Source organism: Microbulbifer sp. ABH2_005 (genome assembly GCF_056160005.1).
Genome location: NZ_JBSWWI010000002.1, coordinates 173015 through 230232, shown reverse-complemented (window position 1 = coordinate 230232; position 57218 = coordinate 173015). Strand labels below are relative to the sequence as shown.

At 55.0% G+C, this 57218-nt stretch carries 62 protein-coding genes (2 of these 62 running past the window's edge); 27 read left to right on the top strand and 35 right to left on the bottom strand.

What is annotated here, in order from left to right; genetic code table 11:
* Together ACXAFI_RS18555 and ACXAFI_RS18550 are read right to left on the bottom strand one after the other, a co-directional pair.
* On the bottom strand, window positions 1-704 hold the 5' portion of the coding sequence (locus tag ACXAFI_RS18555) for a hypothetical protein (protein WP_475109967.1). It extends 1303 nt beyond the left edge of the window; 704 of the gene's 2007 nt are visible here — the first part of the coding sequence; it begins with the start codon at window positions 702-704; the stop codon falls past the left edge of the window.
* Window positions 705-1040: 336 nt separating this feature from the next.
* A complete protein-coding gene (locus tag ACXAFI_RS18550; protein ID WP_475109966.1) occupies window positions 1041-2177 on the bottom strand; it encodes an aminopeptidase in 1137 nt (378 codons plus the stop codon).
* A gap of 77 nt (window positions 2178-2254) precedes the next feature.
* On the opposite strand from ACXAFI_RS18550, the gene ACXAFI_RS18545 reads away from it, so the two are divergent.
* Together ACXAFI_RS18545 and ACXAFI_RS18540 are read left to right on the top strand one after the other, a co-directional pair.
* Window positions 2255-2488 (top strand): hypothetical protein, encoded by a 234-nt coding sequence (locus ACXAFI_RS18545; RefSeq protein ID WP_475109965.1) that lies wholly within the window; start codon window positions 2255-2257, stop codon window positions 2486-2488.
* 269 nt (window positions 2489-2757) lie between these two features.
* Complete coding sequence (locus ACXAFI_RS18540; RefSeq protein WP_444889062.1) at window positions 2758-2952, top strand: DUF3149 domain-containing protein; 195 nt, start codon at window positions 2758-2760, stop codon at window positions 2950-2952.
* 386 nt (window positions 2953-3338) lie between these two features.
* Here ACXAFI_RS18540 and tatC read toward each other — a convergent pair whose 3' ends face one another.
* The 8 genes from tatC to ubiE all read right to left on the bottom strand — a co-directional run bounded on the left by tatC (window position 3339) and on the right by ubiE (window position 8929).
* Window positions 3339-4094, bottom strand: coding sequence for a twin-arginine translocase subunit TatC (tatC, locus tag ACXAFI_RS18535; RefSeq protein ID WP_444920468.1), 756 nt, complete (start codon window positions 4092-4094; stop codon window positions 3339-3341).
* The gene (tatB, locus tag ACXAFI_RS18530; RefSeq protein WP_475109964.1) at window positions 4091-4663 is read right to left on the bottom strand and encodes a Sec-independent protein translocase protein TatB; all 573 of its coding nucleotides are present in this window, start codon (window positions 4661-4663) and stop codon (window positions 4091-4093) included. The genes tatC and tatB overlap by 4 nt, the downstream gene beginning before the upstream one ends.
* A 29-nt stretch (window positions 4664-4692) precedes the next feature.
* A complete protein-coding gene (gene tatA, locus ACXAFI_RS18525) occupies window positions 4693-4956 on the bottom strand; it encodes a twin-arginine translocase TatA/TatE family subunit (RefSeq protein WP_475110018.1) in 264 nt (87 codons plus the stop codon).
* 111 nt (window positions 4957-5067) lie between these two features.
* Window positions 5068-5406 carry a phosphoribosyl-ATP diphosphatase gene (locus ACXAFI_RS18520; protein ID WP_475109963.1) on the bottom strand — a complete coding sequence of 113 codons (339 nt, stop codon included), beginning with the start codon at window positions 5404-5406 and terminating at the stop codon, window positions 5068-5070.
* An 8-nt stretch (window positions 5407-5414) separates the two neighbouring features.
* Window positions 5415-5828, bottom strand: a complete 414-nt coding sequence (gene hisI / locus ACXAFI_RS18515; protein WP_475109962.1) for a phosphoribosyl-AMP cyclohydrolase — start codon at window positions 5826-5828, stop codon at window positions 5415-5417.
* A 55-nt stretch (window positions 5829-5883) separates the two neighbouring features.
* A complete protein-coding gene (gene ubiB / locus ACXAFI_RS18510; RefSeq protein WP_444920471.1) occupies window positions 5884-7494 on the bottom strand; it encodes a ubiquinone biosynthesis regulatory protein kinase UbiB in 1611 nt (536 codons plus the stop codon).
* 2 nt (window positions 7495-7496) lie between these two features.
* Window positions 7497-8126 (bottom strand): ubiquinone biosynthesis accessory factor UbiJ, encoded by a 630-nt coding sequence (locus tag ACXAFI_RS18505; RefSeq protein ID WP_444920472.1) that lies wholly within the window; start codon window positions 8124-8126, stop codon window positions 7497-7499.
* Between the two features lie 53 nt (window positions 8127-8179).
* Window positions 8180-8929: a bifunctional demethylmenaquinone methyltransferase/2-methoxy-6-polyprenyl-1,4-benzoquinol methylase UbiE gene (gene ubiE / locus ACXAFI_RS18500; RefSeq protein WP_444920473.1), complete on the bottom strand. Its 750-nt coding sequence runs from the start codon at window positions 8927-8929 to the stop codon at window positions 8180-8182.
* 138 nt (window positions 8930-9067) lie between these two features.
* On the opposite strand from ubiE, the gene ACXAFI_RS18495 reads away from it, so the two are divergent.
* Window positions 9068-9880, top strand: coding sequence for a CHAD domain-containing protein (locus ACXAFI_RS18495; protein ID WP_475109961.1), 813 nt, complete (start codon window positions 9068-9070; stop codon window positions 9878-9880).
* An 87-nt stretch (window positions 9881-9967) separates the two neighbouring features.
* Here ACXAFI_RS18495 and ACXAFI_RS18490 read toward each other — a convergent pair whose 3' ends face one another.
* From ACXAFI_RS18490 to hslV, 5 genes are all read right to left on the bottom strand, one after another.
* Window positions 9968-11599, bottom strand: coding sequence for an alkaline phosphatase (locus ACXAFI_RS18490; RefSeq protein WP_475109960.1), 1632 nt, complete (start codon window positions 11597-11599; stop codon window positions 9968-9970).
* Between the two features lie 15 nt (window positions 11600-11614).
* Complete coding sequence (locus ACXAFI_RS18485) at window positions 11615-13150, bottom strand: alkaline phosphatase (RefSeq protein WP_475109959.1); 1536 nt, start codon at window positions 13148-13150, stop codon at window positions 11615-11617.
* A 245-nt stretch (window positions 13151-13395) separates the two neighbouring features.
* Complete coding sequence (locus tag ACXAFI_RS18480; protein WP_444920477.1) at window positions 13396-13770, bottom strand: gamma-butyrobetaine hydroxylase family protein; 375 nt, start codon at window positions 13768-13770, stop codon at window positions 13396-13398.
* Entirely contained in the window at window positions 13771-15087 is a 1317-nt protein-coding gene (hslU, locus tag ACXAFI_RS18475) for an ATP-dependent protease ATPase subunit HslU (RefSeq protein ID WP_475109958.1), read from the bottom strand.
* A gap of 76 nt (window positions 15088-15163) precedes the next feature.
* Entirely contained in the window at window positions 15164-15703 is a 540-nt protein-coding gene (gene hslV / locus ACXAFI_RS18470; RefSeq protein ID WP_226644239.1) for an ATP-dependent protease subunit HslV, read from the bottom strand.
* Between the two features lie 166 nt (window positions 15704-15869).
* Here hslV and ACXAFI_RS18465 point away from each other — a divergent pair, with 166 nt between their 5' ends.
* Window positions 15870-16118 (top strand): DUF2798 domain-containing protein, encoded by a 249-nt coding sequence (locus ACXAFI_RS18465; RefSeq protein WP_475109957.1) that lies wholly within the window; start codon window positions 15870-15872, stop codon window positions 16116-16118.
* A gap of 1 nt (window position 16119) precedes the next feature.
* Here ACXAFI_RS18465 and ACXAFI_RS18460 read toward each other — a convergent pair whose 3' ends face one another.
* On the bottom strand, window positions 16120-16677 hold the full coding sequence (locus tag ACXAFI_RS18460) for an SPOR domain-containing protein (protein ID WP_475109956.1): 558 nt from the start codon (window positions 16675-16677) through the stop codon (window positions 16120-16122).
* A gap of 82 nt (window positions 16678-16759) precedes the next feature.
* Window positions 16760-18985, bottom strand: coding sequence for a primosomal protein N' (locus ACXAFI_RS18455; protein ID WP_475109955.1), 2226 nt, complete (start codon window positions 18983-18985; stop codon window positions 16760-16762).
* A 205-nt stretch (window positions 18986-19190) separates the two neighbouring features.
* Between ACXAFI_RS18455 and ACXAFI_RS18450 the strand changes: the two genes are divergently transcribed.
* The 11 genes from ACXAFI_RS18450 (at window position 19191) to rsd (ending at window position 27135) form a co-directional block, all read left to right on the top strand.
* Window positions 19191-19712 carry a hypothetical protein gene (locus ACXAFI_RS18450; protein ID WP_475109954.1) on the top strand — a complete coding sequence of 174 codons (522 nt, stop codon included), beginning with the start codon at window positions 19191-19193 and terminating at the stop codon, window positions 19710-19712.
* Complete coding sequence (locus ACXAFI_RS18445; protein ID WP_152455802.1) at window positions 19709-20008, top strand: winged helix-turn-helix domain-containing protein; 300 nt, start codon at window positions 19709-19711, stop codon at window positions 20006-20008. Before ACXAFI_RS18450 ends, ACXAFI_RS18445 begins: the two co-directional genes overlap by 4 nt.
* A gap of 157 nt (window positions 20009-20165) precedes the next feature.
* Window positions 20166-20378: a 50S ribosomal protein L31 gene (gene rpmE, locus ACXAFI_RS18440; RefSeq protein ID WP_083922744.1), complete on the top strand. Its 213-nt coding sequence runs from the start codon at window positions 20166-20168 to the stop codon at window positions 20376-20378.
* A 365-nt stretch (window positions 20379-20743) separates the two neighbouring features.
* A complete protein-coding gene (locus tag ACXAFI_RS18435) occupies window positions 20744-21997 on the top strand; it encodes a malic enzyme-like NAD(P)-binding protein (RefSeq protein ID WP_152455804.1) in 1254 nt (417 codons plus the stop codon).
* A 141-nt stretch (window positions 21998-22138) separates the two neighbouring features.
* On the top strand, window positions 22139-22570 hold the full coding sequence (locus ACXAFI_RS18430; protein WP_444920483.1) for a hypothetical protein: 432 nt from the start codon (window positions 22139-22141) through the stop codon (window positions 22568-22570).
* A gap of 81 nt (window positions 22571-22651) precedes the next feature.
* Window positions 22652-24235: a glutamate--cysteine ligase gene (gene gshA, locus ACXAFI_RS18425; RefSeq protein WP_475109953.1), complete on the top strand. Its 1584-nt coding sequence runs from the start codon at window positions 22652-22654 to the stop codon at window positions 24233-24235.
* A gap of 59 nt (window positions 24236-24294) precedes the next feature.
* Window positions 24295-24897 (top strand): acyl carrier protein phosphodiesterase, encoded by a 603-nt coding sequence (locus ACXAFI_RS18420; protein ID WP_444920485.1) that lies wholly within the window; start codon window positions 24295-24297, stop codon window positions 24895-24897.
* Window positions 24894-25385 (top strand): disulfide bond formation protein B, encoded by a 492-nt coding sequence (locus ACXAFI_RS18415; RefSeq protein ID WP_152455812.1) that lies wholly within the window; start codon window positions 24894-24896, stop codon window positions 25383-25385. The genes ACXAFI_RS18420 and ACXAFI_RS18415 overlap by 4 nt, the downstream gene beginning before the upstream one ends.
* Before the next feature lie 48 nt (window positions 25386-25433).
* Window positions 25434-25829: a CidA/LrgA family protein gene (locus ACXAFI_RS18410; RefSeq protein ID WP_475109952.1), complete on the top strand. Its 396-nt coding sequence runs from the start codon at window positions 25434-25436 to the stop codon at window positions 25827-25829.
* The gene (locus tag ACXAFI_RS18405; protein ID WP_475109951.1) at window positions 25819-26508 is read left to right on the top strand and encodes an LrgB family protein; all 690 of its coding nucleotides are present in this window, start codon (window positions 25819-25821) and stop codon (window positions 26506-26508) included. Before ACXAFI_RS18410 ends, ACXAFI_RS18405 begins: the two co-directional genes overlap by 11 nt.
* Window positions 26509-26676: 168 nt before the next feature.
* Entirely contained in the window at window positions 26677-27135 is a 459-nt protein-coding gene (gene rsd, locus ACXAFI_RS18400; RefSeq protein ID WP_444920487.1) for a sigma D regulator, read from the top strand.
* A 243-nt stretch (window positions 27136-27378) separates the two neighbouring features.
* Here the strand turns inward: rsd and ACXAFI_RS18395 are convergent, their stop codons facing one another.
* Window positions 27379-28167 carry a DUF874 family protein gene (locus ACXAFI_RS18395; protein WP_444920488.1) on the bottom strand — a complete coding sequence of 263 codons (789 nt, stop codon included), beginning with the start codon at window positions 28165-28167 and terminating at the stop codon, window positions 27379-27381.
* A 454-nt stretch (window positions 28168-28621) separates the two neighbouring features.
* Here ACXAFI_RS18395 and ACXAFI_RS18390 point away from each other — a divergent pair, with 454 nt between their 5' ends.
* Window positions 28622-29563 (top strand): hypothetical protein, encoded by a 942-nt coding sequence (locus ACXAFI_RS18390; protein ID WP_475109950.1) that lies wholly within the window; start codon window positions 28622-28624, stop codon window positions 29561-29563.
* 141 nt (window positions 29564-29704) lie between these two features.
* Here the strand turns inward: ACXAFI_RS18390 and ACXAFI_RS18385 are convergent, their stop codons facing one another.
* Window positions 29705-30205: a TIGR02444 family protein gene (locus ACXAFI_RS18385; protein WP_475109949.1), complete on the bottom strand. Its 501-nt coding sequence runs from the start codon at window positions 30203-30205 to the stop codon at window positions 29705-29707.
* A 108-nt stretch (window positions 30206-30313) separates the two neighbouring features.
* Between ACXAFI_RS18385 and ACXAFI_RS18380 the strand changes: the two genes are divergently transcribed.
* The gene (locus ACXAFI_RS18380; RefSeq protein ID WP_475109948.1) at window positions 30314-32230 is read left to right on the top strand and encodes an ABC-F family ATP-binding cassette domain-containing protein; all 1917 of its coding nucleotides are present in this window, start codon (window positions 30314-30316) and stop codon (window positions 32228-32230) included.
* An 88-nt stretch (window positions 32231-32318) separates the two neighbouring features.
* Here ACXAFI_RS18380 and ACXAFI_RS18375 read toward each other — a convergent pair whose 3' ends face one another.
* Window positions 32319-33215 (bottom strand): outer membrane beta-barrel protein, encoded by an 897-nt coding sequence (locus ACXAFI_RS18375; protein WP_475109947.1) that lies wholly within the window; start codon window positions 33213-33215, stop codon window positions 32319-32321.
* A 202-nt stretch (window positions 33216-33417) separates the two neighbouring features.
* On the opposite strand from ACXAFI_RS18375, the gene ACXAFI_RS18370 reads away from it, so the two are divergent.
* Entirely contained in the window at window positions 33418-34422 is a 1005-nt protein-coding gene (locus ACXAFI_RS18370) for a hypothetical protein (protein ID WP_475109946.1), read from the top strand.
* Between the two features lie 78 nt (window positions 34423-34500).
* On the opposite strand, the gene trmB is transcribed toward ACXAFI_RS18370, so the two are convergent.
* The 6 genes from trmB to ftsY form a co-directional block, all read right to left on the bottom strand.
* On the bottom strand, window positions 34501-35292 hold the full coding sequence (gene trmB / locus ACXAFI_RS18365) for a tRNA (guanosine(46)-N7)-methyltransferase TrmB (protein ID WP_475109945.1): 792 nt from the start codon (window positions 35290-35292) through the stop codon (window positions 34501-34503).
* 62 nt (window positions 35293-35354) lie between these two features.
* Window positions 35355-35732, bottom strand: a complete 378-nt coding sequence (locus ACXAFI_RS18360; RefSeq protein ID WP_475109944.1) for a DUF423 domain-containing protein — start codon at window positions 35730-35732, stop codon at window positions 35355-35357.
* 105 nt (window positions 35733-35837) lie between these two features.
* Entirely contained in the window at window positions 35838-36692 is an 855-nt protein-coding gene (rpoH, locus tag ACXAFI_RS18355; RefSeq protein WP_444920495.1) for an RNA polymerase sigma factor RpoH, read from the bottom strand.
* Between the two features lie 238 nt (window positions 36693-36930).
* Entirely contained in the window at window positions 36931-37947 is a 1017-nt protein-coding gene (gene ftsX / locus ACXAFI_RS18350) for a permease-like cell division protein FtsX (RefSeq protein ID WP_475109943.1), read from the bottom strand.
* Window positions 37928-38614, bottom strand: coding sequence for a cell division ATP-binding protein FtsE (ftsE, locus tag ACXAFI_RS18345; RefSeq protein WP_152455839.1), 687 nt, complete (start codon window positions 38612-38614; stop codon window positions 37928-37930). The genes ftsX and ftsE overlap by 20 nt, the downstream gene beginning before the upstream one ends.
* Before the next feature lie 40 nt (window positions 38615-38654).
* The gene (gene ftsY, locus ACXAFI_RS18340) at window positions 38655-39662 is read right to left on the bottom strand and encodes a signal recognition particle-docking protein FtsY (RefSeq protein WP_475110017.1); all 1008 of its coding nucleotides are present in this window, start codon (window positions 39660-39662) and stop codon (window positions 38655-38657) included.
* A 433-nt stretch (window positions 39663-40095) separates the two neighbouring features.
* Between ftsY and rsmD the strand changes: the two genes are divergently transcribed.
* The 4 genes from rsmD (at window position 40096) to ACXAFI_RS18320 (ending at window position 44848) form a co-directional block, all read left to right on the top strand.
* Window positions 40096-40695 carry a 16S rRNA (guanine(966)-N(2))-methyltransferase RsmD gene (gene rsmD / locus ACXAFI_RS18335; RefSeq protein ID WP_475109942.1) on the top strand — a complete coding sequence of 200 codons (600 nt, stop codon included), beginning with the start codon at window positions 40096-40098 and terminating at the stop codon, window positions 40693-40695.
* Window positions 40696-40791: 96 nt separating this feature from the next.
* The gene (gene coaD / locus ACXAFI_RS18330; protein ID WP_152455845.1) at window positions 40792-41268 is read left to right on the top strand and encodes a pantetheine-phosphate adenylyltransferase; all 477 of its coding nucleotides are present in this window, start codon (window positions 40792-40794) and stop codon (window positions 41266-41268) included.
* 62 nt (window positions 41269-41330) lie between these two features.
* Entirely contained in the window at window positions 41331-43049 is a 1719-nt protein-coding gene (gene ggt / locus ACXAFI_RS18325) for a gamma-glutamyltransferase (protein ID WP_475109941.1), read from the top strand.
* Window positions 43050-43210: 161 nt separating this feature from the next.
* Window positions 43211-44848 carry an NAD-dependent malic enzyme gene (locus ACXAFI_RS18320; protein WP_475109940.1) on the top strand — a complete coding sequence of 546 codons (1638 nt, stop codon included), beginning with the start codon at window positions 43211-43213 and terminating at the stop codon, window positions 44846-44848.
* 54 nt (window positions 44849-44902) lie between these two features.
* Here ACXAFI_RS18320 and ACXAFI_RS18315 read toward each other — a convergent pair whose 3' ends face one another.
* From ACXAFI_RS18315 to radC, 7 genes are all read right to left on the bottom strand, one after another.
* Window positions 44903-46564: an amidohydrolase gene (locus ACXAFI_RS18315; protein ID WP_475109939.1), complete on the bottom strand. Its 1662-nt coding sequence runs from the start codon at window positions 46562-46564 to the stop codon at window positions 44903-44905.
* Window positions 46565-46649: 85 nt separating this feature from the next.
* Window positions 46650-47189, bottom strand: coding sequence for a disulfide bond formation protein B (locus ACXAFI_RS18310; RefSeq protein ID WP_475109938.1), 540 nt, complete (start codon window positions 47187-47189; stop codon window positions 46650-46652).
* Window positions 47190-47202: 13 nt separating this feature from the next.
* On the bottom strand, window positions 47203-47361 hold the full coding sequence (locus tag ACXAFI_RS18305; protein WP_172975468.1) for a DUF5993 family protein: 159 nt from the start codon (window positions 47359-47361) through the stop codon (window positions 47203-47205).
* A 73-nt stretch (window positions 47362-47434) separates the two neighbouring features.
* On the bottom strand, window positions 47435-48250 hold the full coding sequence (gene mutM / locus ACXAFI_RS18300) for a bifunctional DNA-formamidopyrimidine glycosylase/DNA-(apurinic or apyrimidinic site) lyase (protein ID WP_475109937.1): 816 nt from the start codon (window positions 48248-48250) through the stop codon (window positions 47435-47437).
* 86 nt (window positions 48251-48336) lie between these two features.
* A complete protein-coding gene (gene rpmG, locus ACXAFI_RS18295) occupies window positions 48337-48492 on the bottom strand; it encodes a 50S ribosomal protein L33 (RefSeq protein WP_020413983.1) in 156 nt (51 codons plus the stop codon).
* Window positions 48493-48528: 36 nt separating this feature from the next.
* Complete coding sequence (gene rpmB, locus ACXAFI_RS18290) at window positions 48529-48765, bottom strand: 50S ribosomal protein L28 (protein ID WP_020413982.1); 237 nt, start codon at window positions 48763-48765, stop codon at window positions 48529-48531.
* Window positions 48766-48992: 227 nt separating this feature from the next.
* Window positions 48993-49667: a RadC family protein gene (radC, locus tag ACXAFI_RS18285; RefSeq protein WP_152455855.1), complete on the bottom strand. Its 675-nt coding sequence runs from the start codon at window positions 49665-49667 to the stop codon at window positions 48993-48995.
* Between the two features lie 151 nt (window positions 49668-49818).
* On the opposite strand from radC, the gene coaBC reads away from it, so the two are divergent.
* From coaBC to slmA, 4 genes are all read left to right on the top strand, one after another.
* Window positions 49819-51027 (top strand): bifunctional phosphopantothenoylcysteine decarboxylase/phosphopantothenate--cysteine ligase CoaBC, encoded by a 1209-nt coding sequence (coaBC, locus tag ACXAFI_RS18280; RefSeq protein WP_475109936.1) that lies wholly within the window; start codon window positions 49819-49821, stop codon window positions 51025-51027.
* Between the two features lie 22 nt (window positions 51028-51049).
* Complete coding sequence (locus ACXAFI_RS18275) at window positions 51050-53443, top strand: phosphomannomutase/phosphoglucomutase (protein ID WP_475109935.1); 2394 nt, start codon at window positions 51050-51052, stop codon at window positions 53441-53443.
* A 159-nt stretch (window positions 53444-53602) separates the two neighbouring features.
* Entirely contained in the window at window positions 53603-54505 is a 903-nt protein-coding gene (gene argB, locus ACXAFI_RS18270; RefSeq protein WP_444920504.1) for an acetylglutamate kinase, read from the top strand.
* Window positions 54506-54647: 142 nt separating this feature from the next.
* A complete protein-coding gene (gene slmA / locus ACXAFI_RS18265) occupies window positions 54648-55256 on the top strand; it encodes a nucleoid occlusion factor SlmA (protein WP_152455863.1) in 609 nt (202 codons plus the stop codon).
* A gap of 96 nt (window positions 55257-55352) precedes the next feature.
* On the opposite strand, the gene ACXAFI_RS18260 is transcribed toward slmA, so the two are convergent.
* Window positions 55353-55952, bottom strand: a complete 600-nt coding sequence (locus ACXAFI_RS18260) for a hypothetical protein (RefSeq protein ID WP_475109934.1) — start codon at window positions 55950-55952, stop codon at window positions 55353-55355.
* A 50-nt stretch (window positions 55953-56002) separates the two neighbouring features.
* Window positions 56003-56653, bottom strand: coding sequence for an orotate phosphoribosyltransferase (gene pyrE / locus ACXAFI_RS18255; RefSeq protein WP_152455867.1), 651 nt, complete (start codon window positions 56651-56653; stop codon window positions 56003-56005).
* Window positions 56654-56767: 114 nt separating this feature from the next.
* Here pyrE and ACXAFI_RS18250 point away from each other — a divergent pair, with 114 nt between their 5' ends.
* Window positions 56768-57218: the 5' portion of an exodeoxyribonuclease III gene (locus tag ACXAFI_RS18250; protein WP_152455869.1), read on the top strand. Its footprint extends 317 nt past the window's final position; only the first 451 of its 768 coding nucleotides appear in the window; its start codon is at window positions 56768-56770; its stop codon lies off the right edge, out of view.

Sequence of the window (57218 nt, the reverse complement as noted above, 5' to 3'; positions counted from 1 at the left end):
TCACTAAATAGGCTCCCTAATTGCTTGTACATCAAGCTTACATACTTAGAGGAGATTTCGAAATCCTTTGCAAACTGATAAGTGTCTTGCACTTCTGATGGAAAAGATATACCTTTTTTAGAATAATCAATGAAAATTTTAATCGCTGTTGCGACAGCAAATGCCCTGTTTCCATCGAGTAATCTTAAAGCATTTTGAAAATCAGCTTGAGAATCAATATCAGCACCATACTCCTCTTCCATTATCGCTGAAATTGCTGTTGAAAAACTACTGATATTCACTGATTGCAACTCAGATTGCTCAAGAACCCGATCTGTTCCAGAGTATTTTACCAGTGAGCTTAAAGACCCCAGCACACTAGAAAACTTGATTTTGCTATTATCTGGAGATGTAGCAATAGCTCTAACAATATCCTCAGATTGAGTTTCAGCTACTTCTATATTTACTGAGTAGTTACCTTCATTATCAGAAACCGTCGAAACCTGGGTGCCTCCAATAGAGAACTCTATTTTTGCATTAGATATAGGTCCATCTACCGTCTTCCCTTCAATTGTAAGGCCAATAGTATTTTCGGTTGTGCCTCCGCTGCCTCCGCTGCCTCCGCTGCCTCCGCTGCCTCCGCTGCCTCCGCTGCCTCCGCTGCAGGCCACAAGTAAGCTGAGAGAACAGGCCCCTATTAATCTAAAAAATCTATCCCGGTACATTTTATTCCAACTCTCCTTTACAAAAATTTACACGGAAAATTTTCCGACAACTATAAGATTTTTAAATAGGTAGAGCTATAAATTTCTACTATTGAAATTAAAAATAGAAGGGAAATTCATATTTTATATTACAAGGATGGCATGCTCGGAAATTTCAAGTGGTTAGACAGTGCTAGTTTAAACCTTACCCGCTTTACAAGTTAGGTATCTTCACACTCCTATTTATGATGCACCCATAAATTATTTATTTGTCAAGGTCAACAACTCTAGGGTCGATAACATTTAATTACAACTATTACCTAAAACCTGGAAATCTAACTTTAAAATTTTCCTAAATTAAATACCCATACACCTATCTGCATCAAAAGGAATACTCAGTTTCTTGTCGGAGTGTGTACGGCGATACGTTACTCCAAGTTGATACAACCACTTTTCCCTTTCCGCTTTATCTAACCCCCCCAACCTCTGCGCCGCATTATAAAAAGCCTCCCAGCTACCACTATCCAAATAAAGCTGCTTAAAGGCTGGCACTTGGGATTCATATTCAGCAGCCAGGGCCAGGGTGGCATTGTTGGTTTTTTCTATATAGTTTTGATAGCGCGCAGGATTGGGCCAGTTTGCGGATAGCTTTCTATAGCATTGACGTAATCGGGATAAAACCCGGGCTTTTTGTTCGCGCTTTAAATTATCTGGCTGTGAAGATTGATAGACTGTTTGTAATTGGCTGCGTGCGGCTGCCATCAATTGACGCACAGACGAGGTTTCTGCGCGTGCCTGAGCTGCGGAACTGACCAGGCCCTGACTACTTAGCCAGCCGGGTAGGGCAATTTCCGAGACGGCGGTGGCAAAGCTCTCGTTGAACTGGGTATCACCGGAGATATAAACCCTTCTATGGGCCAGCTCATGAAATAAAAGACCGGCTAGGCGCTCCTGAGGCCAATTAACAAAACTGGATAATATTGGGTCGTTAAACCAACCGAGGGTGCTGTAAGCGGGTACCGCGGCCAGATATACATCATAGCCCTGTCCACGCAGTTGATTCGCTTTTGCCTCTGCCGCAGACTTGCGAAAATAACCACGGTAGCTGGCGCAGCCGGCGATAGGATAACACCAGCGCTTAGGCTCAAGGGAAAACTCCGGCGCTGCCAGGACATTCCAAATCGGGTAGGTGTCATCTAACTGTACATAAGCGCTATAGGCACCACCTACCGGCAGTTGCAAAACTTCAGCTGCATAGGCACGAATCTGCAATACCAGTTGTAGCTGCTGTTGTAATTGCTCACTGGTACCCGGCTCATTAATGACTTTTTCTATCGGCTGACGCCCAGACAAAATACGCCACTGGCCGGAAGCTGCTTGGGCGTAATACCCGACGGTTTCACAGCCCGTCAAATACAGTGGGATGATAAGCAGCCATAAGCGCAAATTAAGCCATTTTTTTGGCAGGCCCTTGATAGGCAATCTGCTATACACTTCCTTTCCTATTGTCATTTTATTGTGACCTGGCCAGGGCCTTTTCTTTCCCTTCAATAGCCTCTAAGGGTTATAGCATGATGCCAGTTAGCGCGGTTCTGACAGTATTTGCCCTGGCTTTTGCCGCCATTGCCTGGCTGCGATTAGTGAAAGTGTGCTTTGACGACAGCACTATAGCCGGATTCCTCGCTCTGTTTATTCCTCCCTTGGTACTCATGCTGCTTCTCCCTCGCTGGCGCCAGGAGCAGGAGTTATACCTACTATGGGGCGCAGCGCTTGCCTGCCTGCTTTTAAGCTTTGTGCTACGCTGATGAAAAAATTCCCTATGCTCTTAAGCGCATATTGGAGCCTAGCTAACTCCATCAAGTAAAATACCGAACAGTCACAGTACTACACCTTCCCCTCTAGGAAAAATAGCCCCCTAAGAACAGCAGCACTTGGTATCAGCTTTATACGCCCAGCCAGAGACCATCGATCCTCCTCATCTCCAGTAACTCAAGCCCAGTTGATTTAGGTCAAGAGGTTTGTAGGACAACTCCATACACTGCATAACTGAAGCATTGGCGTACTGGAGAGAAAGATGGATGCCTTAATTGATCTATTTACCAGCTTTTCCGGCTTGCTCAGTCTGGCCGTAATCGGGTTTATATTCCTGATGGCATACTATTTTTATCGACTGGTTAGCAACAATGTGGAAAAAGCAGTAGCGGAGCAGGAAAAGAAAGAGCGCGCTGCAGCCACCCGTGTCAATAAAGCGGCGGCTGCATCTCGCTAATACCTGGGGTCTCAGGGTAGTACCATTGCCGCAAGTTTTTTGCGGCGCAGGCGGTTATTTTAAGAAACAGGAGTTTCTGATTTTAATCGCTACTTTCCTCAGCTGACCGTTTGGTTTTTGTTGCGATGGGGGCTTGCCAGTAGTGGCACAAAAACCAATATCGTTCGGCTTTTTATTGCATGGAACGCAGACTGTCTATCCACAACCAGCTCTGTTTGAGAGCACGGCGTTGGATTTTGGTTTGGGCAGGTAAAACAACAGGGCGACTGCCCCGGCTGCGAAAGCAGTCGGGGCATTTTATTATTGCACAAGCAAAATGTTGATTTGAAAAACTACTTCGAGCCGTTTAAGTAGTAGCGGAAATGTAATTTTTAGAAATCTGCAAATTAAGACTGTTCGGCTTGCTCTTTAGACCGGCGCGAAGTAATCCAGCGACCAAATAAAATACCTACCTCAAACAGCAACCACATGGGTACGGCCAGTAGAGACTGGGAGATAACATCCGGTGGAGTGAGCAGCATACCGATCAGGAAGCAGCCCACAATCACATAGGGACGTTTACTCCCCAAAGTTTTGGCATCCACTGCGCCACTCCAAATCAGTAACACCGTAGCGATGGGTATCTCGAAAGCGAAACCGAAAGCAAAAAACAACTTCAATACCAAATCCAGATAGCTGCGCATATCTGGCATAACTTTGATATCTGCGTGGGCCGAGCCAACAAAGAAATCAAATAAAATAGGAAACACTACGAAATAGGCAAAGGCCACACCGGCGTAAAATAAAAATACACTGGTGACCAAAATAGGGATCGCTACGCGCTTTTCATTTTTATACAGACCGGGAGCAATAAAAGCCCAGGCCTGATAGAGCACGAAGGGAATGGCGATGAAAAACGATACAATAAATGTGGTCTTAAATGGCGTAAGGAAAGTGGAGGTTACCTCTGTGGCAATCATCCCCGCATCGCCGACCAAGCGCTCTTGCAGTGGATTGGCAATAAAGTTGTAGATATCCGAGGCAAAGGGCACGAGGCAAGCAAAGAGAACCACCACAACCAGTAAAGTGCGCAGGAGCCGATCCCGCAGCTCGATCAGGTGATCGATAAAGGGCTGATGGCTGTCTTGTGATTGATCGCTCATGGTTGTTTGTCTTTTTCCTGTTGCGATTCTTTTTCTGTATCTTTGGGTATATTTTCCGGGTGATCTGGATTCAGTTCCGGATCGCCGTAATCGTGCCAGTGCTCTGGGTATTCGGGATCTTGCAGCTCCTCAACCGTCTCATCCTGCTCCGGCAAATAATCCTCTTTTTCCGCGCGTGGGTGCTCGGGTTCCGGTAGGGTTTTAGCCGGAGTTTTTTCCTCTGTTTCAGTCGATTCGCCGGGTTGAGGTTTATCCTCTTGCTCTTGCTCTTGCTCTTGCTCTTGCTGTAGAGATTCACTCACCTCGCGGTTGGCCTCATTGAAGGTGCGCTCCATCTCCCGGCGGCTTTCTTCTATCTCCCGCAGGATGCGCTCATTGTGCAGCTCTCGGCGGATATCATCCGCACCCACCTCCCGCTCTAGCTCCTCGCGCGCACCCTGCAAGGTGCGCTTCAGGCCAGACCACCAGCGCGCTGTCGTGCGGATGGCATCGGGCAGCCGCTCCGGGCCCACCACAAGCAGTGCCACTACCGCGACCAGTAGCAGTTCAAAAAAGCCAATATCAAACACGGGGCATTACTCGCGTTAACAGTGCCGAATTATTTGTCCTGGGACTGCTTGTCTTTTTCCTTGGAGGCGCTGCCCTGTTTTGGCTTCTCTTCCTCATCGTGTTGAAGACGCTCAGGGTCTTTATCTTTATCTTTGTCCTCATCCTTATCGTCATCCTTCACCGCTTTGCGAAAGCCTTTCAGTGCACCGCCCAGGTCACCACCGAGGTTTTTCAAGCGCTTGGTTCCGAACAGCAGCAGGACAATGACCAAGATAATCAACAGCTGCCAGATGCTAATTCCACCGAATCCCATAATCGTCTCCATGTCATTTATTACGGCAGCCACTTTGCATTGCCATTGGCCGCCATGGGTAAAACCACAACTTATCAGAGGACTGTTACGCCAGTCCTTCCAACTGAATTCTTATCTCTCGTTACTGCGGGATGCCTTTTCTTCGAGGCCAGAGAGGCCAAAACGCCGGCCCAGTTCACGCACTACATCTTGGGAGTCCGCTCCCAAGTGCGAAAGCATCACTAATGAGTGAAACCAGAGATCCGCCGTTTCGGCGATCATATCCCGGTTGTCGCCACTGGTCTGCGCATCCTTAGCGGCGAGAATTGTTTCGGTGGCTTCTTCGCCCACCTTTTCTAGTATTTTGTTGAGCCCCTTCCTATGCAGGCTGGCCACATAGGATTTATCGGCATCATCTGCGCACTTGCGGCTCTCTAGTACCGCGTCGAGTTGTTGCAGCAGATCACTCATTTCCGGGCTCACTTGTAGATGGTTTTGGGGTCTTGCAATACCGGTTGGCTAACCCGCCATTCGCCGTCCTGCAAGAGGTTGTAAAAACAGCTGCTGCGGCCCGTATGGCAGGCAATTCCACCCTCTTGCTCAACCATTAACAATACGGTGTCACCGTCGCAGTCGAGGCGTATCTCACGCACTTTTTGCAGGAAGCCGGACGACTCCCCTTTGCGCCACAGGCCTTTGCGCGAACGCGACCAGTAGACCGCATAGCCCTCACTAGCGGTCAGTGCCAGGGACTCACGATTCATCCACGCCATCATCAGCACGCGACCGCTTTTAAAATCCTGGGCAATGGCGGGCACCAGGCCGTCACCGTTCCAACTGACCTGATCGATAAAGCCGCTTGTCGGCAAAGCTTGAGTCAATGTTTCTTCCATCAGAATTCCAAGTGTAGGCCGGCACGACACCGGCAAAATACTGCCGCCAGTGTCATTAGGGCCAGAGCAGTAAAATCAGGGCGGCGATACCCAATACCCAACCAGAGGGTGGCAACTGCTCCAGCCACTGCGGCCGGCTTAAGGCCAGGGCCCCTACAGCGAGCACTACCCCGCCGAGCCGGCGCAAATACTGCCAGCGCCCACGGCGCTGACTACTCGCCAGCTTTTCACCGATATTCTCTAATTGTGGTGCCAATTCCCGCGACTGCTCCAAAGCTGAATAGACCAGTTGCGGCATCTGCGGAAACTTCTCCAGCCACTCGGGACCGTAGCGCTTGATCTCGCCCACCAGAGTTTTGGGGTGGATACGCTCACGCATCCACCGCTCCAAAAATGGATGAGCAGTCTTCCACAGATCCAATTCCGGATAAAGCTGGCGTCCCAAACCCTCGATATTCAACAGGGTCTTCTGCAATAACACCAACTGTGGCTGCACCGCCATATCGAAGCGTCGTGCGGTCTGGAACAAGCTGATCAAAACCCGCGCAAAGGAAATCTCCCCCAGCGGTTTCTCAAAGATCGGCTCGCACACGGCGCGGATTGCCGCCTCGAAGGCATTCACAGGGGTATCCGCGCGGACCCAGCCACTCTGTACGTGCAGCTCCGCCACCATGCGGTAATCGCGCCGGAACATGGCGAGCAGGTTGCGCGCCAGGTAGTACTGATCTTCTCGCGATAAGCTGCCGACAATGGCGGTGTCGATGGCAATATACTGCGGGCGCTGCGGGTGCTCCCGGGAGACAAAAATATTGCCCGGGTGCATATCCGCGTGGAAAAAGTTGTATTCAAAAACCTGCTTGAAGAAGATCTCCACGCCGCGCTCGGCCAGCAGCGGCATATTGGTATCCTGCTCGCGCAGCTGCGCTAAATCAGTGACAGGAATACCATTGATACGCTCCAGCACCAGCACGTTTTCGCGGGTGTAATCCCAGTAAACTTGGGGGATATATAGCAGTGGGGAATCAGTGAAATTACGCCGCAACTGGGTGCCGTTGGCCGCCTCGCGGGTCAAGTCCAACTCGCCCTCGATGGTATGACGGTAGTCCTCCACCACTTCCACCGGGCGCAGGCGCCGGCCCTCTGGCACGAAGCGCTCGATAGCCCGGGCAATCACCCGCAGCAGGCGCAAATCTTCCTGGATCACGTCACCGATGCCCGGGCGCAGCACCTTGACCACTACCGACTCGCCGCTCTTGAGCACGGCAGCGTGAACCTGCGCCACTGAAGCTGCCGCTAGGGGCTCGTGCTCAAAGTTGGCAAAGACTTCATCGACACTAGCGCCAAGGGCTTCCTCAATCAGTGCGCGACACTGATCACTGGGGAAGGGTGGCACCTTGTCCTGTAGGTAGTCGAGCTGCTCGACCACATCCGGCGGCAACAAATCCGGGCGGGTGGAAAGCAGCTGGCCAAATTTAACGAAGATCGGTCCCAGCTCTTCCAGGGCGCGGCGCAGTCGCTCGCCGCGCTCCATCTTTGGTTGCGGCAACAGTTTGAGAGGAGCCAGTAATCCGCGCAGCCACAGGGGGCGGCGTTCGGCCGGTAATAACAGGTCCAGGCGATGGCGCAGGAAAACCCGCGCGATGGTAACAGTACGGGATATAGGCAAGACTACTCGGCCTCCCCGCGGGAAAACTGTTCCTGCAGCAAGCGCACCCGCGCCTCCAGGCGCTCGGTGGCCAGGGACAACTCGGCGAGGTCATCCGCGAAGGCTTCAAATTGTGCCTGTGGAGGCGTCAACTGCCATTCCTCACTGATCGTCTCTGCCGCCGCAACCGGGGCGCGGCTGAGGCTGGCACTTAACCAGCTACCGGCACTGCGCAACACATTGCCGATGGAGTGGGCGGGAATATCGCCAATCACTTGCGCAAGCGGCGCCTCCCAGTCGATATCCAGATCGCTCATGATCCACTGCAACTCCGCCAACAGGGCACTGGAGCCACTAATGGAGACGCCCAGCGCCGCAGGCGTAGCATCGGGGTCCTTTAGTAATCGCACCAGGGAAATAGCCGAGCCACTGATGGTGGTCGTTACATCTCCCTCCCAGTGCTGGCGCACGCGCACCTGATCGCCCTCGATACATAGACAGCATTGCAATTTGGGAGCCGTCAGGTCGAGCGCCATGGTTTTGCCATCCAATGCCTGCAGGCGCGCTCGGGTCGCGGGATCGTATTGCAGCGCAGTATTAATAGCGGTTTCCAGCGCGGCGTCAAAACCCGCGCGATAGGTGGGATCGCTCATGGTGGTTATTGGCCTCGTGCCATCACTTGGGAGTCAATCACGCCGGACACCTCTCAGGGCTTGATGCCACGGTGCAACGCCACAATGCCACCGGTCATATTGTGAAATTCACAATCGACAAAACCGGCATCCACCATCATCTGTTTGAGCGTTTCCTGATCCGGGTGCATACGGATGCTCTCCGCCAGGTAGCGGTAACTCTCCGCATCGTTGGCCACCAGCTTGCCCATAAATGGCAGCAGACGGAACGAGTAATGATCGTAGACTCTTTCCAACAACTTCGATTCCGGCTTGGAGAATTCCAATACCAGTAAACGCCCACCGGGTTTCAATACCCGCAACATGGAGCGCAGTGCCAGGTCTTTATCGGTGACATTGCGCAGGCCAAAGGCGATGGTGATACAGTCGAAGGTATTGTCTGGAAAGGGCAGGTACTGGGCGTCCGCCTGTACCGGCACTACGTTGCCGGCGATGCCGCGATCGAGCAGGCGGTCGCGGCCAACCCGCAACATCGATTCATTGATATCCGCCAACACCACCTGACCACTGGCGCCCACAATACGCGAGAAACGCGCGGTGAGATCGCCAGTACCCCCGGCGATATCCAGGATTTTCTGTCCCGGTCGCGCACCGGACAATTCGATGGTGAAACGCTTCCAGAGGCGGTGGATACCCCCGGACATCAGGTCGTTCATTACGTCGTAACGCGCCGCCACTGAGTGGAACACTTCCGCCACACGACCGGCCTTTTCCTCCACCGGGACCTCTTGGTAGCCGAAGTGGGTGGTCTTGCGATCCTTCATGCTGTGCTGCCTGCTGAGCCAAATTCAGTGCGCCATTGTACATCGACCAAGCCGGCGGAACAGCGCCCATGATTCCCCCAGCGGCAACTCACTAAAATTAATTCACACAAGAGTAACAACGGGACCCAGGGTTCTCTCATGGATTACCGGCTCGATAGCGACACGCCCGTTGCAGTGAGTCTGCGCCGTGCAGCACGCACAGAAATACACGCCGCCAACAGTAATGCCCAGTTGTTGCCAGATGAGCACGCCGTGCACGAACTGCGCAAACACTGCAAGAAACTGCGCGCCCTGCTGCGCCTGATTTATCCAAATAAAAATCCACTGTTCCGACGCGAGAACGATCGCTACCGAAAATTGGCACGATGCCTGTCAGCTGGGCGCGACCTGGTCTCCATGCGCACCGCGCTTCTCACCCTGGCTCCACCCAATCACTTTGAAAAAACGCATAGGGTACTGCGTCAGATACAGCAGTCACTGCGAGACGAAGAGCATCTTATTCGGGTTGAAGGGTTGTTGGATGAAGCGCGAGAGATCATTGAAGAATGGCCCCTGCACAATATTCGCTGGAGTGATATCGATGCCGGATATTTACGTGGCTACCAGCGCGCGCGCAAAGCCTGGCTGAAGGCACGAGAAGGAGACAACGCCCATAAACTGCACCAATTGCGCAAAAGAGTAAAAGATCACTGGTACCACAGCCGCCTACTCAGAGAGAGGCACCCCCAATCTGCAGCGCTGCGCTGTGAACCGCTCAAACAACTCGCGCAACTATTGGGAGACTGGCGCGATCTCTACCTGCTCTGCCGTTTTGCCATCACGGTTGGAGAACCATTGGGGAAAGAGTTGATCAAGCTGTTGGAAATGTGCGACTGGCACAAGGTGCGATTGCGCCGGGAAATAGAAAAAGGCTGCACTGAGTTCTTCGCCCACAAAAAACTTGTGATCTAAGTTGAGCAAGGGTAAAGGGATTCGAGATTATTCGTTATAAAAACGAAAAAGGCGCGGGAATATTTCCCGCGCCTGAAGATCGCCGATTTATTTGGCACTCTGCTCCAGCAGGCCGCCGGCGCGAGCCATCACATGGAACAGGTAGTTCTGCTCATTGGTGCCGCTCACCAAGTGGGCACCAGGACCGCGGGCCCAGACACCCACATCTTCGCCGCCGTGGGTCTCCCCAGAAAGAGGAACAAGGACTTCCTGGTGGAAGCCGGGGGCGGTGGTGTCCACATCGGTAAGATCCTGACGCCCTTGAACAATGTCATGATCGTAACGGTCATCAGCATCGGTATTGTCGCCGTAATGTGCAAAACCGCGACCATTGGCATAGTTCAGGGTGGTGTAAGGCAAGCCGGTTTTATCCAGCTTGGGCATCTCTTCAGCCACACCGGTCTTGTCATTTTTAACTACCTTACCGAGGATTGGGTTGCCACGGGTAGTCCCACCGGCAATGGTCATCACGTGACTGTGGTCCGCGGTAACAACGATTAGAGTATCCTCGGCACTGGTGTTATCCAGGGCTACCTGCACCGCCTTGGCAAACTCTTCCGCATCGCTGAGAGCATTGTAGGCATTGTTGGCGTGGTGACCGTGGTCGATACGCCCGGACTCCACCATCAGGAAGTAACCCTTATCGTTTTGCTGGAGCATCTCGATGCCCTTGGCAGTCATCTCACTCAGGGAAGGCTCGCCGCCAACGTCGTTGCCACGATCGGCCTCATAGCGCATATGAGAGGAGTTAAATAACGCCAATAGCTTATCGGTGTTATTCACATCCAGCTGGTCAAACCCGGTTTTGTCCTCCATGTACTGCGCGGTGGTTACGCCATCGTTGTAACGAGTTTTCCACGCTTCAATCAGGTTGCGCCCATCGGTGCGCTTACCAGTCTTGCCTTCCGCATCGGTGAAGTCCGCTGGCAAGAAGTTGCGGCGTCCGCCGCCCATTACCACGTCGATACCGTCGCCAGCTTCCAACTCAACCAGGTGGGTGGCGATATCGCGACAGCCATCCGGAGCAGTGTATTCCCACTCGCGCTCGGGCACCTTGGCATAAGTCGCTGCGGGCGTGGCGTGGGTGATACGCGCGGTGCTGATGATACCGGTGCTTTTCCCCAGTTCCTCGGCCAGTTCCAGGGAGGTGGTCAGGGGACGTTCGAGGCTGGCAGCGCAGTCACCGCGGGCGACATCTTCAGCCACACTCAGGATACCCGCCTTGGTTTTCACACCGGTAACCAGAGCGGTCATGGTGCCAGCGGAATCCGGGGTCTGCTGGTTGGTGTTATAAGTTTTTACCAAGCCGGCAAAGGGCATCTTTTCGAAGCTAAGCTGATATTCCTCGCCATCGAGGCCCAGTTTTTGGCCAGCGAAGATACGCGCAGCGGTGACAGTGGAGATACCCATGCCATCGCCTACAAACAAAATAATATTTTTCGCGGCACCCGGCGTATTGTTGATCTTCTCGGCGCTCGCCGCAGCTACCGCTTTCTGGCCATCTTCGAACCAGCTGCTTTCACTTTGGGTTGAGGAAAGGCCCAAGTAATTCTGCTGCTGCGGTGTTTCAGTAGCATCCGGCACTTCGGCAACATTGTTGGAGCTGGAATTATCGTCACTACAGGCACTGGCCAGTACGGCAACGGAAAAGGCCAGCAGGGTCTTTTTAAACTGTTTCATGGTCAATACCCCCAATTATTCTTCTAACAGCGACAGATCGGTCGCGGCAGTCATTATGTGGAAAACCGCATTCTGTTCCAGATGTCCCTGCACTTTTTCGGCACCGGCGCCGATCGCGTGCAGACTGATATCCTCACCGCCGTGGCTTTCGCCCCCCAGGGCAACCAGGGATTCCTGGTGGAAGCCAGGCATCTCGGTATCCACATGCGTCAAATCATGTCGGCCGGCGGCGATATCATAGTCATCACGCTTGTCTGCATCGGTTTCAGTACCCAAGTCGGCAAAACCACGGCCATTGGTGTAGGTCAAGGTGGTGTAAGGCTTATTGTCCTCGGCCAGGGAGACGGCCTCATTCGGCGCGCCGCTGTCATCGTTGCCGATCACCTTGCCCAGGATAGGGTTACCCCTGGTGGGATAGCCCGCCATGTTCATTACGTGACTGTGGTCAGCTGTCACCAGGATCAGGGTTTCTTCCAGGTTCACTTTCTGTAGCGCTGCCTTGACCGCATCAGACAGCTCAATAGCTTCATTCAGCGCGTTATAGGCGTTACCGGAATGGTGAGCGTGATCGACTCGGCCGGATTCCACCATCAGGAAGAAGCCGTCTTCATCTTTTTGCAGCATATCGATAGCGGTAGTGGTCATCTCGACGATGCTGGGTTCTTCGCTGTTCTTGGCGATGCGGTCGGCATCGTAGCTCATGTGATCTTCGGTAAAGAGACCCAACAGCTTATCTGTTTTAGCGATGTCCACTGCCGACAGTTCGAAGCCATTTTCGACGTAAACCGCATTCTGCTCACCGTCATAACGCAGCAGCCATTCACCTGTTAGATTGCGCTCGTCCTCACGCAGGCCACCCTCGGCCACCGGTGTAAAGTAGTTGCGCCCACCACCGAGCATGACTTCCATGCCATCGCCGATATTCATTTCCACCATTTGTGTGGCGATATCGGTACAGCCCTCATCGGCCGCGTGTTCCCACTTGCGGCTGGCACTGTGGGCATAAGTGGCTGCCGGAGTCGCGTGGGTGAGGCGTGCGGTAGAGACAATGCCGGTAGCCTTACCGCGGCTTTCCATCATCTCGAGGAAGCTGTTCAAACCCAGCTCCTTACTCGCAGCACAGTCAGCCACCAGGCCTTTGCCATCCACATTGATCATACCGGCGCGGGTTTTTACACCCGTCATCATCGCGGTCATGGTGCCGGCGGAATCCGGGGTCTGCTGGTTAGTGTTGTAGGTTTTGATCAGGGCACTGTGAGGAAACTCCTCAAAAGAAAGGCTGTTCTCTTCACCGGGTTCACCGCGGCGCTGGCCCTCGAAGATACGGGCTGCGGTCAGGGTGGAAATCCCCATGCCATCGCCAACAAACAGGATGACGTTTTTGGCAGTTTTGGCTTCACGGGTGAGAGAAACGCGTTCTTCCAGACGATCGGACGCCTCGGTAAACCATTCACTCTTGGTTTGGTAATCGGGCAGGCTCGCGGCGGAAATCGCGGAAGCGAGAGGAATCAAACAAAAGGCGCTGAGTGCGCGGGCAAGTTTTTTTGCCACGGTGGGCCTCCAGAACTCGTGAATTTGGCGAGCATTAGAGTCCGGAAATATGACAAAAGAATTACGCGCCGATTAACATCTCGTTTTCTTTGCCATAAAGATTTGTACGCTTGTTACAACTGCAAAAAGACACCCACACAATTGTTACAGCAATACGAAATAATGCGGAAAATTATTGTTTTTCCTCACTTTTTTAATATTTTGCAGGAAAAGGAAAGTGCGCCACTGAAGGACGCACTTGGCAACTAACCGATAAATTTCACCACACTTTCATCCGGGTCACGCCCTTTACCCGCCGCGCGCAAGCGCTCCAGATAGGCCTCCCAATTGATGGTGTATTTTTCGGCCAGTTCCCGCAGATATTCCCAGGTGTAAATGCCGGTGTCGTGGCCGTCATCGAAATCGATTTTCAGACCATAGCGACCGGCGGCTTCGACCCTGTCGATACCCACATGGATTTTTCCATCCACCAGCAGTGCGGGGCTATTGCCGTGGCCGCGCACCTCGGCGCTGGGGGAGTAGACACGCAGATACTCTGCCGGCAGGCTGAACTCGCCATCGGCAAACAGCAACTGCAGGGTTTTCTCTGCGCGATTTAATCGTATTTTTTGCGGTTTCATTTACAGGATAAAACGCGAAAGGTCCTCGTTTTGGCTCAGCTCACCCAGGTGACTGTCCACATAAGTCGCATCCACTTTGAGAGACTTGTCGCTATCGCCGGCATCGAAGGAAACTTCCTCCAGCAGACGCTCCAGCACCGTGTGCAAACGGCGCGCACCGATATTCTCGGTGCGCTCATTCACTTCGTAAGCCACTTCGGCGATACGGCGAATGCCGTCTTCGGTAAATTGCAATTCCAGACCCTCTGTCGCCAGCAAAGCCTTCTGCTGTTCAGTCAGAGACGCGGAGGGTTCGGTGAGAATACGCTCAAAGTCCGCGGAAGTCAGCGAGCTCAGCTCCACGCGAATCGGCATACGCCCCTGCAACTCGGGAATCAGGTCCGAGGGCTTGGACAGGTGGAAGGCACCGGAGGCGATAAACAGAATATGGTCTGTCTTGATCATGCCGTACTTGGTGTTGACGGTGCTGCCTTCGATCAGCGGCAACAGGTCGCGCTGCACCCCCTCGCGGGAGACATCGGCACCGCCGCTCTCCTGGCGCTTGGCTACCTTGTCGATCTCGTCGATAAAAACGATGCCGTTTTGCTCGGCAGCGCGAATCGCGCGGGTTTTGATATCTTCATCATTTACTAGCTTGGCGGCTTCCTCATCGGTAAGCTGTTTCATCGCCTGCTTGACCGGCAGCTTGCGCTTACGCGTCTTGCCCTGGGACATATTTGAGAACATCCCCTGCAGCTGGTTGGTCATTTCCTCCATCCCAGGAGGGGCCATAATCTCTACGCCCATGGGCGCGGCGGCCATATCGATTTCCACTTCTTTGTCGTCCAGCTCGCCCTCGCGCAGCTTCTTGCGGAATAACTGGCGGGTGCTGGAATCCTTGTCGTTCGGCTCGGTCGAGCGCGCCGGTGGCAGTAGGGCGTCGAGGATACGCTCCTCGGCCGCATCCATAGCGCGTTGCTGTACACCACCCATGGCCAGCTCACGCTCCTGCTTCACTGCCATCTCGACAAGATCACGCACGATAGACTCTACATCGCGACCCACATAGCCCACTTCGGTGAACTTAGTCGCTTCGACCTTGATAAAAGGCGCATTGGCGAGCTTTGCCAGGCGGCGCGCGATTTCGGTTTTACCCACACCGGTGGGGCCGATCATCAGGATGTTTTTCGGGGTGATCTCTGCGCGTAGATCCTCACTCACCTGCATACGGCGCCAGCGGTTTCGCAGCGCAATCGCTACGGCGCGTTTGGCGTCCTGCTGGCCAACGATGTGGCGATCGAGTTCATGGACGATTTCACGGGGGGTCATCTGGGACATACAAATTCCTGCAAAACGGTTGTGCGGGCCAGGCTGCGGCCCGCTGGACTCAGGCGCTTCTTGTGAGAGCGTCCGGTCAGTAGGTCAATTCTTCGATGGTGTTGTTGTGGTTGGTGTAGACGCAGATATCGCCGGCAATTTTCAAACCCTGCTCGACGATGGAGCGCGCGTCCATATCGGTATTGTCGAGTAGCGCGCGCGCTGCCGACTGGGCGAAGGGCCCGCCGGAGCCGATAGCAATCAGGTCATCTTCCGGCTGAATCACATCGCCATTACCGGTCACAATCAGGCTGGCGCTGGCATCTGCCACTGCCAGCAGGGCTTCCAAGCGGCGCAGGGCGCGGTCGGTGCGCCAGTCTTTGGCCAGTTCCACCGCGGCGCGGGTCAACTGACCACCGTGGGCTTCCAGCTTGGCTTCAAAACGCTCAAACAGGGTGAAGGCATCGGCGGTACCACCGGCAAAACCGGCGATAACCTTGTCTCTGTACAGACGGCGCACCTTGCGCGCATTGCCTTTCATGATGGTGTTGCCCAGGGATACCTGGCCGTCGCCGCCAATCACAACTTTGCCGTTGCGGCGACAGGATAAAATGGTGGTACCGCGATACTGTTCCAATGGAGACCTCTCGGATTACGCGTGTGCTCTAGCTGCGCAAGGCCTGTTGCCTTGCGCGCCGGGAAATTTAATCAGATTAGATAAGTGAGGACGGGACGCGCCGTTTTCAATAAGAGAAGGGCCAATTGCTATAATGAGAACCCATCATCCATCGCGGATTCGCCTCTTGGCTCTCCTCCCCTCCCGCTACTTCGAGCCACTTTTCACCGTCGTTATGACCTGCTTGATGTCTGGGGTGATTTCCGGGGCGATCACTTATTCCCACCAGGGTTTCAGCGGAGAATTTCTGCCAATATGGGGCCGGGCCTGGCTGCTGGCCTGGATCATCTCACTGGGATTGCCACCGCTGATCAGGCCCGCAATCAAAAGTCTGCTGGGCAATCTGGCAGCGCCGGACGGGGAATCCAACGATTGATTTAATTAGCGGGGCGCTTCAATACCAGCGGCATCAGGCGATGCTCAGCCAAGACCTGGCGGGCTTTGGCCATGCGCGAACGGTTGTCGAAGGGACCGACCAAAACACGGTGCCAGGTACCGCGGCTATCGCTGGCGGACTCCACTTTGACGTCCAGGTTGGCCAGGGTGAGCTGGGCGCGCAAGCGCTCGGCTTCTGCCGCCTCACGAAAGGAGGCGGCCTGCAGGATATACACCTGTGCTTTGGCCTTCTCGGCAGCACCCTGCTGATTAGATGAAGAATCCCCGCGAATGGCAGGCTTGACCACCTTGGGTGGCGGTACCGAGACTTCGTTTTCCTTGAGCATGGTGTAGAAATCAAAGCGCGGTTCAGACGGAGCCTGCGCCGCCGGCTTGGCTGACGCTGTCCTATCTCCAGCGGCGCCTTTGTTGCCGGCCACACCAAACTGCAGCAACAAGAACACCGTAAAACCACCCACGGCATTGCCCAGCACAAACCACACCCATGCGGGTTTGCCTGAGGAACTCTTGCTGCGGCGTTTGGTGTTGCGACGGCTCATTACGGAATTCTTCCTTGGATAGTCTGCTCAGCGGGCGAATTGTACCGCCAATTTCCTCGCGGGCATTGTTCTCCCGCAAAATTCACGACAATTCCTGCGCATCCATATCCACCGCCCAGCGCAAGCGGCGATTCTTATTGCTCTCGGCCCAGGCACATACCCGAGCCAAAAGAGGTTGTAACTGGGCGCGATTTTGTGCGGTCACCTGAACATAAAAACGGTAGCGTCCAGATTTGCGCTCAAGCAGCGCCGGTACCGGACCCAAATATTGTAACTGTGGCGAGGGTGGCGCCAGCGATTGCATAAACAGGCGCGCGTTGTGCAGAAACTCCTCGGCCCAGGAGGGCTCTTCACACTCGGCCCGCACCAGCGCCATGGCATGAGTGGGTGGCAGCTGTGCCACCGCGCGATCGCGCAATAGCTGGCGCGCAAAAGTCCCGTAACCTTTTTCCAGCAACATTTGCAGCAGCGGATGCTCCGGGAAGCGACTCTGCACCAATACGCGGCCACTCAGGCTGCCGCGCCCGGCACGCCCCGCCACCTGCTCCAGCAACTGGCCTGTGCGCTCGGGCGCGCGAAAATCGGCACTGAACAGACCGCCATCGGCATCCTGGATCACCACCAGGGTCACCCTCGGCAGATGGTGCCCCTTAGCCAGCATCTGGGTGCCCAGCAAAAGGCAGGGCTCGCCATCGCGGGCCGGTGCCAGCAGGCGATCGAGGGCCTGCTTACTGGTGGTGGTATCCCGGTCGACGCGGATTACCGGGTAGTCGGCAAAGCGCCGCGCCAGCAGCTCCTCGCTGCGCTCGGTACCTCCGCCCAGAGCGGAAATAGAGCGACTGTGACACTGCGGGCAGCTGTCTACCAGAGGGCGGCGATAGTCGCAGTGGTGGCAGCGCAACTGGCGTTGGCGCCGGTGCATGGTGAGTTTGCTGGAGCAGTGCGGGCAGTCGGCAATCCAACCACAGTCATCGCAATTGAGCGCCGGCGCAAATCCGCGTCGGTTAATAAACACTAGCACTTGCTCCCCGCGAGCCAGGGTCTCACCGATATGTCGCAGCACCTGTGGCGAAAAGCCTTCTTCAAGGGGCTCGCGCAGGGTCGGCACTACATGGATCTGCGGCGGGCGCGCGTCGCCCGCGCGCTGGCGCATGCGCAAGTGTTGATAGCGACCATTAAGAGCGTTGTGCAAGGTCTCCAGGGAGGGAGTCGCGGAACCCAGCAATACCGGCACATTGCTGTTGCGCGCCAACACCACCGCCAGGTCGCGCGCAGAGTAGCGCACGCCATCCTGCTGCTTAAAAGAGGCATCGTGCTCTTCGTCCACCAACACCAAGCCGAGCCTCGGCAGTGGCGTCATAATCGCCGAACGGGTACCAATGACGATATCCGCCTGGCCCCCGGCAGCTGCGAGCCACGATTGGGCGCGCTCGCCCTCGGCCAGCCCAGAGTGCAGAGCGGCGATACTCTGTTCGGGAAAGCGCGCGGCGATGCGTCGCAAAGTCTGGGGGGTAAGACCGATTTCCGGCACCAACAGCAAGGCCTGGCGCCCCTCGGCCAAAACCCGCTCCATTAAACGCAGGTAGACCTCGGTCTTGCCACTGCCAGTGGTGCCTTCCAACAGGGTGGCAGAAAAGCAACTGCAATCCAGAGCTTCGAGCACCTGTTGCTGTTCACTGTTTAGCTGCGGCGGCGGAGTGGGCTCCGCTGCCGGCATGGGCGGCGGCACCGTAGGACCCGAGACCCACTCCACCAGATGGCGTTCCTGCAGGGCGCGAATCACCGCCGGGGTATGCCCCTGGGCCTTCAGATGAGTGCGGCTCTGCTGACCAGCGCGCAGCAACTGTTGCAAAAGAGCCTGCTGCTTGGGCGCCCGCGCCAGTGCAGATTCCGGTAAGCCCTTGCCCTCGGTAGTCAGCTGCAACCACTGCTCGGCCCAGTGATCGGCGGGCTTGCCCTTGCGCAGTGCGGCGGGTAGGGCGGCGGCGTAGACCTCTCCAACCGGGGCCTGGTAATAATCGGCGATCCAATTGAGGAATTTGCGCGCACCGCTATCAAACAGGGCAGCATTATCGATCAGTTCCTGCGTCGGCTTTAACTGTGACTGCGGCGACTCCCGCACAATATCCACCAACACGGCTACCAATTTTCGTCCAGCAAAAGGTACCCACAAACGCTGACCGGGTTTCAATTCGGCGGGATCAAAGCCCTCCGGGGGCAGATAATCGAAGAGACGCCGCAGTGGCACGGGCACCGCCAACCTTAGGATGATCCCCTGTCGTACTGTCTGTGGTACCGTCTGTTGCACCCCGCCCCCAATGCGCTCTTGAAAAGGCGCTAGTGTACTGGCTGCCACAGTAAGGTACAGAGACAGTAAAATTTACTTGCATACTCTGAAATTTAGAGCACTCTGCAAATCAACTCTAACATTTAGAGCTCTCTAATTTAGCAAGGAAGACAACCATGACCGATGTGGAAAACTCAAAGACAGCCTGGATTTTGTCAGCGATGCCGTGCGTAGCAACGAAGCCGAGGGCGGTATTCCGTCACTCTATTTCTTGTGGGGCCTTTTGATTTTTATCGGATTTGCCTCGGCGGACCTGGCCCCGCAAATCACCGTGTATTACTTCCTGGTGGCGAGTATCGCCGGCGGCCTGTTCAGTTGGTGGCTAGGTGAGCGCACGGCACGTCGCGAGGGTATCAACAACACGAGCTTTGGCCGCAAGTTTGGCTGGCACTGGTTGGTGACCGGAATAGGCTTTCTGCTGATATTGGCCACAATGATCGCCAAGCCCGTTACTGCGGGCCCTGAGCTATTCCTGCTTTTAGGTGGCGTATCCTATAGCCTCGCCGGCATTCACCTGATCCGCCCTCTTATCTATAGCGGCAGCGGCATGCTGATGTTGGCTTGTTACTTACTGATGATTTTACTGACACCGCCCTACGCCTGGGCACTGACTGGCCTGGTGATCGGCCTTGGACTCCTTTGGACCGGCCTCGTGCAGCGAGCCAGGCAAACTAGTGGAGCTACATGATGAAAGCCCTTACGGAGCTGGACCCGGTACTCGAACACCGGGTGCGCCTCGCGATCAGTGTGATGCTGGCGAAGTATGAGGAAATCAGTTTCTCCCGCTTCAAGGAACAGCTACAGGTGACCGATGGCAACCTCGGCGCACAGCTGCGTCGCCTGGAAGAGCAGGGCTATATCGCCTTGCGCAAAGACTTTGTAGAGCGCAAGCCCGTCACCTGGTATCGCCTCACTGAGAGCGGGCGAGAGGCACTAGATAAGCATCTGCAAGCCCTGCGACAGCTCATCGCCTCTGCAGACTAAGGCAACCACTGAGGCCCGGTATTTAAGCTTGAACCCCGGCGCTAATCTGATAGTATGCGCCGACTTTTTAATCAGCCTGGAACCAATCCGGTTCCTGCTCCAACGACGATGCCGTGCCCGGCAACAGATCGGGTGGCGGTTTCGGAAAGAGGCAATCATGAAAGCAGATATCCATCCTAACTACACCGACATCACTGCCACTTGTTCCTGCGGCAATGTTGTTAAGACTCGCTCCACTTTGGGCAAAGACCTGCAGATCGATGTCTGCTCCCAGTGCCACCCCTTCTACACCGGCAAGCAGAAGCAGGCTACTACCGGTGGACGCGTGGACCGCTTCAAGAAGCGTTTCGGCAGCCGCATCGGCAAGTAATCCGAATAGCGAGGCACTGCGGTGCCTCGGAAAGGGCGCCTTGGAATTTTCCTCGGCGCCTTTTTTTATGCCCGTTTTATGCCCGAATTTCGCCTATCTGCACAGCTCTGGGGCACTGGGGCAAAATCGATTTGTATCGCTTAATATATTCGTTATGGGCAGTAAAATTATCCTTCAAAATAGATTTTTGGCGGCTGATCATCCTGAAATTGGCCAGATGTTAAGGGCAAAATAGTAATAAATGGCTGTTTCTTTGCCCCTATAAGCTTGTGACTGCAAGTGCCCCTCGGTTATTCTCTGAGGCCCGCAGTAACCGGGATGACGCCACAGGTGTTGCCCCCCGTTTTCGAGAGAACAGCCCCCAAATGACGGATTCATTGCGCCAGGCAGCGCTGGATTACCACGCGCTCCCCAGCCCCGGCAAACTTTCGGTCGAGCTGACCACCCCTGCCGAAACTCAGGAAGACCTGTCGCTGGCCTACAGTCCCGGCGTAGCGGAACCGGTGCGCGAAATTGCCAAAGACCCCGAGGCCGCCTATCGCTATACCGGCAAGGGCAACCTGGTAGCGGTCATTTCCAACGGCAGCGCCATCCTCGGCCTCGGTAACCTGGGTCCGCTGGCTTCCAAGCCGGTGATGGAGGGCAAGTCACTACTGTTCAAGCGTTTCGCCGATATCAACTCGGTGGATATCGAGGTGGACGTCAACAGCCCGGAGCAGTTTATTCAGACCGTCGCCGCCATCGCCAATACCTTCGGCGGTATCAATCTCGAAGATATCAAGGCGCCTGAGTGCTTTCATATTGAAGAGGCATTGATCGAGCGCTGCCCGGTACCGGTATTTCACGACGACCAGCACGGCACTGCGATTGTGACGGTCGCCGGTATGCTCAATGCCCTGGAGATCCAGGGTAAGAAAATCAGCGACGTGCGCATGGTGTGCCTGGGGGCGGGTGCCGCCGCCACCGCCTGCTGCAAACTACTGCTGGCCGCCGGCGCGCGCAAAGACCAGATCACCATGGTCGACAGCCGCGGGGTAATTCACTCGGGCCGCACCGACATCAATGCCTATAAGGGTGAGTGGGCGCGGGATACCGATATGCGCACCCTCGATGATGCCATCACCGGTGCCGATGTTTTCCTAGGAGTATCCGGCCCAGACCTGCTCTCCGCCGAACAGTTACAGCGCATGGCACCAAATCCGGTGGTCTTTGCCTGCTCGAATCCAAACCCGGAGATCAAACCGGAGTTGGCCCACAGTGTGCGCGACGATCTGATCATGGCCACCGGGCGCTCGGATTACCCCAACCAGGTCAACAATGTGTTGTGCTTCCCCTTTATTTTCCGCGGCGCGCTGGATGTGCGCGCGGCGCGTATCAATGAAGAGATGAAGCTGGCCGCAATTGAAGCCATCCGCAAGATCGCCCACCTGCCGGTGCCTGACTCGGTGCGCGAGGGCTACGGCGGGGTGGAGCTGAGTTTTGGGCCGAGTTATATCCTACCCAAACCCACAGACCCGCGCCTGCTGCCGGAAGTCGCCGCTGCGGTGGCGCGCGCAGCCGTGGACAGTGGCTGTGCACGCCTGCCTTACCCCGAAAATTACCCGCTGCAAACACTCTAGGGCTTGTTAATAGGCCCGGAACAGCCCGCCTTATCCTCTTGGGGCGGGCGTTTGCCGCTTTCGCCCCCACAGACTTCTTGAGCCAAAAAGCACCCGTCGCTAAACTGCCTTTCTGTCACAGCATCAAAGTTGCCCAACACAATGAGTCACGTGTATGTGCTGACCAACCAGCACCAGCAGTTCCTGAGCAAAAGCGGCGAATGGCTCGATGGCCGCGAGCCCAACAAACTGTTTCGCAGCGAACATAAAGATGTCGCCATCAACCAGATGTTCGAGGCCAATACTCGTGATGTCAGCCTGCGCATCGAACTGCTGCAGTGTGCGCTGAATCCCAAGGCCCAGCCATCGATACCGGAGGAAGCCCTGGGTGAGCAATCTGCACCGCCCGGAGATCCAGAAGTCGAACCAGGCGCACCAGAGGAGATGCCGCCTGAGGAGCCCCCAGAGCTGGAACCGCAGCCACAACCGGAAGTAACCCCGGAACAGGCACCTGAGGTCCCGCCAACACAAGCCCCGGATGAAACGCCCGCACAACCCGGCGAGCACAAATCGGAATCGGAATCTGCCGCTTAGGCGGAGATTCTTTTAGCACCGGCACAAGTTGCCCCAACGGCGACAACAAGAAAGAGTTCCGGTAGTACCAAGGAGATTCGAGTGCCCATTCCCCATCTGGCCGCCCTGTCCCAGGCCAAACCCGTGCAACTGCTAAAGGGCATACGCCGCGGTCTTGAAAAAGAGAGCCTGCGGGTCGGCAACGACGGCACCCTGGCGCAAACACCCCACGCGCAAACACTGGGCTCAGCACTGACCCACGAGAGCATCACTACCGACTTTTCCGAAGCGCTGCTGGAATTTATTACCCCGCCGGTAAACACTCCTGAAGAGGCCCTGCGGATTCTCGACCGCATCCATCGCTTTACCTACAGCCAGATCGGGGACGAACGCCTGTGGGTCAACAGCATGCCCTGCGTTATCGGCGCCGACAGCGATATCCCGGTGGCCCGCTATGGAAACTCCCACAGCGGCACGATGAAAACCATTTATCGGCTGGGACTCGGCCTGCGCTACGGCCGCGCCATGCAAACCATCGCCGGTATTCACTACAACTTTTCCCTGCCAGATGAGTTCTGGCTGTGGCTGCATGAGTTCGAAGGCAGTAGTGAAACCCTGTGCGAATTCAAAACCCGCCGTTACTTCGACCTGATCCGCAATTTCCGCCGCAACTACTGGCTGCTGATCTACCTGTTCGGAGCCGCGCCTGCGGTGTGCTCCTCTTTTGTAGAGGGGCGCCAACACAAGCTCGAGGCCTTTAACGGCGACGGCCACACGCTGCACGCTCCCTTCGCCACTTCTCTGCGTATGGGCGACCTGGGTTATAACAGCGAAGTGCAAAAGTCCCTGGTGGTTTGCTACAACAACTTGCGCAGCTATCTGTCCACACTCTGCTCCGCTATCAGCCGGCCCTACGGGCCCTATAGCGAACTCGGGGTAAAGGATAGCGATGGGCAGTACCAGCAGCTCTCCGCCGGTGTGCTGCAAATCGAAAATGAATTTTATTCGCCGATCCGACCGAAAAATCCCGCCAAGCGCGGCGAGACCGCCCTGGCGGCCCTGAACAACCGCGGGGTCGAATATATCGAGGTGCGCTGTCTTGACCTGAACCCCTTTATGCCGCTGGGTATCGATGCGCAACAGATGCGTTTTATCGACAGTTTCCTGCTGCACTGCCTGCTGACAGAGAGCCCCGAAACCGACGAAGTCGATTACCGTTCAACCCAGGAAAACCAACAGCGCATCGTGTATCGCGGCCACGAGCCCGGCCTCAAACTGCTCTGTAACGGTGGCGAACGGGAACTCGGTGAGTGGGCTTTCCAACTGCTCGGAGAAGTGGACGCGATGGCAGAACTGCTCGACAGTGCCTGGGGCGGAGACCAGTACCGCGGTGCAGTTGGCGTACAGCGGGCCAAGGTCAAAGGGGAGATCGCCACCCCGGCCCAACAGATCCTGGCGGAAATGCAGGAGCAAAACCTGAACTTCTACCATTGGGCTATGCAAAAGGCCGAGCAGCATCGCCGCTATTTTCTCGAACGCCCTCTCGACAGCGATTCGGTTCGAGATTTCTCGCGCGAGGCGGAGGAGTCTTTGCTCAAGCAAAGGCGCGTGGAGGCGGAAGACAAAGGCTCTTTTGAGGAATTTCTCAGCCACTATTACGCGCAGTATATGTGCTGCCAGGGCTAGCCCCGGCGGAATAGATCACCGCGCAGGGTCCGGATTTCCGGCCCCCAGGGATTAAGCACATGAATTATCTGGCCCACCTGTTGCTTTCAGGCCCCGACGTCCGCTGGCGCCTGGGTGGGCTACTCGGTGACTTCGTGAAAGGCCCCCTTAAAGGTGAGCGGCCAGAGGCCATCGAGGCCGGTATCAGGCTGCATCGCCGTATTGATGCCAGTACCGACACCAATGCGGCCTACCGCGAGTCCCTATCGCAACTGGACCCCAGCTGGCGCCGCTATGCCGGTATTGCACTGGATATCTGGTTCGACCACTTACTCGCCCAGCGCTGGCAAGAGTGGCACCCACAGAGCCTGGAAGATTTTTGTGACCAATGCTGGAGAGACTTTCGCAGCCACAGTCGGTATATTCCGCCGCATGCGAGAGCGTTTATGGCTCGCGCCGAGCAATTTAAGTTACTGCAGAGTTACCGCGAAGAGCGAACCATTGGTCTCACCCTGGAGAGGGTTGGCCAGCGCCTGCGCCACCCGGTTGCGCTGCAGGACATACTGCCCGAGCTCAGTAGCGGGCGGGCAAAACTGGAATACAACTTCAATAAACTATTAACCGACTTGAATCTCGAAGCCCAAAGGTTTCGGCAGCACTATTCAGGATCCGATAAACCATGACCTTACCCAACCCGCGTATTACTTTTTTGTTGGTTTTTCTAATTGTCGCCTTTTTACTCGGCTCTGCCTTTTACCTGGAGTACGCGCGAGGCCTTGAACCCTGCAAGCTGTGCATTACCCAGCGGGTAATGCTGCTCGGTATCGGGGTAGTCTCCCTGATCGCCTTTCTGCACAACCCGGCAACTATCGGCCGGCGCGTATACGGGCTACTAGTTTCTATCTGGGCTCTGGGTGGCCTCTATTTTGCTGGGCGCCAGCTGTGGTTACAGAGTCTGCCAGAGGGGCAGGTACCGGCCTGTGGACCCAGCGTCAGCTATATGTTGGAGGTCTTTCCCATGGCCGATGTACTCAAAGCACTGCTCACCGGTGACGGCAACTGCGCCGAAGTGCAATGGACCATGATGGGCATCAGTATCCCCGGCTGGTCTGCTATCGGTTTTGCCGGACTGATCCTGTTCGGAGGCTGGCAGGCATTTCGCAGAGCCTGATTAAAAACCGAAAACCAGGTCGCGGCTCTGTGGAGCCGCCCTTTGCCAATGACACCACCATCCCCGCGTGAAATAGCCCATTGGGTGCTCGGTATTGCAATCCTATTTGGCTGCGAACGACTCGGCAGCCTGATCGGGACGGCTCTTGCCCTGCCGGTACCCGGCGCCGTGGTGGGTATGCTACTGCTACTGATCGGCCTTATGGTCTACGGCAGCGTGCCCCGCGGCCTGGCAAAGGTCAGCGCACAACTGCTCTTTTTGTTGCCTCTACTATTTTTGCCCGCCGCCACCGGGGTCTTTTTCCTGCGCGATCTTACCTTGTCCGATTGGCTGGCCCTGCTTGCCGCCATTCTTTTTGGCACCCTGATCAGCCTCACCCTTTGCACTCTGCTGCTGCGCCGCCTGCTCAGGAAGACCGACACGGCGCACAGCCATGATCAGTGAATTCCTGCACAGCCCCTTATTTGCCCTGCCACTGAGCATCTGCGCTTTCTGGCTCGGTGTACTGTTATATCGGCGCACAGGAACGGTTTTACTGCACCCGATAGTTACCGCAAGCCTGTTAGTATTTGCGGCGCTCCATACTCTGGAGATTTCTTACACTGACTACCAGAGTTCCAGCGGGCTGCTCTACGCTCTGCTGGGACCAGCCGTTGTCGCCCTTGCCGTGCCGCTAAAACAAAATCTGACGATTATCCGCCGCGCCGGCTGGCCACTGCTGGTGACCATTGCTGTTGGGGCCCTGTTAGCCCCGGCAATTGCCGTAGTGATCGCGCTTCTGCTCGGGGCGGGAAAATCGGTATTGCTCGCCCTTAGCGGAAAATCCATTACCACGCCTATCGCGCTGGCACTGGCCGAAAAGATACACGCGACCTTGAGTCTGACCGCGGCTATCGTGGTACTCACCGGAGTAGTTGGGGCCCTGGCAGGGCCACCACTTGTGCGCGGCTTGGGTATTCGCGACGAGCGCATTCTCGGAGTGGTGCTCGGTATCAATGCCCATGCCGTAGGCACTGCGCGCGCACTGGAAATCAGCGCACTTTGTGGCGCCTGCGCCGCCCTTGCCATGGGGCTCTGCGGCGCCTTGAGCGCAGTGTTGTTGCCGCTGATTATCGGAACCTGAACCGCCTGTCGGTGCAGGCTTTTAAATTCACACTGCCATCACAGTATTTTGACGTAGTTTGCGCCTCCCTCCTTGCTGCAGGCGGGGGAATCTCCTATCTTCCTAAGGGCCTTCGAGATCGGCAATAGGCTGCCACTGGGGCAACAGTAACAAAAGGACATCTTGGCGATGCTGGAAAATTGCAAGTCGGCGCGGGAGCGCTGGGGTGGTGTTAGCGAGATTATTGATCGCTGGCTTCAGTCACGACAAAACCTGCTGGTGAGTTTCTACCACCTCTCTGAAAAAAAGGAATTCAGTGAAGACGATCCAGAAACTGAAGACCGGGTACGCCAACTGTGCCAGTTACTGGTGGATTACGTTTCGGCAGGTCACTTCGAAGTCTATGAGCAGCTTATGCGCGAGGGTCAGGCTTTCGACGATAAGCAGGGTCTGCAAAAAGCCTGTGAACTCTACGATGATATCGATACGACTACAGATGTCGCCGTAGACTTCAACGATAAATATTTAGAAACAGACGACCTCTCCAGCCTGGCACCGGATCTCTCCGAACTAGGCGAGGCGCTGGAAACTCGTTTTAGCTCCGAAGATAAAATGATCGCTCTGCTACACACAGCCCACAAAAGCTGAACCGCTTAGCGAGCCCCACCTCTGTTACATACAGTTTTGTCTTTGCTCGGGACTCTTTGTTATTGAAAATCTTTTGCTGCGAGCAATCAACGACTGGCTAACAAATCGGTTAGCCAGTTCACTTCTGTGTGCCCTTACTACACGGCTAATCAAAAACAGATTACCAAGCGCAACCCCTTTTAAAGGCAAAAAGAAAAAGGGCGCCTAGAGGCGCCCTTTTTCAGTAAAGTTCGAAAAGTCAGATTATTCAGCTGGAGCTTCTTCTTTCTTTTCTTCTTTTTTCTCGGAACCTTCATCACCAGCAACATTTGCTTTGTGCAGTTCCACCTCAAAAATCAGAGTCGCATTGGGGCCAATTTTGCCGCCTGCGCCACCGGGACCGTAAGCGAGCTCAGAGGGAATATAAAGCTCCCACTTGGAACCTTCTTTCATCAGCTGCAGAGCTTCAGTCCAGCCCTTGATCACACCGTTCACCGGGAACTGAACCGGCTCACCGCGCGCGTAAGAGCTGTCAAATTCCTCACCGTTAATCAGGGTGCCTTTGTAATCAACTTCAACGGTGCTGGTAGCGCTGGGCTTGCTGCCGCTACCTTCTTTAATCACTTTGTACTGCAGGCCTGAATCGGTGGTAACTACACCATCTTTCTTGGCATTCTCTTCGAGGAACGCCTTGCCTTCCTGCATATTTTTATCGGCGCTCTCTTTAAAATCTTTCTCCTGCTGGGCCAGCATCTCCTGCTGTTTCTTCTGCATCTGCTCCTGGAAAGCGGCGATGGTCTGCTGCTTTTCTTCCTCGGTCAAGCGATCCTCGCGGCCGCTGGCAACATCATTCAATGCCATCGCAACCACCTTGGGATCCAGCTGCACATCCTGAGCCTTGAGGCGCTTGGCCATGTCTTCGGCAATGATGTAGCTGACCTTCTTCTCCTGAGTGTCCAGGGCAACTTCTTTATCTTGCTTCTGTCCTTGTTCGTTACAGCCGGTCAGCGCCAGGCCAAGGGCAATTGCTGCAGCCAAAGGATATTTATTCATGGGTGTTGTCTCTTTGTCCGTATTGCGTTTATAGATTCGCGCTTGACCTTGGTCCAACGCCAACAGCGGTAGTTTAAGCAACTCTGTTCCGGCCCTAAGCCACCAGGCGCACAGTTTCCGCCAGTGCGCTCAAGTCTAACTCAAGGCGACTCTCAGTGCATACTGATGACGCGCACACTGTGCAGGACACCACATTCCCCCCACTGGTTCCGGCCACTCAACAAAAAAACTGCAGACAACACTTTTTTCACAGCACACGGCATACATTTTTTATAAAAACAGCGCTATTATCGGCCAGTAACCGGTTATTGTTCTGGACTGTTTGAAGTGCTTTTCAGTTTGGGGCAGTGCGCAGTGCGCATATCTCTTGCTAGAGCGGTACCCATCGTATGAAAGGAAGATGAGCGCACTACCCGGAAGTGCCAATCGATAATAAACGTCAGGACATTTACTCATGGCTGCCAAACAAAAAGCTGTCAATCCGGTTGCAGAGCTGGAAGCACAAATTTCCAAACTCTCTGCAAAATTGGACAAAGCCCGCGATAAGAAAATCACCGATGCCGGCAAAGCGGTGCTCAAGGCCGGAAAAAGCCTGACCTCGGCTAAAGACAAGCTCAGTAAGGCAAAAGACAAGCTGAGTGAAGCTCGCGCTAAGGCTAAAACTACCAAAACCGCCGCAGCCTTAAAACGCGTGGAAACTGCCAAAAACAATGTAGATAAGTTCAACGAAGCATTTCAGCAAGCTAAGCAGGCTGTTGCCGACGCCAAGTATCTGCAAGCCAGGGCCAAAGCAGAGCTCAAAGCGGCAGAAGCTGTGCGCAAAGCCGCAGCTAAAGTGGAAAAAGAGCTGCTTAAGGCTCAGCCTAAAGCGAGAAAAGCCACTACCGCTAAGAAAAGCACCACGACTAAAAGCACCGGTAAGTCCCTAAAGGCGACTGCGACAAAGTCTGCAAGAAAAACAACTACTCCAAAAGCCCCTGAAAAGAAGGCCGCAGAGAAAAAGACCAGCGCAGCTAAATCCCCGAAGAAAACAGCGGCCAAGACTGCAAAGAAAGCCACAACCAAGCCAGTAAAAGCTGCTACAGACAGCAAGCAAAAAGTGGCAAAACCCGCCGGCAAGAAACCTGTTCAAGCCAAACCCACCAAAGCGGTAAAAGCTTCTGAACCGGCCAAACCCGAGCAGGTAAAAACCAAAGAAGAAAAACCACAGGAAGACAAGTCCAAACAGGCCGCCCCCGCTGAGGCTAAAGCACAGGAAAAGCCCACAGAGGAAGTAAAGAGCAATGCGCCTGAAGAACAGCAAAAATCGCTGGAGCAATCTCCGCAGGCACCCACTATCACGCCTGCCACGCCAGCTAACAGCCTGTTTTCCACTGAAGGGCGCCGTGGAGAGTAAGCACTCGTAACATTACCGTTGTTCAGTTGGCGCCGGACAGCCAACTAAATTGCAGTCGCACTTTGTTGGAGCAATAAAATACATGCAACGCATAAACCTTATTGCCAAACAGAGTGTCCACTGAAACCTCTCGCGAGAAGCTCAGAGAGTATCCGGGTTTTCCGCCGAAGCCATGAAACTTTCGATCAGGCCTGCCCAGCAGGCCTGTTCTTTTTGCAAAAGCCCATATTGCTGGCCCGCGAGCTGCAGAGCCGGCCTGTCCCCCGGCCATTCCTCCTGACAGATCTTCCACAGCGCCGCCAACTGCAAGCGCTCCAAATTCAATTCATAGCGTTTGCACATTTCATATGCACGCATGGCATGAGGCCGAAAGCGCCCTAATAAGCGACGCAGGTGGCGCACACTGATAATCATGCGTCTACGCGGTGCCAGACCCCGCTCGGCTACTCTCCAGCCCTCCTCACTTAGCTGATGTCCACACACCGCCGCGTAGCTGGCCCAAAGTAGCAGGCATACATCGGCCCCTTTTGTGTCCTGGCAGTCGAGCAGGAAGGCCTCCACCCCTTGATGGCGATAGAAGTCCAGGCTGAATTGCCACAATAGGTTTTCCTGGGAAGAAGATGGAGGTGCGCTATCTGTCACGTTAGAATCCAGACCTTTTGTGATTCCGCACGCTCAAGCGGCGGCGATCGCGTGCAAATACGTCGAATAGCCTAGCATTCATCGGCCTGTTCATAAGAGGTTTTTCCAGTGATCAATCTGCAAGGTGTCTCCCTGCATCGGGGCGAGCGCGACCTGTTAAACGGTGCTGACTGCCGTATCTTTCCCGGCCACAAGGTGGGAATCATCGGCGCCAATGGCTGTGGTAAGTCAACACTGTTCAAGCTGCTACTCGGTCAATTGGAAAGCGACGCCGGTCAGGTGGATATCCCCAGCGGCTGGCGGATTGCCCATATGGCTCAGGAGGTGGAAGCCAGCGATCAATCCGCCCTCGACTATGTGCTCGACGGCGATAGGGAATTACGCCACCTTCAAGACCAGCTGGCGCAGTTAGAGGACAGCGGGGAATCCGATGGGCACAAGCTGGCCGAGCTACACGAGCGGATGGCCAACATCGACGGCTACAGTGGACCCGCTCGCGCCGCACAGTTACTCGACGGCCTGGGCTTTGCTCACGCAGAACAACAGCGCCCGGTGCGCAGCTTTTCTGGTGGCTGGCGCATTCGCCTCAATCTGGCCCGCGCACTGATGTGTCCCGCGGATTTGATGCTGTTGGATGAACCCACCAACCACCTGGATCTCGACGCTACCCTTTGGCTGGAGCAGTGGCTACAGCGTTTCCCCGGCACCCTGCTCATTATTTCCCACGACCGCGATTTCCTCGATGCAGTGGTCGATGGCATTGTCAGCTTCGAACAGCAAAAACTGGTGCTTTATAGCGGCAACTATAGCGCCTTCGAGCGCACACGCGCCGAGCGCCTGGCCCAGCAACAAATACAATATGAAAAACAGCAGGCCGAACGCGCACATATGGAAGACTTTGTGCGGCGCTTTCGCGCAAAGGCCAGCAAGGCCAAGCAGGCACAGAGCCGCTTAAAGGCGCTGGACCGCATGGCGCAAATCGCCCCAGCCCATGTGGATTCGCCTTTTCATTTCACCCTGCCATCCGCAGAGAAAACCTCCAATCCGCTGATCGACCTGCGCGAAACCGACATCGGTTATGCCGATAAAGTGGTCGTGAGAAAAGTACAACTGGGTATTCAACCCGGCCGCCGCATCGGCCTGCTCGGTCCCAATGGCGCAGGTAAATCATCGCTCATAAAAACGCTGGCCGGCGAGCTAGCCCCCAAGAGCGGTGAGCGTCAATGCGGTGAACATCTGGCCATTGGCTATTTTGCCCAGCACCAGTTGGAGGCCCTCGATGGCAAGGCCTCTCCGTTGCTGCACCTGCAACGACTGAGCCCCGAGGCCAGTGAGCAATCCCTGCGAGATTTCCTCGGCGGCTACGGCTTTATCGGCGACCGGGTCTTTGAAACGGTAGCCGGCTTTTCTGGAGGAGAGAAAGCACGCTTGGCGCTGGCCATCCTCGCCTGGCAAAAACCCAACTTGCTACTGCTCGATGAGCCCACCAACCACCTCGACCTGGAAATGCGCCACGCTCTAACAATGGCCCTGGCCGAGTTTCCCGGCGCGGTAATTCTGGTATCCCACGATCGCTACCTACTCGCCAACACCGCCGATGAATTTATACTTGTCGCCAATGGTCGCGCCGAACCCTATAGCGGTGATCTCGATGACTACAAGCAATGGCTATTGGGGTTTAACCGGGAAAAGCGACGCGAAGAAAAATCGGTAGGCAGCGGCGACAACCAGGAAAAACCTGGCGAAGACAAAAAGGCACAACGTCGCGCCGCTGCAGCCCGGCGTGAGCAGCTTAAGCCGCTGACCAATAAGCTAAAAAGTGTCGAACGACAGATGGCTGCGGCAGAGGAGAAACTCCAAAAGGTTCAAGACAAGTTGGCCGATGAGCAACTTTACAGCGGAGGCCAGCAGGAAGAAATTGCACGTCTCAATAAAGAGCAGACAGAGCATCGTGAAGCTCTCGATCTTCTGGAAATGGAGTGGTTGGAAATTTCCGAGCAACTCGAGCAGCTGCGCGGGGAATAATTCGACACTTTGTCTCTCAAGATCACACTTGGAGGGCGCCTTCACCGCCCTCCAAGCTAACACCCGCAAACCTTTAAAAAGTCTTTAGTTACCTGCGAATACAGCCATATTCATCCACGGCAATGCCGATCGGAGTATTCGGGCACTGGTCTATATAGGCCGGTACGCCATCAAAATCGATATCCATAGGGCAACCATCGGGTCCTACATCCACACCCACCGGCGTCTGAGGACACTGATCGGTTGCATCGATAATTCCGTCCGCATCCTCGTCGTACCAAAAGTCCGGGTACTCAATCCACTGGTAACCAATCGCGACGCTGGCAAAACCATCCAAGCCACCGTGATCTACCCCCTGGAAAAGTCGCACATCCGCACGGGCCTGCCAGCGGGGACCGAGGCTGTATTTTATCCCCAGACCAAGATTGACCATAGTTTGGCGATCATGCCAGTTGCACGGATATTTCCGGTAGGGGTGCCAGTCAGGATATTTATAATCGTGTTTATACCGATATTTACAGTCGTAACGCTCTATCCCATCCTCGTCCTTGTAATATCTCCTGTAACGTTTTTTCGGCGCTTTATCATAATTAATACGCATCTCGCCAACGCCAAAAGCCACATATGGCTGCCAACAAAAATCACCACAGAACTGCCCACCAAACTGGTAGAGGAGGTCCAGGTGGTAATTGTAAATTTCAAGCTTTTCGGGGAAATCATCCACTCCAACAATAAAATAATCGACCACCCCCTCCATCGCCCAGTAATTGGTCATATTGAAGCCCAGGCCACCACCACCGCCGGTAGTGTCCTGCAAGGTCAACCCTTGAAAAGGGGTTCCGTTTAAGCGATCACTGTTGAACCAGTATTTACCGCCGTTGGCATAGAGATTTAGGGTGCCGACAAAATCAGCCGACACATTGTTCATAAAGAGGAAAAATACAAAACCGCAGAAGATTGGCAGGGAAGAAAGGCGTTTACCCATTACTGACACCGGAATCTTTTTAAACCTATCCCCCTTTGAATTTTTATTAACTTGGTTGACTGCTTAAAACTCAAATTAATTCGATTATATTTGTGTTATTTGTTCTGCATTTTCAATAAAACTACTATTTAATGCCGCGCCCAATATGAAAATCATAGACGGGAAATAAAAAATATACCTATAAATACCGGAGAGATAACCGATGCTGGCGCCAAACATAGATAACTACGTAAGAAATCTGGTTAGGCCAGAGTTGATACAAACCACCTGCCGACCACCGAGAACTATTCGGGAATACGCCACCGACTTCCAACAGAATTCTCGCTGCAGCTGGAAATACAGTCGCAGTAAAGATGGACTGACGCGAATCGATCAGTTAGTAACCCAGGCCGCATTGATCCAGACCCTGGATTACACTCGCATCGCCAATACATCCCAAAGTTTGGTCGAGGCCATGTACACATGGCTGACCGGCTTCAACCCCTCCAATCCTGTACAACAGCTCACCTCAGATGGAATACAGCGGCGCCAAAACGCGATTACCACGTTACTGGGTGGCGCCTATTGCTGGTATCGCCAGGCCAGTGAAGCCGCGCTGTCAGAACCTTTGGCCCTGGGCAATATACAGAATCACAATGACATCCCTTTCAATCTGTATCGCTATCGTTTCAGCCGCTCAGGTTTTAACCTGCACATGACACCGGGACGCCTGTACCGGGGCGATACCCGGCCCCCGCAAATGCTGTGGCAGTCTGGGGGGTTTTTTCCAAAAATGGACAACAGCAATCGCCATGATCCCCACCTCGGGAGTGGTGCCTCCTGCCAGGTGATATCCAGTACCGACGACCCCAACGTGGTAGCACGCTTTGCCTGGCACAATAAAACCTACTGCCCAGTGCGTTACTATTACCTGCACCATACCGACAGGGTGGATAAAGCGATCGCGGGATTTGTCTATGAATTCGACAAGAATGGGCATGAATGTGTGGAGGTCGCCAATGTTACTCCCGGTCGCGAAGTGGCGTTCCTGGCAATCCCCAACCAATATATTCGCCGTTTCCGCATGCGCTACTATGCCGGCAGCCAAAACAATATCGTGCTGTCGGATTGGATGTACTACAACGAAAATTCTGTAAGAAATATCCGCATCACCGCAGACAAGCAGCGCTGGGAATCCTTCAAGAGAAACTGGCAACAATACGTTTAAAATAGGGTAGGGTCCCGCCACCAAGCGGGACCACGCCGGCCTATGGCCGGCGGTTTTCATAATGCGGTTAGCAGGAGATTACTCAGCCTCTGGCTCTGGGCTGGAAGACGTTTCAGCTGTTTCTTCGCTCGGTTCCAGGGCAACAGCTTCGCCCGGAAGACGGCGGTACACCAGATCCCAAACGCCGTGCCCAAGGCGCTGACCGCGGCGCTCAAACTTGGTTTCCGGGCGCCACTCTGGGCGCTCAACATAGTCATTGCTTGAAGAGGTATTTTCCAGCAGCGGCTCCGCCTGCAACACTTCCAGCATATGCTCGGCATAATTCTGCCAGTCCGTAGCCATGTGCATCACGCCACCAGTTTTCAGCTTGCTGCAAATCAGGCGCACAAACTGCGGCTGCACGATACGGCGCTTATGGTGCTTTTTCTTATGCCAGGGGTCGGGAAAATACAATTGGAACCTATCCAGAATGCCATCCCCAATGCAGTCATTCAAAACATCCACCGCATCGGCCATATAAATTTTGAGATTCTCAACTCCCGCTTTACCGGCGTTGTTAATCAGTCGGCCCACACCAGGGGGATGTACTTCAATGCCAATAAAGTTTTTATCCGGCTCTGCCTGGGCCATGGCCAGTAGGGAATCCCCCATACCAAAACCAATCTCCAATACCAGTGGGGCCTCACGGCCAAAAGCCTCAACCGGATTCAGGGGACCGTCGAAGAGCGATAGGCCATACTGGCCCCAATAAGTATCGAAGGCGCGGCGCTGTCCCTCAGTCATCCGCCCTGCGCGAATCACATAGCTGCGGATAGATTTTTTCTTGTACTCGGTGCGGTAGGGAAACTCTTCCGCGGATTCGTCTTGCATTGTTCGCGACCTCTTATGCGAAACGGTTTTCTCTTGATCAGATTAGAGTGGGCTCGGCCCTGCTATTTGGGGGTATTCGCGGCGGCGATAAACAACGCCAGCCAACCGGCGATCATCAGGGTCCCACCCATCGGTGTAATCGGCCCCAGCCAGCGCGGCCCTCCAAGAGCGAGGGCGTAGAGACTACCGGAAAAAAACACCATTCCAAATACAAAGAAAGCGCCGCTCAGGGTGAGTGACAAGCGATCTCCCCAATTCTGTATCAGCAGCGCCACAGCCAATAGCGCCAAGGCGTGAATCATCTGGTACAGCACACCGGTCTTGTAGGCTTCCAATAGCGGCTCGGCGACCTTGCCACGCAGGCCGTGTGCGCCAAAAGCCCCGAGGGCGACGCCGCTGGCGCCGAACAATGCGGCGAGTAAAAGGTAAACTTTGACCATGGTTTATCTCACTTCAAGTGCCAACAGAACGGGGCTGTTCATTTCATTGCGGAAATAAAAAAACCGCGCTGCTGCGCGGTTTTTCCGAACTGCCAGGGCGCGCTATCAGGCTTCCATAGCCGCACGCACTTTTTTCATGGCGTTCTTTTCCAGCTGACGGATACGCTCGGCGGAGACACCGTATTTATCGGCCAGCTCGTGCAAGGTGGACTTTTCCTCGCTCAGCCAACGCGCCTGGATAATATCGCGGCTGCGCTCGTCGAGCTGTTCCATGGCACTGGCCAGGCTGTTGAGGCTGGTTTCCTGCCAGTTGTCGCGCTCGAGCTGAGCTGCGGGATCAAAACTGCGGTCTTCCAGGTAGTGTGCCGGTGCCTGCCAGGCGGTGTCGTCATCGTCATCCACCCCCGCATCGAATGCGGCGTCATGGGCGGCGAGGCGGCCCTCCATCTCATGGACCTGGGCGACATCCACGTTCAAATCTTTTGCCACAGCCTTGGCTTCATCGTTGCTCAGCCAGGCCAGTTTCTTCTTCTGCCCGCGCAGGTTAAAGAACAACTTGCGCTGTGCCTTGGTCGTAGCGATCTTCACGATACGCCAGTTGCGCAGAATAAATTCGTGGATCTCCGCTTTGATCCAGTGCACGGCAAAGGAGACCAAACGCACCCCTTTCTCGGGGTTAAAGCGCTTGACCGCCTTCATCAAGCCAACATTGCCTTCCTGCACCAGATCTGACTGGTTGAGTCCATAACCAGAGTAGGACTTGGCAATATGCACAACAAAGCGCAGGTGGGACATGACCAGTTGGCGGGCCGCGTTAATATCTTCGCGATAATAGAGGTCTTCTGCCAGGCGCTTTTCCTCCTCTGCGGACAGCACATCGAAGCTGCTGACCGTTTGGATGTAAGCTCCCAGGTTGGCGCCCGGAGACAGCGTATGCACTGGCTGTAGGCTGGTTCCCATTCAGGTTTCTCCTCTCATTATTAGTCGGCCGGTTCCCGCGGCCGCTGTCGTCGGACACTTTATCCGGCGACAAGCTGGACTCAGTGTAGCACTTGCACGAGCGGTTAAGAAAGTCCGCCGCCAACTGCCGTATTCCCTTGTATTGCAGCCGATTAGAGGGCCTCAATACCCCCGAGGTTCCCCTCTTTGTAACGGCTTTACGTTTCTTGGCGAAACCAAGTCTGCTGACACTAGCCGGTCAGCTGGGCTCTATCTCGCGCAGGTGACGGCTCGTCGCCAGCCAAGCCCCCAGCAGCCCGAGCAAAGCGGCGCCACCGATTAGGCCGGCAAAGTAGCTGAGGCCAGGCCCCGCCAAGGTATAGCTGCTGCCGTAACTGGAGGAGAGGCCGGAAATCGGACCAGACAATAACAGCACTGCCCCCAGCAGCAGACACCAGGCCAGCAGTCCACCAAAAGCCCCATAGCAGAGGCCACTATAAAGGAAAGGCCTGCGCACGAAGGCATTGGTGCCACCCACAAGTTTCACCACCAGGATCTCCTCCCGACGGCTCTCGATATGCAGGCGAATCGTATTGACCACTACCAGGATCACCCCCAGTGCCAGCAGTAGAGCGAGTCCCGCGGACAAACGCTGCCCCAGTTCCGTCAGCTGGGTGAGGCGCTGCACCCAGGCCAGATCGAGCACTACTGAGTCACTGAGGGCATGCTCACGCAGGTTTTCCACGATGCGCTGCAACTTGTCACTGTCCCGCGTATCCCGCGGGCGCAACAGTAATACCGCCGGCAGGGGGTTGGCATCGAGCCCCACCAGGAGGTCACCGAGACCGGAAGCCTGCTCAAACTCCGCCAGCGCCTCTTCCGGGGAGATATAAGTTACCTCGGCGATGGCCGGATCACTGCTTAGCTTCGCGGCGAAGGACTCTATCGCGGCTTTCTGTGCCCCTTTGTTCAGAAACACCGAAATCTGCGGCTGACCATCCCAGCCGGCCACCGCGCGCTGGAAATTTGCCAACCCGAGCTGCAAAGCGGCGGGCAGAGCCAGGGCGATAGCGATCACCAGGGCGGTCATGGCACTGGCCATGGGCGTTGCGATAAAGCGGCGCAGGGATTCCCGCGCTACCTGGCGGTGGTGATCGAGCCAGGACTGCCAGCGATCCGCAATACCGGTGCGGGCAGCCACGGCACCGCTGCTGCGCGGGCGCTTTTCAGTGGCGCTGCTCGCCGGGCGCTGTGCCCTAGACTGGGTGTGCTTCACGGCTCGGAACTCCATCGTAGATCAACTGGCCGGCTTGCAGGGTCAAAACCCGTCGGCGCATGCGCGCTATCAATTCCAGGTCGTGGCTGGCCACCAGTACAGTGACACCCACGGCATTAAAGTCGGAAAACAATCGCATGATTTCCTGGGATAGCTGCGGGTCCAGGTTCCCGGTGGGCTCATCCGCCACCAGGATCGCCGGCTTGTTCACCACCGCACGGGCGATACCCACCCGCTGCTGCTCACCACCGGACAGGGTAATGGGGTTATGCTTTTCCTTGTCCAGGAGACCCACCTTATCCAGCGCGGCCCGCACCCGGCGGCCCACTTCGCGCTTGCTGCAGCCGGCTACCGCCAGTGGCAGGGCGATATTGTCGAAGACACTGCGATCAAACAGCAGCTGGTGGTTTTGAAAAACGATACCCAGGTTGCGCCGGTAATAGGGGATCTGGCTATTGCGCAGGCGGTTGAGGTTCTGCCCGGCTACCAGAATCGAACCTTTGGTGGGGCGTTCGATGGCGGTGAGCAGCCTCAAAAGTGTGCTCTTACCCGCACCTGAATGACCGGTGAGAAACACCATATCGCCGCGGGGGACTTCCAAGCTGATACGCACCAGGGCGTCCTGCCCCGATGCGTAGCGCTTATTCACATTATCAAAGGTGATCACGATTTTGTTCTTGTTATTCCCTGAGAGGGTTTAGTAGCGATCAGGCGGTATCGCGGCCAAATAGCGCCGAGACAAATTCACGCGCACGGAACGGCTGCAGGTCCTCAGCCTGTTCACCCACACCGATAAAGCGCACGGGAATACCGAAGCGCCGCGCCAGAGCGAAGATCACCCCACCCTTGGCGGTGCCGTCGAGCTTAGTGAGCACCAGGCCGGTAACACCGGCCGCCTCGCGAAACTGTGCGGCCTGGTTAATCGCATTCTGGCCGGTGCCGGCATCCAATACCAACAGCACCTCGTGGGGGGCGCTGGGGTCCAGCTTGCCCATTACGCGGCGCACCTTGGTCAGTTCTTCCATCAGGTTGGACTTGGTGTGTAAGCGGCCGGCTGTATCGGCAATCACCACATCGATACCTCGAGCCTGGGCCGACTGCACGGCATCGAAAATCACCGAGGCGCTGTCCGCACCGGTATGCTGGGCCACCACCGGCACATCGTGTCGCTGCCCCCAAACCTGTAACTGTTCCACTGCGGCGGCACGGAAAGTATCACCGGCGGCGAGCATCACCGATTTGCCCTCGCCGAGGAAGCGGTGTGCCAACTTGCCGATAGTGGTGGTCTTGCCAACGCCGTTAACGCCGACCACCAGAATCACATAGGGCTTTTTGCTGGTATCCAGCACCAGGGGCGCATCGACACTGTTGAGCAGCTCTGCCAACTCCTGCTGCAGCGCTTTATAGAGCGCATCGCCATCGGCGAGTTCGCGGCGCGAAACACGCTCGGTGAGGCGATCGACAATTTCACTGGTGGCCTCGACGCCCACATCCGCCATCAGCAGCTGGGTTTCCAGCTCTTCCAACAGATCTTCATCGATCTCTTTGGCTCCGAGGAACAGGTTGCCCATCCCCTCGACAAACTGATTACTGGTGCGGCTGAGCCCGCGGCGAATACGCGCAAAGAAACCCTCTTTCTTCTTCTCTGCAGGTTTTTCCTGCACAGGAGTGGGCTTGGGCGCGGGCTCCTGTACCTGAGGAGTCGGTTCCAACACCGGTGGTGCCGTGGCGGCGGGCGGTTCAGGTTCAGGTTCAGGCTGAGTTTCGGGCTGTGTAGTCGCCACACTGGCAGACGTAGGCTCAGGCACGTCTGCAGGTAACGCCTGCACATCAGCCGCAGGTTTTTCCTTTGTCAGCGCTTCCTTTGTGGGTTCTTCCTTCAGCGGAGCGGGCGCCTCTGCCGGCTCGGCTGTGGACGCCTGCGGTTCAGCGGGCTCTTTATCGGTGACAGATGGCTCCTGCCACTCTTCCGCCGGCGCCTCCTCGGGTGCGGCGATAGCTTCCGCCTGCTCCTTTTGGGGCTCGCTTTGTTCGGGCTTGCGCTTTTTCTTTTTGCGCAGGAAATCAAAGATCATTCGTTTATCCGGGTGTACCGCTTGCAGAAAGACGCTAATCTTAGCATCGCTAAGCCCCCAGTAGAGATTTACCTTGGCCAGAAGTTCATCGCGCAAGCAAAGCCCACAACCCCTTTCCCAGTTGCGTATCATCGGAGGGCAGTGGCGCGGACGGAAATTGCAATTTGCCCCGGTTGAGGGATTGAGACCCACCGGTGATCGCTTGCGCGAAACCTTGTTCAACTGGCTCCAGTTCTATCTACCTGGCGCACACTGCCTCGATCTCTTCGCCGGCTCCGGCGCGCTAGGCCTTGAGGCTCTATCCCGCGGTGCCGCCTCGGTGGATTTCGTCGAACTGAATCCCCTGGCGGCGCGCACCCTGAAGCAGCAACTCCAGCTGCTCGAAACGACGGATGGCCAGGTGCATAACTGTCGGGCGGCGGATTTCCTGGGCAGCGGAAACAAGTCCTACGATATTATCTTTATCGACCCGCCCTTCGCGGACGATCTGTGGCAGGAAAGCCTTAGTGCTCTTACTGACAGGCTCTCGCAGGGCGCACTCATTTATATCGAGACGCCCCGGGATACGGTTTTGTCTACTGCGCCCGACTGGTCGCTAATCAAGGAAAAGCGTGCGGGTCAGGTTTGCATGCGACTGTATCGCAGTGACTCCGCCGCATCCGCTGATTACTGACCGGTCAGCAGGTCCGGTTAACGCATTCGGTTTTGAGCCTTAGCCGTAAATTGTTTACCATTCGCATCCCTTTCAGCCCGCATTAATCCTTGGCGTATGAAAAAAGTTGTCTACCCCGGAACTTTCGACCCCATCACCAATGGTCACCTGGATTTGGTGGAGCGGGCCTGTCGCCTGTTTGACCACGTCATAGTGGCCGTAGCCGCCAGCAATCGGAAGAATCCCTTGTTCACCCTGGATGAGCGGGTGGAGCTCTCCCAGCGCGTACTCGGCCACCTGCCCAATGTGGAAGTGATCGGCTTCGATATCCTGCTGGCTGACCTGGTGCGCCAGGTGGATGCCTATGGCGTTCTGCGCGGCCTGCGCGCCGTGTCCGACTTCGAATACGAGTTCCAGCTGGCCAATATGAACCGTCAGTTGGCGCCGAATATGGAAAGCCTGTTCCTGACCCCGGCGGAACATTTGTCCTACATTTCCTCGTCCTTGGTCAGAGAAATTGCTTCTCTGGGCGGTGATGTCACCAAGTTTGTTCCAACCGCCGTGCAGAAGGCACTGGAAGAGAAATTCCGCTAACTCTGGAATTGGTTATTTCTGATACACTCGAGCGGATTTTTCCACAATCCGCGGAGTGTTTCGTGCGTCACCTTCTCCTCGCCTTCGCCTTTGTTCTGAGTCCGGCCATAGCCGATGAGCCGCAGCCGGAAGTCGATACCGGCCGCAGCGCAATCAAGTCTGCCAGGGCCGAATCCTATATGGCGGTTACCGCCAACCCCCACGCCAGTCGAGCTGCCGAGCAGATCCTCGCCCTGAACGGCAGTGCCGTCGATGCTGCGATCGCTGCGCAGATGGTTTTGGGGCTAGTGGAACCTCAGTCATCGGGTATTGGCGGCGGCGCTTTTATGCTGAGCTATGACGCTAAAGATAAGCAGCTGCGTTATTACGATGGCCGGGAAACCGCGCCAGCAGGCGTGGATGAAAATTACTTTATGCACGACGGTAAACCGCGTTCATTTATGCAGGCGGTTATCGGCGGCTACTCAGTGGGAGTACCCGGCGTCATCCGCATGCTGGAAATGGCACACCAGCGCGATGGCAAACTCCCCTGGGAAGTTTTATTTCAGCCGGCCATCCAGCTTGCCGAAAATGGCTTTGAAGTTTCACCACGCCTACACCAGCTGTTGAGTAAGCTCCCCCACGTAGATGCAAGACCGGCGATCGCCAATTACTTCTTTGACAGCAACGGCAACCCCCTGCCTGTCGGCCACCGGCTGAAGAACCCGGAGTATGCCCGCACACTTCGCATAATCGCCGCTGGTGGTGCGGACGCTTTTTATAAAGGTGAAATCGCCGAGGCCATCGTCAAGGCAGTGCGGGGTGACACAAAAAATCCCGGCCTGCTTAGCCTTGAGGATATGACCAATTATCGGGCCAAACAGCGCCAGCCTCTCTGCTCCGTTTTTCTCGAATACCAGATCTGTGGTGCGGATGCCCCCTCATCGGGCGGCACCACCGTGGGCGGAATTCTGGGCATGCTGCAGGAGTTTCCCATCGCTGAAATGGAAGCCGGGGACGATCTGCTTACGCATTTGTTTATCGAGGCGTCAGAACTGGCTTTTGCCGATCGCAACGCCTATTCCGCCGACTCAGATTTTATCAGTGTGCCCAGCAAGGCCCTGGTATCCCCCGCTTATTTGAGCGAGCGTGCAACCCTGATTGACCCCGACAGCGCCAGCATAGCCAAACCGGGCAAGCCCAATACTGGGGCGGCCAAGCGTCTAACGGCCCAATCACCGGAAATGCCCAATACCAGCCATCTAGTGATTGTGGATCGCTACGGCAATGGCGTGAGCATGACCAGCAGCATCGAAACGGGGTTTGGCTCGCGCCTGTTGGTAAAGGGTTTCCTGTTGAATAACCAGTTGACCGATTTTTCTTTCACCCCAAAAACAGCCAATGGGGAGTTGGTGGCGAACCGTATTCAGGCCGGTAAGCGACCCCGCTCTTCCATGTCGCCGACGGTGGTATTTAATAAAGATGGCAGCTTGCGCCTGCTAGTGGGCTCCCCTGGGGGCTCACGCATTATCGACTACACCGCCCGCACCATCCTCTACCATCTGGGGCTGAATATGCCTATCGCCGATGCCATCGCCGCCGGCAACATTGGCGCTATCGGACGGCGTGTCGAGCTGGAACCCGGCTTCTTTAGCCAGGACACCATCGATAAACTCAAAGGGCGCGGGCATCAGGTCATTGAGCGCAATCTCAATAGCGGTATTCACGCGATCGCAATAAAAGACAAGACACTCTATGGCGGTGCCGACCCCCGCCGGGAAGGCAGTGCCCTGGGGCACTGATTTTCTGGAGGAGGCGTATCATACGCCTCCTCAAAACCAAATCCCTCCCCGGAAAGCTGCCATTTATAAGCCAACTTTCCGGATAGCAACGTCCCTTCTTGAGACTGGTCCATACTTCCCCCTAGCTAGCGAGAAGCCAAAACGCAACTGGAGGGCCCCTCTTGGACCAGCGCAAAGTGGATGCCACTGGCATCGATCTCCTGCACGACCCCCGCACCAATAAGGGCACGGCTTTTACCGAGGCCGAACGCAGCAAGTTTGGCCTTAACGGCCTGATTCCCTACGCCCTGGAAACCATAGAAACCCAGGTAGAGCGGGTGATGATGCAGCTGAGCCACAAGCACTCGGATATCGATCGATTCGTCTATCTGACCGGCCTGCTGGATACCAATGAGACGCTCTTTTACCGGGTGGTGATGTCCGATCCAGTGCGCTTCCTTCCGATCATTTACGATCCCACTATCGGCGAAGCCTGTACCAAGTTCAGCCATATCATGCGCAGGGTCAGGGGTGTCTATCTGTCTATTGCACAAAAGGGCAGTATCGCCGACTCCCTGTCCCACTGGCCGGACCGGGACATTCGCTTTATTTGTGTCACCAATGGAGGACGAATTCTGGGGCTTGGGGATATAGGCGCGAACGGCATGGGCATCCCCATTGGCAAACTGCAGCTATACACCGCCGCAGGGGGCGTGCCGCCAGAACATTTACTGCCACTCTTTTTAGATGCCGGCACCAATAATGAGCAGGTACTCGCAGATCCTCTCTATGTGGGTCTGCGTCGTAAACGCCCGGATACCGAGACGCTATACCGCTTCGTAGATGAGTTTGTGGACACCGTTCAGCAGCGCTACCCACACTGCTGTCTGCACTTCGAGGACTGGACCGGTAGTGACGCCGTCCACTTACTGCAGAGGTATCGAGACAAGGTCTGCTGCTACAACGATGATATCCAGGGCACTGCGGGTATTGCCCTGGCCGGCATGATTAACGCCCTGAAAATCAAACAGGGCTCGTTAAAGGATGAAAAGATCTTCTTCGCCGGTGCTGGCTCTGCCGGCATAGGGCTTGCAGATTTATTTGTGAGTGAACTGGTCAATGAAGGGCTCAGTAGGGAAGAGGCCCAAGCCCGCATTATTATGTTCGATGAGAAAGGACTGCTGGTAAAAAGTCGTGAAGACCTCTTCGACTTCCAGCGCCCCTACGCGCACGACCAAGCCCCAACTTCACAATTATTAGAAGCGATAAAAACTCACAAGCCAACAACCTTGATTGGCGTCAGTACTGTCGGCCAATTATTTACGCAGGAAGTCGTGGAAACTATGGCTGCGCTCAACCCGCGACCAATTATCTTTGCACTCTCCAATCCCACCGAGCACGCAGAGTGCAGTGCGGAGCAGGCCTACAGCTGGAGTAAGGGTCGAGCCATCTATGCGGCAGGCGTACAGTTTCCCAAGGTCTCGCTCCATGGAAAAACCTACCTGCCGGGCCAAGCCAATAATTTATATATTTTTCCCGCTGTAGCCATGGCTATTTATGCAACGCGTGCTAAACGCGTTCCCGACTCACTCTTTATTGAGGCCGCCCGTGGGGTTGCCGAGCAAGTCGATCAAGATCTGTTACAGCAGGGCTGTCTGTTTCCACCACAAGCAAAAATTTTAGAAATAGCCCAAAATACAGCCGCAAGGGTTAGCAAGAAAATCTTTGAGCTTGGACTCAGTGAACTAGAGCGCCCAAAGGATTTACTGGTATTTATTAAGGAGCACACCTACAAAGCTGAGTACTTTTCTTATTGTTAATTCTAATCTTACTCAATAGACAAATTAGAGTGCATCTATTTGTAAACATACACATTAGTTACTGAAACTCTTATTTTTTAGAAATTTTCGATCAAAGACCAATCTCCCTTTGTAAAAGGTTTTTATAATTCTGGCTTCAGATTTCTGAGCTGCAGTACTCTTAAATATATTTCTATCTAAAACAATAAAGTCTGCCCACTTACCCTTCTCGATACTACCTGTTTCTTTTTCCTGGTTACCGGCATAGGCAGCATTAATTGTGAAAGCCTCAACCAGATCAAAAATAGGGATATGGTGATTCACTCCCCGATGAATAACCACTAAAGGACTTACCATGCCATTTACCTGAGAGAGGTCGGAAGAAAGCAGTGAGACACCCAGGGGAAGGTATTTATTATCTCTCTTTAAGCGTTTATCTAAACGCTTCTTTGCCTTCGAGGAATCAGAATACTTTTGCAAAGCAAAAATATTTTCCGGCTGTACAAAGGCCACACTATGCGCCTGAGAGATGCCTTTCAGGGCTGTCTCTCCTTCCAAATAAGCATTGACGATAGCATTGCGCATTTCCGTTCCGAATCCTGCCGACTCCAGGTCTCCCAGTACTTTCCGTGCCTTATTGGTTCCCTCTTTTCCGGAAACCAATATCTGTAGAGGAAGTTGGTAAGAGTGGGCCCTCTGTGCCAGAGCAATGACTGCTTTTAAAGATCCCGACTCGCCATCAGGCATTTCCTCAGCAATCCTCATTTGTAATTTTTTTGGAAGCCACTCGATAAAGCTTACCGAAGACAGCTTATAATCACTGATAGATATTTGACTAATTTTCTGCTGTAACTGTGAAAAATCTTTTTCGCTAAATGTTGGACTCACCACCAAAGAAGACAGCACACGAATATCCATAGAGTCGATATCGGATAGCATATCGAAATAACGATTTCTGGCTTCCTTATCCTTTAAGTAAACAGCCGACTCATACAGGGTCGTCACACCACTGCTAGCCGCCAACTCCTGTATACGCAATAAATCTGTTCGATAATCGCCATCCGGATATTTCGGAATTAATGCTTCTATTAACGCGACAGCGCCAGGGCCGCGTAACCAGCCGGTAGCAATACCGTGCTCATTTTTTTCTATAAATCCATTGGCGGGATTTTCACTATCATTATCAATTCCAGCGGCAGCCAAGCCTTCAGAGTTTGTCCAGATACTGCTTCGATCTGATGAGAATAAAATAATTGGGATAAGGTCATTGATTTGATCGAGTATCCCTTTATGCGGAGGCTCTGCAGAAAATGCCTGCATATTCCAACCATCACCAACAATTACCTGTTGCTCGGGGTTTTCTCGAATATAACGTGATACCGCCAAACGGTAGTCTTCGATGGAGTTTCCAGGAAACAAATCGATTCTTGATGCAGAACCTCGAATTTTTGCCCGTTGAAAAAACCCGGGCAATACCAGCTTACCGTTTAGATCTGCAATTTTGCTATCGGCTCCGATATAGTCCTCAACATCTACTTCATTGCCAACAAAGACGATGCGCCCATCCCTGATTGCCATTGCCGAAGCCATTGAGCGCACCTTATCCGCGGTGTAAATGGTAGCGTTGCGAACAATTAGCTGGGCAGGCTGACTTGGGGGGGAGTCAGAGCTTGCGCTCTTCGCCATAGGATCGCAGGAAAGGAGTAAAAAAATCGATAACAAAATTAGCCAGCGCATATAGCTTCCCATCGTATTGCCCTAACCACGCCCAGTTTTGCATGGTGACAGCAACCTCATTCGATTGAGCGATCGACCAATTTACTCAAGGCCAGAGCCAGTGATAGCCAAATGAGCCACTCACACAGGGGCCCAGACCACACTCCAGCAGCGTGCTGGCCAGATTCGCCATCGCAATGGTAAGAAACACGATCGCAATAAATTTCTCGGGAAAAGAGAACCGACGCGGGGAAAGATTACGCCGTAAAAAGCCCAACATCATTGCGACCCCGCAATAAGCGAGTAGAGCAAAAAAAGCCAAAGCCGCCCAGGTATAGAGATGCAGGCCGAGGAAGGGCTCTCCAAACCCGGAATTTTCGGGCAGGATATGCAGCAACACTTGGCGCCCGGCAGCGGCCAATCCGGCAATACACGACAGAATGACAATGCCGTAATGGGCTGGGCGCACACCAAAACGCAAGTTCATCAGCAGCCCCAAACCCGCCATGGTGAAAGCCACTCGCTGCAGCAGACATAGGGGGCAGGGCAGTTGGTGCTGGTATAACTCGATAATAAAAGCGATCCAGAGAACCGCAGAAAGACCGAGAAGAGCCAGGGCATCGACCCTTCGAACCATATACACCATAGTGGCACCCCGGCTAAAAGGAGAGGTCCAGCGGAGTGGCCGAGTGATAAATCAACCAGATGATGTAGATCACCATGGTCAGCAACCACCACACGGTGGCCGCGCGCTGGCGGCGCTTCCATATACACCAGGCTGAAATCAGAACGGTGAGAAAAGGCAGTACCAATACCACTGGCCATCTCCACAGACAGCAATACTCTGATACTAGTAGTAAATTCCCGCCAACGCCCTATCGCAGGGTCAGCTCAGCGCTGGCAGCGGGCGCAAAAGAAAGTACTGCGCTGGCCCAGAACCATGTCCCGCACAGGGCTTCCGCAACTGGGGCAGGGTGCGCCCGCGCGGCCGTAGACATTGAGTTCCTGGGCGAAATAGCCGGGCTTACCATCCCCCCCGATAAAGTCCCGCAGGGTGGTGCCTCCCTGGGCAATGGCACGACTCAATACCTGCTTGATCGCCTCTACCAAGCGCAAGTAGCGGGCTTTGGAAATAGACCCAGCTTCACGGTCCGGGCGAATACCCGCCAGGAATAGGGATTCACTGGCATAAATATTCCCCACTCCCACCACGATACGCCCATCCATAATGAATGTTTTCACCGACTGCTTGCGCTTGCGGGAAGAGGTGAACAGGTAGTCAACACTAAAGTCCTCCGACAGCGGCTCCGGTCCCAAGTGGCTGAGCAGGTCGTGGGCCAGTGGGTCTGACGCAGTCCACAGCAGGGCGCCAAACCGGCGCGGATCTCTATAGCGAAGAATCAGCCCGCTATCGAGCCGCCAGTCGACATGATCGTGTTTCTCGGGAGGCTCACCCTTCTCGACCAGGCGCAGGCTACCGGACATCCCCAGATGCCAAATGGCACAACCCCTGTCTGTATGTACTAACAGGTACTTGGCGCGCCGCTCCAGCTTCAGGATATTGGCATTTTTGATGTGCTTGGCAAAATCCGGGTCCACTGGCCAGCGCAGCCGGGGCTGTCGCACCACAACGGATCTAACCCGCTGTCCTTCCAGGTGGGGGGCAAGGCCGCGGCAGGTGGTTTCTACTTCAGGGAGTTCGGGCATCTCTCATCTCACGACGGCTTTAGCCGGGAACCGGACACAAAAAAGCCCGGCAAAAACCGGGCTCTTCTGCGAGTACGCGGGGGCAATTACTTGATTTTGCCTTCCTTGTACATAACGTGCTTGCGAACAACGGGATCGTACTTTTTGATCTCCATTTTCTCAGGCATGTTGCGCTTGTTCTTGGTAGTGGTGTAGAAGTGGCCAGTACCGGCGCTGGAATTCAGACGAATCTTCTCACGCATTGCTCAATCTCCAATCAGTTAGCTGGATACAGCTAATTATACTTTTTCGCCGCGGGCGCGCAGCTCAGTCAGGACAGCGTCGATACCTTTCTTATCGATAACGCGCATGCCTTTTGCAGAAACACGCAGTTTCACAAAACGCTTCTCGGACTCAACCCAGAAACGGTGGCTGTGCAGGTTCGGCACGAAGCGACGCTTGGTGCGGTTCTTAGCGTGGGATACATTGTTTCCGGTTACCGGACGCTTACCGGTTACCTGACATACCTTGGACATCTGTTGGCCTCTTCAAAACGCTTGTGCCCGCATGGCGCCAATCCTGAAGAGGAAAAGGGTGTGCGGGAACATAAAAATCGGGATTCTAATCCGGTTCCTGGATGGCGGCGGAACCTGTGCAGAATCTGGCCCGGCCGCAAAGAGCGGCGTTTTATACCAAAAGAGCCCGTAGGGAGCAAGTTTTGTACAGTACTTCTGTGTCAATCAATGCTTCTCTATTGAACTACCTACAACAGCCCCTGCTCAGCAAAGGATAGGGCCTGACCCTCGCCCACAATCAGGTGATCCAACACCTTGATATCCACAAGCTCCAGAGCCTGCACCAAACGCTCGGTAATCCAGATATCCGCCTGGCTCGGCTCACAGATTCCCGAGGGGTGATTGTGCGCCAGAATCACGGCTGCTGCCCCCCGCTGCAAAGCCACCTGTACTACCTCGCGAGGATAGACGCTGGCGGCATTCAGAGTGCCCTCAAACAACTCCTCGAAACTGATAACCCGGTGCTGAGTATCCAGATATAGACAGCAAAAAACCTCGCGGCGACGGTGGCGCAACTGCATAGCCAGGTAATCGCGCACCGCTGCGGGGCTACACAAAGCACTGCCTTGCCGCATAATTTCTGCAAGATGACGCCGCGCCATCTCCAGCGCCGCCTGCAGCTGCACAAACTTGGCGTCTCCCAGTCCGCGCGCGCGGCAAAACTGCTCCCTATCTACCTCCAACAAGGCACGCAGGCCACCAAACTCGCTCAGCAGGCCCCGCGCCAAATCCACTGCGGAAACGCCCGGTAGCCCCACCCGTAAAAAAATGGCCAGCAACTCGGCATCCGACAGCGCCGCGGCACCCCGCGCCAATAATTTCTCCCTGGGCCTCTCAGCTGCTGGCCAATCCTTGATCTTCATCTTCGCTCTCCGCCTTCCCTGACAGTCTTTTTTCTGTGAAATCTCTCCCCAACTCACCACAAGCACGATTTTCGCGTCTATCCTGCGCCTTATAAGTCGAGACGCAGAAATGCTAATCTAACCCGCTCGCATATATTCGGAAACTGTATCTATGTCCTCGCTGGCCGAAAAACGCATACTTTTGGGAATCAGTGGTGGTATTGCCGCCTATAAGAGCGCCGATCTGGTGCGCCGCCTGAAAGAGCGCGGTGCCCAGGTAAGGGTGGTGATGAGCGCCGGCGCGCGCGAGTTTGTGCAGCCTCTGACCTTCCAGGCCCTCTCCGGCAACCCCGTGCACACCGACTTGCTGGACCCGGCGGCTGAGGCCGCCATGGGGCATATCGAGCTGGCCAAGTGGGCCGACCTGATCCTGATTGCCCCCGCCAGTGCCCAGGTGATGGCAAAGCTGGCCTGCGGCATGGCCGACGACCTGCTCACTACCCTATGCCTCGCCAGTGAGGCACCTGTGGCCCTGGCCCCCGCCATGAATCAGGCCATGTGGCGCCACCCGGCCACCGCTGCCAATGCCAAAACCCTGCGTGAGCGCGGGGTACAGCTGTGGGGGCCGGCGGCTGGCAGCCAGGCCTGCGGTGACGTGGGGCCCGGCCGTATGCAGGAGCCCGCCGACTTGGCCCTACAGGCCGAGTCCCAGTTCGGCGCCAGCGACTGCCTGCGCGGCAAGCGCGTGGCAATTACCGCCGGTCCAACCCGCGAGGCCCTGGACCCTGTGCGCTACCTGAGCAACCACAGCTCCGGCAAGATGGGCTTTGCCCTGGCTGAGGCCGCCCATAAAGCCGGTGCCGAGGTAACCCTTATCGCCGGGCCGGTAAATCTGGCCACCCCCGCGCAAGTGAAGCGCGTCGATGTCATTGATGCGCGGGATATGCAGGAGGCCGCCGAGCGCGCGGCCGACCTCTGCGATATTTTTATCAGCGCCGCCGCCGTTGCCGATTTTCGCCCCGCCTCGGTGGCAGAGCAGAAAATTAAGAAACGCGAAGGCAGCGAAGAGAGTGCTATCGCCCTGGTTAAAAACCCGGATATCGTCGCCGGTATCGCCGCACGCAGCGAGCGACGTCCCTTTACCGTGGGCTTTGCCGCGGAGACCCAGCAGGTCGAGCAGTACGCGCAGAGTAAACTACAGCGCAAAAACCTCGATATGATTGTCGCCAATGACGTCAGTGGCAGCGACACCGGCTTCAACAGTGATCGCAATGCCGTCATAGTGATAGATCGCCATGGCAGCACGCAACTGCCTGAGGCCCTGAAGGCCGACCTAGCGCGACAATTAATAGAAATCATTGCCGCCAAAGCGCAGCAGTAAAGGTTTACAGGCAGGAAAATCAGTGGTTTCCAACAAGAAAAATCAGGGCGAAGCGCTATTGCACAAGGGGCTGTTACTACCATCGCTGCTGGCGGCCGTCGCCTGGCTCTGCGGAGCCTATTTAATCGTCGAACATATAATCACCCCCTACAACCAGGCTCAGGTACAGCAGGCAACACGGGTACAGGGAGAAACTTTCGCTCAAAGTGTACAGGCACTGCTGGGGCAGCGCGCCCAGCAGCTGCAACAACTCGAACGCAGTGAGCAGCCCCTTGAGGAGCTGCTGAAAACAGCACAACTACCGGAACACTCTCGGGTACAGGCATTCTCGGAGTCGCAGATCCGCGTGGGCACGGGCGAAAACCCAGCCCTGAACTTCGCCCTGGTGGACCTGCTAAAGCGTGCTCGACAAGACAGCCAACAACCTTTGGAAATACTGCGCACCGGTGCCGACAACAGCTGGGAGCTTCACAATGCAATCAGCCTGGCCAAACAAAAAATCCTGATCAGCCAGCCCTTTGCCGTTCTGCAAAAATCCCTGGAGGCTCTCGATAAAAACCTGGGACAAATTCAACTGATCCAGAAGTTTCCCGAATCAGCTGCACAACCCCTCTGGCGCGGCGGGCAGGGCGGTGGGTTCAGCCACTCTGTAGCGATTCGGGATAGTTTTCTGCAGGTGCAATTCAGCCCCTCTAATGCATTCACTCAGCAGCACAGCCTGCCGACACTGTGGATTTATCTCGCCGCTGGCGTAGGCCTGCTGCTCACCCTGCTGTTACTGATGCGCTTCCTACCCCGAGACAGCCGCGCCCCCTGGGAGCGCAGCCAAAAAAGCGGGAAGCGCGAAAGTGAAAATTTCCCAACGCCTGAGCTGCAGCAGGATAGTCAATTGGCGGTGGACCCCATGCCCCAGGGGCTGGCATCGGCGCCAAGTATCGCCCCAGAGGTTCCCGTGCAGGACATGGAAAACCGCGCTGCAGAAAGGTCAGCGTCCGCATCGGGCAAACCGCAACACCAGCCCACTTCTGAGTTTCCCCACCACGTGTTTCGCGCATACGATATTCGCGGCATCGCCGGTGAGGAAATCGATGAGCCCTTTGCCTACCAGCTGGGGCGGGCGCTGGGCACTCTGGCACAGCACGCCGGAGAACAGATCCTGTTGGTGGGCCGCGATGGCCGCAACAGTAGTGCATTGCTCAGCAACTGCCTGATGGAAGGCATTCTCGATAGCGGCTGCAACAGTATCGACCTGGGCCTGATTCCATCGCCACTGCTCTACTACGCCTGCGCTAAAGGCAAGAACACCAGCAGCGGCGTTATGGTAACCGCGAGCCACAACCCGGCCGAATACAACGGCTTCAAGATCGTGCTCAAGGGCCGCCCCCTGTCCGAAGAAAAGTTACAAGGCCTACACCAGCTTATGCAGCAGGGGCCCTTTAAAAATGGGGAAGGCAGCAACCGCGAGCAGGATATTAAAGACAAATATATCGACGAGATCTTTAACAACGTGGCCCTGGCCGGGCAGCCACATCTGGTGGTAGATGCGGGCAATGGCGCCACTTCTGTCCTGGCACCGCGGTTGTTCGAACAACTGGGCTGCGCGGTAACCCCGATATTTTGCGAAGTAGACGGGGACTTCCCCAACCATCCCCCCGACCCCTCGCGTCCGGAAAACCTGCGGGCGTTGATCGACAAGGTGACAGAGACCGGCGCAGATCTAGGGGTGGCCTTGGATGGCGACGGCGATCGCGTCACCCTGATTTCCGGCAGCGGCCGCATCGCCTGGGCCGATCAACTGGTGATGCTGCTCGCTCGAGACATTCTGGCGCGCAACCCAGGGGAAACGATCGTCTTCGATGTGAAGAGCAGCCGCACCCTGGCCCAGCTGGTCAGCCAGTATGGCGGCCGCCCGGTGATGTGGAAAACCGGCCACGCGCCGATGAAAAATAAAATGCTCGAAACCAAGGCAATTCTCGGTGGTGAGTTATCCGGCCATATTTTCATTCGGGATCGCTGGTTTGGTTTCGACGATGGTATTTACGCAGCCGCGCGCCTGCTAGAAATCATGGCCCTGCGCGAGCAGAGCTTGGATGAACTCCTAGACTCCCTGCCGCAAATGGAGAGTACTCCGGAAATATTGCTGCCCGTGGAGGAACAAGAAAAGTTCTCCCTGATAAAACAACTGCGCGAGCAAGGCGATTTTGACAATGCCGATATCAATACTGTCGATGGTCTGCGCATTGAGTTTTCTGATGGCTGGGGACTAGTACGCGCCTCCAATACCACCAGCGCATTGACGCTGCGTTTCGAGGCCGAAAATAAAGAAGCCTTGGAACGCATTCAAAAAGTAGTCATGGCACAGATAAAGAAAATTGCTCCCACTGCTGTAGTTCCCAACTGGGAACTACTTAACTAACGCGCCTATTTTATTCAGTGCGGCACAGGCAGGTGCCGCAAAAGACTCGTGGTCAGTGCTTTATTTAATCCAAAAGACACCCAACCGCGCAGTTTCTTCAGCGGCAACTGGATGGCGGGGGAAAGCCATGCAATCGCATCCCATCAAAAAGGAATGACCATGTCTCTCGATAAGAAGTCCGCTCTGCGCATCGCCCAGGTTTTGAATGAGGCTCTGCCCTATATTCAGCAATTTACCAATAAAACTGTAGTAGTGAAGTTTGGTGGCAATGCCATGGTGCATCACGAGCTCCAAAACAGCTTCGCCCGAGACATTATCCTGATGAAGCTTGTGGGCATGAACCCAGTGGTGGTTCACGGTGGCGGCCCACAAATCGGGCTGCTGCTGAATAAACTCAATATTGAATCCCGTTTTGTCGACGGTATGCGCGTAACCGATAGCGAGACCATGGATGTGGTGGAAATGGTGCTGGGGGGCACGGTCAACAAGCAAATTGTCAACCTAATCAATAAAAACGGCGGTCGCGCGGTGGGCGTAACAGGCAAGGATGGTTTGTTAATCGAAGCGCGTAAGCTTAACCGTAAAAACGAGAGTGCAGGCCTGCACGCCTCTGAAATTATTGATATCGGCCAGGTCGGCGAAGTGAAAAAGGTTAATACCGATGTGATCAATATGCTGATCCAAGGTGGCTTTATTCCAGTCATCGCCCCTATCGGGGTCGACAAGGAGGGCGTTTCTTACAATATCAATGCCGACCTGGTAGCAGGCAAGATCGCCGAATGTCTGCAGGCGGAAAAGCTGATGCTGCTCACCAATGTGGCGGGGCTGCAAGATAAGCAGGGAGAAGTACTCACCGGCCTGACCACACAACAAGTGGAAGAGTTGATAAAAGACGGGACAATTTACGGCGGCATGTTACCAAAGATCGATTGTGCCCTCGACGCAGTAAGAGCTGGGGTCACTTCTGCTCATATTATCGACGGAAGGGTACCTCACGCAGTGCTGCTGGAAATATTTACCGATACCGGCGTCGGCACGCTGATTACCAATCACTCAGATTAATCATAGTGAGACATAAGACGTCGCGCATTAGCGCTTGGCAATTGAAGACAGACGTACGAATCGGTAGGATTCCGCCGCCGCAATATGAAGGCAACAAGAGCAAAAATCACCGTCCGCTCCCCAAGTGGACTAAAGGCAGTCAATGAGCAGCGAAAAAATCAATCGGCGTCAACAAATTCTGGAAGCCCTGGCACATATGCTGGAAGCCAGTCCCGGCGCACGCATTACAACTGCAGCCCTGGCCAAGGAAGTTGGCTTTTCTGAAGCGGCGCTGTACCGCCACTTCCCCAGCAAGTCGAAAATGTTTGAGGGTCTCATCGAGTTTATCGAGGAGACTATTTTCAGTCGTATCGCACTGATCCTCCAGGAGGAGCCCTCTGCCCTGGAGCGATGCCAGAGAATCCTGCACCTTCTCCTGGCATTCTGTGAGCGCAATCCGGGTATTACCCGTCTGCTCACTGGCGATGCATTGACCGGCGAGACCGAACGCCTGCACGGGCGCATCCTGCAGCTGTTCGACCGTCTGGAAACCCAAATCCGTCAGATTCTGCGTGAAGCGGAATTGCGCGAACACCTGCGCCCGACCCTACCTCTGGGCGGTGCCGCAAACCTGTTGTTGGCTAGTGCCGAGGGTCGCATAGTGCAATATGTACGCAGCGGCTTTAAACGTAAGCCCACCGAGTATTGGGCCGAACAGTGGCCAGTACTGACCTCCGGCTTTTTCCGCGAGACCGTCGCTGCGGCCAGGTAACTGGCTGTGTGTCTGCTGCACCGGGAAAATAAAAATAAGTGGTAAGTGGACACGCGCCTGTCAGCGCTGGGGAAATGCTTGAATGATCGGATCCGATCAAGATTTGGATGTGATTTCTGTGTAGCGTGCCGCGGCTTTATCAAACTCCTCACCGATAGAGCTGGCTTCCTCATTGCGCCGCTTGAGACGCTCGCGCAAGACCGCGACTTCTTTCTGCAAATCGGCGATACGCTGTAGAAGCTCCGGGGCTACCTCGCGGCCGCTGCGCTGAGTGCGCGCTGCCTGCGCTTCCTCCTGGGTAATCTGGCGGGTAAGACTGGTGATATTCGAGTGCATTATCGCCATATCCTGTTCGACAATTGCCAGCTTGCGTTTGCGCGCACTCTCGATATCGGCAAGGCTGTTATATCGCTTGAGCAGCTTGCGGTCCGCCTCTTCCTGTGCCTCCTGCCGGCGCTGTGCCTCGAATTCCTCGGGACTCAACTGTGGCGGAACCACTTCTATAACACGGCCGGAGAGATTGAGAATTTCGTAGCCCTTACCCACGTATTCCGGCGGTACAATTTCGTTGAGCACCACGATGCCCTGCTCATCGGTATAGCGATAAAGCACCTGTTCATCGCTGGAAGCATTCGCCAGAGCACTAAACAACAAAGTGATTGAGGCCAGTAAACGTACTATGGGGGCGATTCTCAACGCTCTTCTCACTAAATGGGTGCGGCCCGCTACAACGAGCGGGCTTTTAATTAACCCGTTACGCCGTAACGTTGCCGGTAATTCACGATTTTTTGCAGGGTTTCACTATCTTGTGACTCCTGCTCGAGGAAACTGATTATATTATCCAGCTGTACAATGCTGATTACCGGGATATTAAACTGCCGCTCAACCTGCTGAATAGCGGAGAATTCACAATCCTCGCTGGCTTTTTCCTGACGATTTAAACCGATGACCACACCGGCCGCTTCGGCACCGTGAGATTCGATGATCTGCATCACTTCACGCACCGCAGTACCGGCCGTAATCACATCATCAATGATCAAAACCTTGCCATTAAGCGGCGCACCCACTAAGGTTCCGCCTTCGCCGTGATCCTTGGCCTCTTTGCGGTTGTAGCAGAAAGGCTTATCGACCCCTTTCTGCGCCAATGCCACGGCAGTCACCGCACCCAGCGGGATACCCTTGTAAGCCGGTCCGAAAATGACATCAAACTCTACTCCCGAAGCGATAATCGCCTCGGCGTAAGCCTGTCCCAGTGCGGCCAATGCCGCACCGGTGTGGAAGCGACCGGCATTGAAAAAATAGGGACTTTGACGGCCTGATTTCAGAGTGAAGTCACCAAAACACAACACCTGATGATCCAGGGCCAGTTGGATAAAATTGCGCTGATATTGCTGCATGGAAAATTGTTAACTATTGGCTAAGGTGAAGGGAGACCTCCCCGTAGCATTTCCGGGGATAGGCATGCAAATAATGTTTCTAATGATACACAGTCCGCTGGTAAGGGGCTAATAATGCGAATAGTGAGCTTGTCTGTAGACGGCGTTCATCAGGCCGCACAACGCGGTCTCTACGATTGGTTAGCTGAGCAGGATGCAGACATTATCTGCCTACAGGACCTGCGCTCTTTGGAGCCGGAGCTAGACCACCCCATATTCCACCCCGACGGCTATTACAGCTACTTCTTTGATTCGGGAACGCCCCATGAGAACGGCGTGGCCATCTATACGCGCAACCAACCCAAAGCCATTATTTTCGGCATGGGTTTCGCCAACGGTGAGGATATGTACGGACGCTATTTACAGGCGGATTTTGAACGCCTGAGCGTCGGCTCACTATTAGCGCCGGTGGCTACCGACGAGGCTTCGCTGGAAAAGAAAGTCCAGTTTTTCGACGATATGCAAGCGCATCTGCACAAAATCAGCCGCAAGCGCCGCGACTTTATTTTCTGTGGTAATTGGGGCA

Coding starts and splice junctions, on each gene's coding strand:
- ACXAFI_RS18545 (WP_475109965.1), top strand. CDS start 2,255: ATGATGCCAGTTAGCGCGGTTCTGACAGTATTTGCCCTGGCTTTTGCC.
- ACXAFI_RS18540 (WP_444889062.1), top strand. CDS start 2,758: ATGGATGCCTTAATTGATCTATTTACCAGCTTTTCCGGCTTGCTCAGT.
- tatC (WP_444920468.1), bottom strand. CDS start 4,094: ATGAGCGATCAATCACAAGACAGCCATCAGCCCTTTATCGATCACCTG.
- tatA (WP_475110018.1), bottom strand. CDS start 4,956: ATGGGATTCGGTGGAATTAGCATCTGGCAGCTGTTGATTATCTTGGTC.
- ACXAFI_RS18520 (WP_475109963.1), bottom strand. CDS start 5,406: ATGAGTGATCTGCTGCAACAACTCGACGCGGTACTAGAGAGCCGCAAG.
- hisI (WP_475109962.1), bottom strand. CDS start 5,828: ATGGAAGAAACATTGACTCAAGCTTTGCCGACAAGCGGCTTTATCGAT.
- ACXAFI_RS18505 (WP_444920472.1), bottom strand. CDS start 8,126: ATGAGCGATCCCACCTATCGCGCGGGTTTTGACGCCGCGCTGGAAACC.
- ubiE (WP_444920473.1), bottom strand. CDS start 8,929: ATGAAGGATCGCAAGACCACCCACTTCGGCTACCAAGAGGTCCCGGTG.
- ACXAFI_RS18495 (WP_475109961.1), top strand. CDS start 9,068: ATGGATTACCGGCTCGATAGCGACACGCCCGTTGCAGTGAGTCTGCGC.
- ACXAFI_RS18490 (WP_475109960.1), bottom strand. CDS start 11,599: ATGAAACAGTTTAAAAAGACCCTGCTGGCCTTTTCCGTTGCCGTACTG.
- ACXAFI_RS18480 (WP_444920477.1), bottom strand. CDS start 13,770: ATGAAACCGCAAAAAATACGATTAAATCGCGCAGAGAAAACCCTGCAG.
- hslU (WP_475109958.1), bottom strand. CDS start 15,087: ATGTCCCAGATGACCCCCCGTGAAATCGTCCATGAACTCGATCGCCAC.
- ACXAFI_RS18460 (WP_475109956.1), bottom strand. CDS start 16,677: ATGAGCCGTCGCAACACCAAACGCCGCAGCAAGAGTTCCTCAGGCAAA.
- ACXAFI_RS18445 (WP_152455802.1), top strand. CDS start 19,709: ATGATGAAAGCCCTTACGGAGCTGGACCCGGTACTCGAACACCGGGTG.
- rpmE (WP_083922744.1), top strand. CDS start 20,166: ATGAAAGCAGATATCCATCCTAACTACACCGACATCACTGCCACTTGT.
- ACXAFI_RS18435 (WP_152455804.1), top strand. CDS start 20,744: ATGACGGATTCATTGCGCCAGGCAGCGCTGGATTACCACGCGCTCCCC.
- ACXAFI_RS18430 (WP_444920483.1), top strand. CDS start 22,139: ATGAGTCACGTGTATGTGCTGACCAACCAGCACCAGCAGTTCCTGAGC.
- ACXAFI_RS18420 (WP_444920485.1), top strand. CDS start 24,295: ATGAATTATCTGGCCCACCTGTTGCTTTCAGGCCCCGACGTCCGCTGG.
- ACXAFI_RS18415 (WP_152455812.1), top strand. CDS start 24,894: ATGACCTTACCCAACCCGCGTATTACTTTTTTGTTGGTTTTTCTAATT.
- ACXAFI_RS18410 (WP_475109952.1), top strand. CDS start 25,434: ATGACACCACCATCCCCGCGTGAAATAGCCCATTGGGTGCTCGGTATT.
- ACXAFI_RS18405 (WP_475109951.1), top strand. CDS start 25,819: ATGATCAGTGAATTCCTGCACAGCCCCTTATTTGCCCTGCCACTGAGC.
- rsd (WP_444920487.1), top strand. CDS start 26,677: ATGCTGGAAAATTGCAAGTCGGCGCGGGAGCGCTGGGGTGGTGTTAGC.
- ACXAFI_RS18395 (WP_444920488.1), bottom strand. CDS start 28,167: ATGAATAAATATCCTTTGGCTGCAGCAATTGCCCTTGGCCTGGCGCTG.
- ACXAFI_RS18390 (WP_475109950.1), top strand. CDS start 28,622: ATGGCTGCCAAACAAAAAGCTGTCAATCCGGTTGCAGAGCTGGAAGCA.
- ACXAFI_RS18375 (WP_475109947.1), bottom strand. CDS start 33,215: ATGGGTAAACGCCTTTCTTCCCTGCCAATCTTCTGCGGTTTTGTATTT.
- ACXAFI_RS18370 (WP_475109946.1), top strand. CDS start 33,418: ATGCTGGCGCCAAACATAGATAACTACGTAAGAAATCTGGTTAGGCCA.
- trmB (WP_475109945.1), bottom strand. CDS start 35,292: ATGCAAGACGAATCCGCGGAAGAGTTTCCCTACCGCACCGAGTACAAG.
- ACXAFI_RS18360 (WP_475109944.1), bottom strand. CDS start 35,732: ATGGTCAAAGTTTACCTTTTACTCGCCGCATTGTTCGGCGCCAGCGGC.
- rpoH (WP_444920495.1), bottom strand. CDS start 36,692: ATGGGAACCAGCCTACAGCCAGTGCATACGCTGTCTCCGGGCGCCAAC.
- coaD (WP_152455845.1), top strand. CDS start 40,792: ATGAAAAAAGTTGTCTACCCCGGAACTTTCGACCCCATCACCAATGGT.
- ACXAFI_RS18315 (WP_475109939.1), bottom strand. CDS start 46,564: ATGCGCTGGCTAATTTTGTTATCGATTTTTTTACTCCTTTCCTGCGAT.
- ACXAFI_RS18310 (WP_475109938.1), bottom strand. CDS start 47,189: ATGGTGTATATGGTTCGAAGGGTCGATGCCCTGGCTCTTCTCGGTCTT.
- mutM (WP_475109937.1), bottom strand. CDS start 48,250: ATGCCCGAACTCCCTGAAGTAGAAACCACCTGCCGCGGCCTTGCCCCC.
- rpmG (WP_020413983.1), bottom strand. CDS start 48,492: ATGCGTGAGAAGATTCGTCTGAATTCCAGCGCCGGTACTGGCCACTTC.
- rpmB (WP_020413982.1), bottom strand. CDS start 48,765: ATGTCCAAGGTATGTCAGGTAACCGGTAAGCGTCCGGTAACCGGAAAC.
- radC (WP_152455855.1), bottom strand. CDS start 49,667: ATGAAGATCAAGGATTGGCCAGCAGCTGAGAGGCCCAGGGAGAAATTA.
- coaBC (WP_475109936.1), top strand. CDS start 49,819: ATGTCCTCGCTGGCCGAAAAACGCATACTTTTGGGAATCAGTGGTGGT.
- argB (WP_444920504.1), top strand. CDS start 53,603: ATGTCTCTCGATAAGAAGTCCGCTCTGCGCATCGCCCAGGTTTTGAAT.
- slmA (WP_152455863.1), top strand. CDS start 54,648: ATGAGCAGCGAAAAAATCAATCGGCGTCAACAAATTCTGGAAGCCCTG.
- pyrE (WP_152455867.1), bottom strand. CDS start 56,653: ATGCAGCAATATCAGCGCAATTTTATCCAACTGGCCCTGGATCATCAG.